The 57,223-nt window shown below is 62.7% G+C and carries 49 protein-coding genes, 1 other RNA gene and 1 pseudogene (1 of these 51 cut by a window edge); 37 read left to right on the top strand and 14 right to left on the bottom strand.

Features of this window, described 5'->3' with window-relative positions; translation table 11 throughout:
* A protein-coding gene (locus tag ACF8K2_RS05980) for an HlyD family secretion protein (RefSeq protein WP_186555816.1) crosses the window boundary here: on the top strand, positions 1-282 show its final stretch. The gene continues 594 nt to the left of window position 1, outside the view; the window shows 282 of its 876 coding nt (coding positions 595-876); its start codon lies beyond the left edge, outside the window; the stop codon is at positions 280-282.
* The gene (locus ACF8K2_RS05975) at positions 279-1,700 is read left to right on the top strand and encodes an efflux transporter outer membrane subunit (protein WP_392463883.1); all 1,422 of its coding nucleotides are present in this window, start codon (positions 279-281) and stop codon (positions 1,698-1,700) included. The genes ACF8K2_RS05980 and ACF8K2_RS05975 overlap by 4 nt, the downstream gene beginning before the upstream one ends.
* A gap of 122 nt (positions 1,701-1,822) precedes the next feature.
* Here the strand turns inward: ACF8K2_RS05975 and ACF8K2_RS05970 are convergent, their stop codons facing one another.
* The 4 genes from ACF8K2_RS05970 to ACF8K2_RS05955 are packed head-to-tail and all read right to left on the bottom strand — an operon-like array spanning position 1,823 to position 4,951.
* Positions 1,823-2,566, bottom strand: a complete 744-nt coding sequence (locus ACF8K2_RS05970; protein WP_392463882.1) for a penicillin-binding protein activator LpoB — start codon at positions 2,564-2,566, stop codon at positions 1,823-1,825.
* A 3-nt stretch (positions 2,567-2,569) separates the two neighbouring features.
* Complete coding sequence (lpoB, locus tag ACF8K2_RS05965) at positions 2,570-3,157, bottom strand: penicillin-binding protein activator LpoB (RefSeq protein ID WP_392463880.1); 588 nt, start codon at positions 3,155-3,157, stop codon at positions 2,570-2,572.
* A 21-nt stretch (positions 3,158-3,178) separates the two neighbouring features.
* Positions 3,179-3,544, bottom strand: coding sequence for a YcfL family protein (locus tag ACF8K2_RS05960; RefSeq protein WP_392463879.1), 366 nt, complete (start codon positions 3,542-3,544; stop codon positions 3,179-3,181).
* A 15-nt stretch (positions 3,545-3,559) separates the two neighbouring features.
* Complete coding sequence (locus ACF8K2_RS05955) at positions 3,560-4,951, bottom strand: COG3014 family protein (RefSeq protein ID WP_264236842.1); 1,392 nt, start codon at positions 4,949-4,951, stop codon at positions 3,560-3,562.
* A gap of 261 nt (positions 4,952-5,212) precedes the next feature.
* Between ACF8K2_RS05955 and ACF8K2_RS05950 the strand changes: the two genes are divergently transcribed.
* Positions 5,213-7,111 carry an FTR1 family protein gene (locus ACF8K2_RS05950; RefSeq protein WP_392463877.1) on the top strand — a complete coding sequence of 633 codons (1,899 nt, stop codon included), beginning with the start codon at positions 5,213-5,215 and terminating at the stop codon, positions 7,109-7,111.
* Between the two features lie 134 nt (positions 7,112-7,245).
* Complete coding sequence (locus ACF8K2_RS05945; protein ID WP_186555823.1) at positions 7,246-7,698, top strand: YaiI/YqxD family protein; 453 nt, start codon at positions 7,246-7,248, stop codon at positions 7,696-7,698.
* A gap of 193 nt (positions 7,699-7,891) precedes the next feature.
* On the opposite strand, the gene elbB is transcribed toward ACF8K2_RS05945, so the two are convergent.
* Positions 7,892-8,560 (bottom strand): isoprenoid biosynthesis glyoxalase ElbB, encoded by a 669-nt coding sequence (elbB, locus tag ACF8K2_RS05940; protein WP_186555824.1) that lies wholly within the window; start codon positions 8,558-8,560, stop codon positions 7,892-7,894.
* Between the two features lie 113 nt (positions 8,561-8,673).
* Here elbB and ACF8K2_RS05935 point away from each other — a divergent pair.
* Positions 8,674-9,300: pseudogene (locus ACF8K2_RS05935) on the top strand (sterol desaturase family protein); the annotation flags it as partial.
* A 501-nt stretch (positions 9,301-9,801) separates the two neighbouring features.
* Here ACF8K2_RS05935 and ACF8K2_RS05930 read toward each other — a convergent pair.
* Positions 9,802-10,446 carry a DedA family protein gene (locus ACF8K2_RS05930; RefSeq protein WP_186555825.1) on the bottom strand — a complete coding sequence of 215 codons (645 nt, stop codon included), beginning with the start codon at positions 10,444-10,446 and terminating at the stop codon, positions 9,802-9,804.
* A gap of 207 nt (positions 10,447-10,653) precedes the next feature.
* Here ACF8K2_RS05930 and hemB point away from each other — a divergent pair, with 207 nt between their 5' ends.
* Together hemB and ppk1 are read left to right on the top strand one after the other, a co-directional pair.
* A complete protein-coding gene (gene hemB, locus ACF8K2_RS05925) occupies positions 10,654-11,664 on the top strand; it encodes a porphobilinogen synthase (RefSeq protein ID WP_392463875.1) in 1,011 nt (336 codons plus the stop codon).
* A gap of 19 nt (positions 11,665-11,683) precedes the next feature.
* Entirely contained in the window at positions 11,684-13,939 is a 2,256-nt protein-coding gene (gene ppk1, locus ACF8K2_RS05920; protein ID WP_392463873.1) for a polyphosphate kinase 1, read from the top strand.
* Here ppk1 and ppx read toward each other — a convergent pair.
* Complete coding sequence (gene ppx, locus ACF8K2_RS05915) at positions 13,926-15,428, bottom strand: exopolyphosphatase (RefSeq protein ID WP_186555828.1); 1,503 nt, start codon at positions 15,426-15,428, stop codon at positions 13,926-13,928. The two genes, ppk1 and ppx, sit on opposite strands and share 14 nt — an antisense overlap.
* A 243-nt stretch (positions 15,429-15,671) precedes the next feature.
* Here ppx and trxA point away from each other — a divergent pair, with 243 nt between their 5' ends.
* From trxA to ACF8K2_RS05890, 5 genes are all read left to right on the top strand, one after another.
* Positions 15,672-16,001: a thioredoxin TrxA gene (gene trxA, locus ACF8K2_RS05910; RefSeq protein ID WP_186555829.1), complete on the top strand. Its 330-nt coding sequence runs from the start codon at positions 15,672-15,674 to the stop codon at positions 15,999-16,001.
* Positions 16,002-16,229: 228 nt separating this feature from the next.
* Positions 16,230-17,489, top strand: a complete 1,260-nt coding sequence (gene rho / locus ACF8K2_RS05905; RefSeq protein WP_119146917.1) for a transcription termination factor Rho — start codon at positions 16,230-16,232, stop codon at positions 17,487-17,489.
* 164 nt (positions 17,490-17,653) lie between these two features.
* A complete protein-coding gene (gene ubiD / locus ACF8K2_RS05900) occupies positions 17,654-19,120 on the top strand; it encodes a 4-hydroxy-3-polyprenylbenzoate decarboxylase (protein WP_186555830.1) in 1,467 nt (488 codons plus the stop codon).
* Positions 19,120-20,088: a CDP-6-deoxy-delta-3,4-glucoseen reductase gene (locus ACF8K2_RS05895; RefSeq protein WP_392463872.1), complete on the top strand. Its 969-nt coding sequence runs from the start codon at positions 19,120-19,122 to the stop codon at positions 20,086-20,088. The genes ubiD and ACF8K2_RS05895 overlap by 1 nt, the downstream gene beginning before the upstream one ends.
* Positions 20,089-20,343: 255 nt before the next feature.
* Positions 20,344-20,994 carry a gamma-glutamylcyclotransferase gene (locus ACF8K2_RS05890; protein WP_186555832.1) on the top strand — a complete coding sequence of 217 codons (651 nt, stop codon included), beginning with the start codon at positions 20,344-20,346 and terminating at the stop codon, positions 20,992-20,994.
* A gap of 95 nt (positions 20,995-21,089) precedes the next feature.
* Here ACF8K2_RS05890 and ACF8K2_RS05885 read toward each other — a convergent pair whose 3' ends face one another.
* Entirely contained in the window at positions 21,090-22,067 is a 978-nt protein-coding gene (locus ACF8K2_RS05885; protein ID WP_392463871.1) for an NADPH:quinone oxidoreductase family protein, read from the bottom strand.
* A 157-nt stretch (positions 22,068-22,224) separates the two neighbouring features.
* On the opposite strand from ACF8K2_RS05885, the gene ACF8K2_RS05880 reads away from it, so the two are divergent.
* Positions 22,225-22,629: a flagellar basal body-associated protein FliL gene (locus tag ACF8K2_RS05880; RefSeq protein WP_392463870.1), complete on the top strand. Its 405-nt coding sequence runs from the start codon at positions 22,225-22,227 to the stop codon at positions 22,627-22,629.
* A 66-nt stretch (positions 22,630-22,695) separates the two neighbouring features.
* On the opposite strand, the gene ACF8K2_RS05875 is transcribed toward ACF8K2_RS05880, so the two are convergent.
* A complete protein-coding gene (locus ACF8K2_RS05875) occupies positions 22,696-23,148 on the bottom strand; it encodes an EVE domain-containing protein (RefSeq protein ID WP_392463869.1) in 453 nt (150 codons plus the stop codon).
* 175 nt (positions 23,149-23,323) lie between these two features.
* On the opposite strand from ACF8K2_RS05875, the gene ACF8K2_RS05870 reads away from it, so the two are divergent.
* Positions 23,324-23,473 carry a hypothetical protein gene (locus ACF8K2_RS05870; RefSeq protein WP_186555836.1) on the top strand — a complete coding sequence of 50 codons (150 nt, stop codon included), beginning with the start codon at positions 23,324-23,326 and terminating at the stop codon, positions 23,471-23,473.
* A gap of 19 nt (positions 23,474-23,492) precedes the next feature.
* On the opposite strand, the gene ACF8K2_RS05865 is transcribed toward ACF8K2_RS05870, so the two are convergent.
* The 4 genes from ACF8K2_RS05865 to ACF8K2_RS05850 form a co-directional block, all read right to left on the bottom strand.
* Positions 23,493-24,101, bottom strand: coding sequence for a 5-formyltetrahydrofolate cyclo-ligase (locus ACF8K2_RS05865; RefSeq protein WP_392463868.1), 609 nt, complete (start codon positions 24,099-24,101; stop codon positions 23,493-23,495).
* Between the two features lie 80 nt (positions 24,102-24,181).
* A non-coding RNA gene (gene ssrS / locus ACF8K2_RS05860) (6S RNA) lies at positions 24,182-24,361 on the bottom strand.
* A 17-nt stretch (positions 24,362-24,378) separates the two neighbouring features.
* Complete coding sequence (locus ACF8K2_RS05855) at positions 24,379-24,696, bottom strand: cell division protein ZapA (protein WP_186555838.1); 318 nt, start codon at positions 24,694-24,696, stop codon at positions 24,379-24,381.
* A complete protein-coding gene (locus tag ACF8K2_RS05850) occupies positions 24,693-24,902 on the bottom strand; it encodes a TIGR02449 family protein (RefSeq protein WP_186555839.1) in 210 nt (69 codons plus the stop codon). The genes ACF8K2_RS05855 and ACF8K2_RS05850 overlap by 4 nt, the downstream gene beginning before the upstream one ends.
* 153 nt (positions 24,903-25,055) lie before the next feature.
* On the opposite strand from ACF8K2_RS05850, the gene ACF8K2_RS05845 reads away from it, so the two are divergent.
* The 10 genes from ACF8K2_RS05845 (at position 25,056) to gcvP (ending at position 37,529) form a co-directional block, all read left to right on the top strand.
* Positions 25,056-25,610 carry a YecA family protein gene (locus tag ACF8K2_RS05845; RefSeq protein ID WP_186555840.1) on the top strand — a complete coding sequence of 185 codons (555 nt, stop codon included), beginning with the start codon at positions 25,056-25,058 and terminating at the stop codon, positions 25,608-25,610.
* Between the two features lie 21 nt (positions 25,611-25,631).
* The gene (pepP, locus tag ACF8K2_RS05840) at positions 25,632-26,966 is read left to right on the top strand and encodes a Xaa-Pro aminopeptidase (protein ID WP_312153982.1); all 1,335 of its coding nucleotides are present in this window, start codon (positions 25,632-25,634) and stop codon (positions 26,964-26,966) included.
* Positions 26,963-28,162 carry a 2-octaprenyl-6-methoxyphenyl hydroxylase gene (gene ubiH / locus ACF8K2_RS05835; protein ID WP_186555842.1) on the top strand — a complete coding sequence of 400 codons (1,200 nt, stop codon included), beginning with the start codon at positions 26,963-26,965 and terminating at the stop codon, positions 28,160-28,162. Before pepP ends, ubiH begins: the two co-directional genes overlap by 4 nt.
* Positions 28,159-28,641 (top strand): DUF4442 domain-containing protein, encoded by a 483-nt coding sequence (locus tag ACF8K2_RS05830; protein WP_186555843.1) that lies wholly within the window; start codon positions 28,159-28,161, stop codon positions 28,639-28,641. The genes ubiH and ACF8K2_RS05830 overlap by 4 nt, the downstream gene beginning before the upstream one ends.
* A gap of 9 nt (positions 28,642-28,650) precedes the next feature.
* Positions 28,651-29,868 (top strand): 2-octaprenyl-3-methyl-6-methoxy-1,4-benzoquinol hydroxylase, encoded by a 1,218-nt coding sequence (locus ACF8K2_RS05825; protein WP_392463902.1) that lies wholly within the window; start codon positions 28,651-28,653, stop codon positions 29,866-29,868.
* A 195-nt stretch (positions 29,869-30,063) separates the two neighbouring features.
* Complete coding sequence (locus tag ACF8K2_RS05820) at positions 30,064-31,065, top strand: extracellular solute-binding protein (protein WP_392463865.1); 1,002 nt, start codon at positions 30,064-30,066, stop codon at positions 31,063-31,065.
* 140 nt (positions 31,066-31,205) lie between these two features.
* Positions 31,206-32,828: an ABC transporter permease gene (locus tag ACF8K2_RS05815; protein WP_392463863.1), complete on the top strand. Its 1,623-nt coding sequence runs from the start codon at positions 31,206-31,208 to the stop codon at positions 32,826-32,828.
* Between the two features lie 124 nt (positions 32,829-32,952).
* Positions 32,953-34,035 carry a glycine cleavage system aminomethyltransferase GcvT gene (gene gcvT / locus ACF8K2_RS05810; RefSeq protein WP_186555846.1) on the top strand — a complete coding sequence of 361 codons (1,083 nt, stop codon included), beginning with the start codon at positions 32,953-32,955 and terminating at the stop codon, positions 34,033-34,035.
* A 49-nt stretch (positions 34,036-34,084) separates the two neighbouring features.
* Positions 34,085-34,468: a glycine cleavage system protein GcvH gene (gene gcvH, locus ACF8K2_RS05805; RefSeq protein WP_186555847.1), complete on the top strand. Its 384-nt coding sequence runs from the start codon at positions 34,085-34,087 to the stop codon at positions 34,466-34,468.
* Between the two features lie 187 nt (positions 34,469-34,655).
* Positions 34,656-37,529, top strand: a complete 2,874-nt coding sequence (gene gcvP, locus ACF8K2_RS05800) for an aminomethyl-transferring glycine dehydrogenase (RefSeq protein WP_392463860.1) — start codon at positions 34,656-34,658, stop codon at positions 37,527-37,529.
* Between the two features lie 161 nt (positions 37,530-37,690).
* Here gcvP and ACF8K2_RS05795 read toward each other — a convergent pair whose 3' ends face one another.
* Positions 37,691-38,605, bottom strand: a complete 915-nt coding sequence (locus tag ACF8K2_RS05795; RefSeq protein WP_392463859.1) for a LysR family transcriptional regulator — start codon at positions 38,603-38,605, stop codon at positions 37,691-37,693.
* A 191-nt stretch (positions 38,606-38,796) separates the two neighbouring features.
* Between ACF8K2_RS05795 and ACF8K2_RS05790 the strand changes: the two genes are divergently transcribed.
* From ACF8K2_RS05790 to ACF8K2_RS05730, 13 genes are all read left to right on the top strand, one after another.
* Positions 38,797-41,133, top strand: a complete 2,337-nt coding sequence (locus ACF8K2_RS05790; protein WP_392463858.1) for a TonB-dependent receptor — start codon at positions 38,797-38,799, stop codon at positions 41,131-41,133.
* 17 nt (positions 41,134-41,150) lie between these two features.
* Positions 41,151-42,827 carry an aryl-sulfate sulfotransferase gene (locus ACF8K2_RS05785; RefSeq protein ID WP_392463856.1) on the top strand — a complete coding sequence of 559 codons (1,677 nt, stop codon included), beginning with the start codon at positions 41,151-41,153 and terminating at the stop codon, positions 42,825-42,827.
* Between the two features lie 363 nt (positions 42,828-43,190).
* Positions 43,191-44,633 (top strand): NADP-dependent succinate-semialdehyde dehydrogenase, encoded by a 1,443-nt coding sequence (gene gabD, locus ACF8K2_RS05780; protein ID WP_392463855.1) that lies wholly within the window; start codon positions 43,191-43,193, stop codon positions 44,631-44,633.
* Positions 44,634-44,824: 191 nt separating this feature from the next.
* On the top strand, positions 44,825-46,105 hold the full coding sequence (gene gabT / locus ACF8K2_RS05775; RefSeq protein WP_186552904.1) for a 4-aminobutyrate--2-oxoglutarate transaminase: 1,281 nt from the start codon (positions 44,825-44,827) through the stop codon (positions 46,103-46,105).
* Between the two features lie 143 nt (positions 46,106-46,248).
* Entirely contained in the window at positions 46,249-47,523 is a 1,275-nt protein-coding gene (locus ACF8K2_RS05770; protein ID WP_392463854.1) for an HDOD domain-containing protein, read from the top strand.
* A 167-nt stretch (positions 47,524-47,690) separates the two neighbouring features.
* Complete coding sequence (locus tag ACF8K2_RS05765; protein ID WP_392463853.1) at positions 47,691-48,779, top strand: efflux RND transporter periplasmic adaptor subunit; 1,089 nt, start codon at positions 47,691-47,693, stop codon at positions 48,777-48,779.
* Positions 48,776-49,843 carry an efflux RND transporter periplasmic adaptor subunit gene (locus ACF8K2_RS05760; protein ID WP_186555866.1) on the top strand — a complete coding sequence of 356 codons (1,068 nt, stop codon included), beginning with the start codon at positions 48,776-48,778 and terminating at the stop codon, positions 49,841-49,843. The genes ACF8K2_RS05765 and ACF8K2_RS05760 overlap by 4 nt, the downstream gene beginning before the upstream one ends.
* Positions 49,840-52,902 carry an efflux RND transporter permease subunit gene (locus ACF8K2_RS05755; RefSeq protein ID WP_186555867.1) on the top strand — a complete coding sequence of 1,021 codons (3,063 nt, stop codon included), beginning with the start codon at positions 49,840-49,842 and terminating at the stop codon, positions 52,900-52,902. Before ACF8K2_RS05760 ends, ACF8K2_RS05755 begins: the two co-directional genes overlap by 4 nt.
* A 221-nt stretch (positions 52,903-53,123) precedes the next feature.
* On the top strand, positions 53,124-53,306 hold the full coding sequence (gene oscA / locus ACF8K2_RS05750) for a sulfur starvation response protein OscA (protein WP_016489716.1): 183 nt from the start codon (positions 53,124-53,126) through the stop codon (positions 53,304-53,306).
* 47 nt (positions 53,307-53,353) lie between these two features.
* Positions 53,354-54,361 carry a sulfate ABC transporter substrate-binding protein gene (locus ACF8K2_RS05745; RefSeq protein ID WP_186555868.1) on the top strand — a complete coding sequence of 336 codons (1,008 nt, stop codon included), beginning with the start codon at positions 53,354-53,356 and terminating at the stop codon, positions 54,359-54,361.
* 96 nt (positions 54,362-54,457) lie between these two features.
* Positions 54,458-55,276: a sulfate ABC transporter permease subunit CysT gene (gene cysT / locus ACF8K2_RS05740; protein WP_186555869.1), complete on the top strand. Its 819-nt coding sequence runs from the start codon at positions 54,458-54,460 to the stop codon at positions 55,274-55,276.
* Between the two features lie 14 nt (positions 55,277-55,290).
* On the top strand, positions 55,291-56,163 hold the full coding sequence (cysW, locus tag ACF8K2_RS05735; protein ID WP_186555870.1) for a sulfate ABC transporter permease subunit CysW: 873 nt from the start codon (positions 55,291-55,293) through the stop codon (positions 56,161-56,163).
* Positions 56,164-56,166: 3 nt separating this feature from the next.
* Entirely contained in the window at positions 56,167-57,156 is a 990-nt protein-coding gene (locus tag ACF8K2_RS05730; RefSeq protein WP_186555871.1) for a sulfate/molybdate ABC transporter ATP-binding protein, read from the top strand.
* The last annotated feature ends 67 nt before the right edge of the window (positions 57,157-57,223 follow it).

The raw sequence follows: 57,223 nt of genomic DNA, 5'->3' as shown, positions 1-57,223 counted from the left end.
ACCAAGCTTGGCGGCATCCATATCGGCGACGCCGTGGACATCCGCGTAATGGGCGACGACACCCGCCTGCGCGGCCACGTGCAGAGCCTCGCTGCCGGTATCGAAGACCGCGACCGCAGTAGCGGCGCCAACCTGCTGCCCAACGTCAACCCGGCGTTCAGCTGGGTGCGCCTGGCTCAGCGGATTCCGGTGCGGATCGCCTTCGACGAAGTGCCGCAAGACTTCCGCATGATCGCCGGGCGTACCGCCACGGTATCGATCATCGAGGGCCAGCGGCCATGAAACAGCTGATCCTGGCGGGCCTGAGCCTGTCCCTCAGTGCCTGCATGATGGTCGGCCCGAACTACGAGGTGCCCAAGGACGCCGCCGTGCAGCGCAGCGATCTGAACGGCCCGCTGCGTCAGGATGCCGATAGCGTGGTGTCGGCGCCGGTCCCTGAGGACTGGTGGCAGCTGTACCAGGATCAGCGCCTCAATCAACTGGTGCGCCAGGCCCTGGGCGCCAACACCGAGCTGCGCGTGGCGGCCGCCAACATCGCCAAGGCCCGCGCCCAGCTCGAGGTGGCCGAGGCGCAAGGCGGCTTCAGTGGCGGCGCCAAGGTGGCTGCCCAGCGTCTGCAAGAGTCGGGTGAAGCGTTCTTGTTGCCGGAGAAAGTGCCGGTGGCCAACATCGGCGAGGCGATCCTCAGCGCCTCCTATCAGTTCGACCTGTGGGGCACCTTCAAGCGCGGCACCGAGGCGGCCCAGGCCAACGCCGATGCCGTACAGGCTGCTGCCGACACCGCCCGCATCACCCTGGTGGCCGATGTAGTCAAGGCCTATACCCAGGTGTGCTCGGCCAACGAGGAATACCACATTGCCCGCGAGTCGCTGGACTTGCAGGAGCAGAGCGTACAGCTCAACCAGCGCTTGCGTGATGCGGGGCGGGGCGATGAGACCCAGGTCACTCGTTCGCAGACCCAGTTCAAGTCGCTGCGCGCTGAGCTGCCGCGCTTCAAGGCAGAGCGCGAGGCCGGTCTGTATACGCTCGCGGCGTTGCTCGCCAAGCCAGTCGAGCAGTTGCCCGCTGGCACTGCCGATTGCGCCGAGCTGCCGCACCTGGCGCAGCTGATTCCGGTTGGCGATGGCGCCGCGCTGCTCAAGCGCCGGCCGGATGTGCGTCAAGCCGAGCGTCAGCTGGCGGCCGCCACTGCGTCGATTGGCGTGGCCACCGGCGCGCTGTACCCGAATATCAGCATTGGCGCCCAAGTGGGCACTATCGGCATCCTGGAAAACCTCGGCGAACCTTCGACCAACCGCTGGGGCTTCGGCCCGTTGGTCAGCTGGACCATTCCCACCAACGGCACCCGGGCACGGATCCGCGAGACCGAGGCGTCGACCCAGGCGGCCTTGGCGCATTTCGATGGCGTGGTGCTCAACGCTATTCGCGAGACCCAGACTCGCCTGGCCCAGTACAGCGCTTTACTCGATCGGCGCGACGCCTTGCAAGAGGCTGAGCGTTCGGCGAAAGAAGCTGCGGACCAGACCCACCGGTATTTCCAGGCAGGGCGAGAGTCATTCCTGGCGGACTTGCAGGCGACCCGCGCCTATACCGACATGCGCGCACAGTTGGCGGCGGCCAATAGCCAGGTGGCGATGGGGCAGATTGGTGTGTTCCTGGCCTTGGGTGGTGGTTGGAAGGATACTGCGACCAGACAGTGAGATACTGGGGCCGCGTTGCGGCCCTTCGCGTGCAAGCCCGCTCCTACAGGGACATGCGGTACCTGGGGGGCGGGGCGCCGAATCGCTGCGAAGGGCCGCACAGCGGCCCCGGCAATCTCAAGTCAGCGCAAAATCCGCGCCGGCTCATCCGCCGGCAAATGGCTTTGACCCACCGGCCGCTCTGGCTGCCCAGGTACTTCAGCCCCTAGCTGCTCAGCCAGCTGTTGCGCCACGTCCATCCCCAGCGCCTTGGACACCTCACGCACCACCCGTGGGCGGTTGAGGGTCACGCGCGCATCCTGGCTTTTCACCAGCTTGGTGTCCTGCCCCTCACCCATGGCGGTGAACGCCGACGTGATCTCATAGGTGCTGGTGTTGATCAGGCTGAAATCAGCCACCACGCTCAAACCAAGCACCGCCGAGTAGCTGTCGGTATGGTCCAGCGCAGTGACGTCACGCTGGAAGTCGATATCCGACAAGGTGCCGAACAGCACATAGTCGGCGCCGGGGAACGCGCCGTTCTTGATGCGCTCGATCACGTCGTACACGTCTTCGCTGGACGAGGCCGTGTAGGGCTTGCCCTGGACCAGCTGGAGCATCCCGCCCTTGAGAATCTCGCCCTTGATGTCGCCACCAAAGCTACGCAGCTCGCTCTGTTCGATGTAGCTCTTGTTGCTTTGGTACTCGCTGTAGCTCGACGAGTGACTAGCGTTGTACGGGCTCGACTGGCCGCTGTTGTGAGCGTTGACGCTGTGGATGTACTCCTCCACCTGCGCCTGGTAGGCGAGGTCGGTGACCGCGACCTTGGGGGCCGCTTGCGCGCAAACCGCGCAAGCCAGGCCGATGACTGCCATCCATGTACGCATCGCTTAGCGCTCCGTGGTCTTGCGGATTTCTTTTTCGTCCATCCATTCAGCCAGGCCGCTTTCGACGTCGACCAGTTGCAGGCTGAACTTGTAGAACACGTCCTTGTAGTCGCTGCTGCGCTTGACGATCGAGCTGATCGAGCCTTCCAGACGGTACTTGGCGGCGATCATGTTGCCGGTCTTGGCCACGGTGTTTTTCTTGTACAGACCGCTCTGGTTTTGCAGCTTGAGCTGATCGACCTGGCTTTGCATGTCGGTGTTGTCGCTGGCGAAGCGCGCCACGCCGGTTTTCAGCAGCTGGGTCTTGATCGTGGTGGTGATCTCGCGAGTATCGATGTACTCGCTGGTCTTGTTCTTCACGTCATACACCTGCACCACCGGGCGGCCATGCAGCACGCCGGACTGGGCCAGCGAACGGGTCATGCTCTCGGCGATCATCTGCAAGTCGGTGGAGCCGAATTCGTTGGTGATCAGTTCCACGGCCTTGCTGTCGCCGTAGCTGATGTTCTTGCCACCGAGGACGGGCGACGGAGTACTGCAGCCGCTGACCAGGGCGATGGCGAGGGCGGCGAGGGTAATACGTGCAAACATCAAAACTGCTCCTGAGAAAAATTACCGGGTGTGGACTTCGAGGCGAAAGTCCGTCGCCTGGGGAAGCGGGGCGATGGCTGGTAGTACGCTGGCCTGCTTGCCATACAGGGTGAGGGTCTTCCAGCTTTCCGCGTCGGCCACCGGGAAGCCGTCGTCGCCCAACCAGGCGAAGCGGTAGTACAGGGTCTGGTTGCTGCGGCTGGTGTTGTTGACGCCGACCTTGACGGTGAGGAAGCCGTTTTCGCGGGCGACGCGCATCGGGCCGAGGTCGAAATCATCGAGCTGGCCCATGGTCACCACCTTGCTGGCGGCGCTGTTGGGGTCGGGAGTCGATGTGCAGCCGGCGAGCAGCGCGGCGGCGAGCAGGGCGATACAGGTAAAGCGCATGTTCGATCCTTGAGGTTACTTGAGGCTGGCGAGCGCCTGCGGCTGGGCCAGGGGGACAACGTGTGCGGCGGGGCCGCTGGCAAACACCTGGCGGCCAAGCACGCGCAGGCTGACCACCTGGTAGGGGCGGTCGATCTTGACCATGACCTGGCTGGCGCCGAGGCCCGCTGGCAAGTTCAAACGATGCTCGCCCGGCGCCAGGCGAACCCGCGCCACTTGGGTTTCATTGGGCAGGGTGCGCCAGGTGCGAGTGTCGGCGCTCTCGGTCACCGCCGAGAGGATGCCCACGATCAGGCCGGCCAGGGGGTTGGTTTCGTTCAATTCCTTTTGTGCGACCACCCGGCTGGCGGCGCGCACGCTGGTGCGCAGGATGATCCCCGGCATGTCGTCGCGCAAGGCCCGGCGCGACATCGCGCTGGTGCTGTTGAGGGCGGTCAGTGGCACGGCCTGGTCGTTGAGGGTGATTTGGCTGAAGTAGGTGGTGGAGGTGTCCTCCTTGACCACTGGGAACGACAGCGGAGTGATCACCAGGTTGTCCTTGATCACCAGCGGCAGCGGGATATTGATCGAGCCACGCGCGGGGGCCAGACCGCTTTGCACCACGATCAGCACATCGCTTTCAGCGCTGCTGGCGCCGTTCTTGTCCAGGTCGAGCAGGGCTTGCTCCAGCAACGGCGTGTTTGGCCGCAGCTCGGCGGCCTTGCGGTAACCCGGTGCTGCCAGGCCTTTCTCGCCGAGGGCTTCATAGACGAAGCCGGCCAAATAATGGCTGAAGGCGCTTTGGTAGCTGTTTTTCAGACTGACCACCTCGGGTGCGTCGAGGCTGGCCACCGGGTAGCCGTGCAGGTCCTTGAGCTCGGTCTTCACCCCTTGCTGTTCGGCCTGCTCCTCGCGCTTGAGGTATTGCCGGTCACGTAGCTCGGCGATCACCGCTTCGCGTTCGTGGGTCTTCTTGATCTCGGTGCGGGCACCGTCGAAATCGTTCATGGCCAGCAGGTTGAGGGCCATTTGCGTGGTCAGCATGACCTTCTCGTAGTCATAGCCTTCGTAGCGGCGAACCTTGTCGTTGACCAGGAAGCTGCCGAATTGGCTCAGGTACTTCTCGGTGTCGAGCTTGACTGACTCCTCCCAGCCCAACACCACGCCATCGGCGGCGCGCCAGGCTTGTTGGCTACCTTGCAGGTCGCCCTTGGAGCGCAGCAGCTCACCTTTTTCGAAGTAGTAGAGCAGGTCTTTGCTTTCGCCTTTGTTGTTGCTTTCCAGCAGCTCCAAGGCGGCGTCGACGTTGCCAGCAGTCAATTGCTGGTTGGTTTCCTGAAGCTCGCTGTCGTAGCTGCGAAACACGGCGCAGCCGGTCAATTGCAAGGCGGCAAGAATTACCACAACGGTTAGGGCGCGGGTGACCATCGGTGTTCTGATTCCCTGAGTAGATGGACGGCGACGGACGCTAGTGGCCGAATGATTGTGAATGGCTACTAGCGAAGGCGCGGCATTATACGTGCAGGGTGGCGATACAGTGGCTAAATGATTCTCAATTTTTTTGTAGGTCTTCGAGGCCGGAAGGCCGCCGCAACTGTTACAAGATTTTTCATGAAATCCGCCAGCAAACCTTGAGCAGTGGCAATTGGAAGTGAACAATGTTCTCTTTCGTATTCCCCGAGACTGGTCATGACTTCCCGCCCCCGTTTGCTCGCCTGGCTGCTGTGGCCGGTGCTGGCGCTGTGCAGCACCCTGGCGCTGGCCGAATCGCCCACCGAGGCAACCAAGGCCTTGCACCTGCTCGACTACATCGGCGCCGACTACCCACCGACCGTGCATGACGGCAAGGTGCTGGACGACGGTGAATACCGCGAGCAACAGGAGTTCAGCGCACTGCTGGCGGACCTGGTCAAAGGCCTGCCCGCGCAGGCCGAGCGTGCAGCCCTGGAGCAAGGCGTGCAGACGCTGCGCCAGGCCATCGACCAGCGCCAGGACGGTGCCAGCGTGGCTCGCCAGGCGCGTCAGCTAGGTGCTCGCCTGGCAGTGGCCTATGAGGTCAGCCAGGCCCCGGTAATCACCCCAGACCCTACTCGTGGTGCTGCGTTGTATGCGCAGAACTGCTCGATCTGCCATGGCGACAGCGGAGCGGGCGATGGCCCGGCCGGCGTGGGCCTGGAGCCGCCGCCGGCCAACCTGCGCAATGCCGAGCGCTTGGATCAGCTGAGCTTGTTCGATCTCTACAACACCCTGGGCCTTGGCATCGAAGGCACCGAGATGCCGTCGTTTGCCGATCAGCTCGATGAGCGCCAGCGTTGGGATGTGGCTGCCTATGTCGCCAGCTTCACCGCCGAGCCGCAGGCGGCCAAGGGCGACCAGACCTGGAATCTCGCCGACCTGGCGCGCCAGACCCCAGCGGAAGTCGCCGCCAGTGAAGGCGCTGCAGCACTGCCGGCGTTTCGCGCCCAGCGCGCCCAGCCGCCGCAGGTCAAACGCGGCCCGGCGCAATTGCTCGAGTACACCGCCAGCACGTTGGACAAGAGCCTGGCGGCCTATCGCGAAGGCGATCACGACCAGGCCTACGACCTGTCGGTGGCCGCTTACCTGGAAGGCTTCGAGCTGGTCGAAAGCTCTCTGGACAACATCGATAGCCAAGTACGCAAGGACACCGAAAAGGCCCTGATGGGCTATCGGCAGTCGCTGCAGGATGGCTTGCCCGTCGAGCAGGCCGAGCAACGCTTAGCCGAGGCCAAAACCCAGTTGGCCGAGGCCGCCAAGCTGCTCGGCAGCGATGGCCTGAGCTGGTCGCTGAGCTATATCTCCGGTCTGCTGATCCTGCTGCGTGAAGGCCTTGAGGCGATTCTGGTACTGGCGGCAATCCTGGCCTTCTTGCGCAATACCGGCCAGCAATCGGCAGTGCGCAGCGTCAACGTCGGCTGGGGCCTGGCGCTGGTCGCAGGCTTTGCCACCTGGGCCTTGGCGGCCTATGTGATCGATGTCGGTGGAGCCCAGCGCGAGCTGCTCGAAGGCTGCACTGCGCTGTTCGCCAGCGTCATGGTGTTGTGGCTGGGCGTGTGGATGCACGACCGCCGCCACGCCGCGGCCTGGCAGGACTACATCAAGAGCAGCCTGCTCAGCGGTGGCGGGCGCTTTGGCTTTGCCATGCTGGCGTTCTTCTCGGTGTACCGCGAGCTGTTCGAAGTGATCTTGTTCTACGAGACCTTGTGGCTGCAGTCGGGGCCCGCTGGGCATAACGCGGTGTTGGCTGGTGGCGCCACGGCGCTGGTGCTGCTGGTGGGATTGGCCTGGGTGATTCTGCGTGGGTCGGCCAAGCTGCCGCTGGCGCTGTTCTTCAGCATCAATGCGGCGCTGCTGTGTGCGTTGTCGGTGGTGTTTGCCGGGCATGGCGTCAAGGCGCTGCAAGAGGCTGGGGTGCTGGGCACGCGGCCGGTAGCGTTCTTCGAGTTCGATTGGCTGGGGATTCATGCCGATGCGTATTCGCTGGCGGCGCAGGTGGTGGCGTTGACGGCGATCGTGATTCTGTATGGGCGCTCGCGCTTGGCGGAAAAGCGCCGTGCTGCAGCCAGCTGAGGGCTACTGAGTCTGCGCCGGCCTCATCGCGGGCAAGCCCGCTCCTACAGGGGGCTCACTGGGCCTGTAGGAGCGCGCTGGTCCCGCGGATCTGGCACTATGAATGCCTTGTCTGAAGCAATGGAACACCCGCAATGCGTATATGGATCGATGCCGACGCCTGCCCCAAGCAGGCCAAGGAGCTGATCGTCAAATTCGCCCTCAAGCGCAAGCTGGAGGTGGTGATGGTCGCCGGCCAGGCGCAGATCAAGCCGGCGTTCGCCTGTGTCCGGCTGATCGTGGTCCCCAGCGGCCCGGATGCAGCCGACGATTACCTGGTCGAAAACGCCGTGCCGGGTGAGCTGGTGATTTGCAGTGATATTCCCCTGGCCGACCGCCTGATCAAGAAAGGCGTGGCCGCACTCGACCCGCGTGGCCGCGAGTTCGATGAGCGCAACATGGGCGACCGGTTGGCTGTGCGAAACCTGTTTACCGAGCTGCGCGAGCAGGGCCAGGTCAGCGGTGGCCAGGCGCCGTATGGCGAGCGCGAGAAGCAGGAATTCGCCAATTCCCTCGACCGCATCCTGACCCGTTTGTCCAAAGCCTAGCCACCCGCATCGTGCAGCGCGTTGCGCGGGAGCTGCATTGCGTGGCCGCGGCAATGCGTGGGGGTGGGCTTGCATTCGGGCTTGTATGCAGGCTTGCGTGGGGGTGGGGCTTGCATTCGGGCTTGTATGCAGGCTTGCGTGGGAGCGGGCTTGCCCCGCGATAGCCTCCTCGCCCCCACGCGCACTCGGCTGCTTAATTGTCACCTTCGTGAGTCAGCTCCAGCACCCGGTCCACCAGCTTGTAGATGCCACCCGCCGCTTCACTGATCGATTTGGCCAGCATATAGGCCGGCGTAGTTACCAGCTTGCGCTGGGTATCTTCGACGATGTCGTGCACGTCGCACTCTTCATGGGTGCCGCCCATCTTCACCACCGCCGCGCTGGTGCCGGCATCGTTACCAATGGTGCAGACCACGCCTGGCCCGTATATCTTCGCCGCCAAGGCAGGCGAGATGCAGATCAGCCCGACCGGCTTGCCGGCCTCGGCAAAGGCTTCAGCCAGGGCCAGGACATCTGGCTGCACGGTGCATTTGTCACCTTCTACGGCAAAGTTGGAGAGGTTCTTCGCGGCACCAAAGCCACCCGGCACGATCAGCGCATCGAAGTCTTTGACATCGGCTTCGCGGATATCCTTGACCTCACCACGGGCGATGCGCGCCGACTCCACCAACACGTTGCGTGTCTCGGGCATCTGTTCGCCGGTCAGGTGATCGATCACGTGCATCTGCGCGATGTTCGGCGCAAAGCACTGTACCTGGGCACCGCGCTGGTCGAGGCGCAGCAGGGTGATCACGCTTTCGTGGATCTCAGCGCCGTCATAGACGCCGCAACCGGAAAGAATCACCGCAACTTTTTTTGTCATGCTCATTACTCCAGTGTCGAGGCGCTAAATGTCCTCTAGTTTGGCAGATGTGGCCATAGGGGTTGCTGTGGGGCGGGGCTAATCTGTCTGGGTAACGCCTGAGATCGCTGCCCATGGACCTGATTCTGCTGGCCGTGCCGTTTTTCTTCGTGCTGATCGCGGTGGAGCTGATCGCCGACTTTGTGCGCGGTCAGCGTAACTATCGTCTGGCCGACTCGATCAACAGCCTCAGCACCGGGGTGCTGTCGACCAGCACCGGGCTGTTGACCAAGGGAGTTGGGCTGGTGACTTACGCACTGGCCTGGGAGCACCTGGCGTTGCTGCGTTTGCCTGGGCAGGCCTGGTGGGTCTGGCTGCTGGCGTTTGTGCTGTACGACTTCTGCTATTACTGGCTGCACCGCCTGGGCCACGAGCGCAATGTGCTGTGGGCTGCGCACTCGGTGCATCACCAGAGCGAGGAGTACAACCTGACCACCGCCCTGCGCCAGACCAGCAGCGGCTTTATCTTCTCGTGGATCTTCTACCTGCCCCTGGCGTTGCTCGGCGTGCCGCCGCTGGTATTCATCACCGTGGCGTCGCTGAACCTGCTGTACCAGTTCTGGGTGCACACCCGGCACATTCCCAAGCTGGGCTGGCTCGAATGGGTGTTGATCACGCCGTCCAACCATCGCGTTCACCATGCGCAGAATCCACAGTACTTGGATTGCAACTATGGCGGCGTGTTCATTCTCTGGGACCGCTTGTTCGGCACCTTCCAGGAAGAAGACCGGCGTGAGCCGGTGATCTTTGGCGTGACCACGCCGCTGGCCAGTTGGAATCCACTGTGGGCCAACCTGCAGTCCTATGCCCAGTTGTGGAACGATGCCCGGCGCACGCGCAATGTGTGGGACAAGCTGCGCATCTGGTTCATGCCCACCGGCTGGCGTCCGGCCGATGTCGCGCAGGCTTATCCACAGGCCAAGCAGGACCTGGCCAGCTTTCGCAAATTCGAGATTCCCTTGGGCCAGGCGCAGCAGGTGTATGTCGCCGCGCAGTTCGTGGTCTACGTGGCATTGGGCAGTTACCTGATGGAGGTTGCCGAGCAGGTCAGCAGCACCGCCCTGGCACTGGGCTGGACAGTGATGGCGTTCGGTTTGTTCGTGCTGGGCGTGGCCCTGGAGAATCGGCCTTGGGGCGCGCGCCTGGAGCTGGCGCGGCTGCTTGCCAATGGGCCGGCGCTGTACCTGGCCGGCGCACTCGGTTTAGTGACCGTCACGCCCCTCGCGTGGTTTTTGCTGCTGGGCTACAGCCTGCTCAGCCTCGGCGGCCTGGTCTGCTGCCGCCGCCTTGCGCTCTGCGCGCAGGGTACGGAAACGCCGACGCAGCCAGAGCAGCAGGCCCAGCACCAGCAGGCCGCCGAGCACCCATAGCTCGTACTTTTTCACATTGCCCAACAGGCCTTCGAGGATGGCGCCGAAGTGGTAGGCGGCCGCGCCCAGAGCCAAGGCCCACACCGCTGCGCCAATGCCGTTGAGCAGCAGGTAGCGCCTGGGCGGATAGCCCGACAGGCCGATTGCCACCGGCATCACCGTGCGCAGGCCGTAGACGAAACGAAAGCTCAGCACCCAGATATCCGGATGGCGGCGAATATGGTCCAGCGCCCGGTCGCCCATCGCTTGCCAGCGCGGCTTGCGTGCCAGGATCGCGCGGCCATGTCGGCGGCCCATGAAGTACCACAGCTGGTCTCCGGCATAGCTGCCGCAGAACGCCACCAGCACCACCAGGTTGATGTCCATGTATCCACGGAACGCAAGGAATCCCGCGAGCACCAGGATGGTCTCACCTTCAAAAAATGTGCCGAGAAAAAGGGCGAAGTAGCCGAAATCCTGCAGGAATTGTTGAAGCATTTTCTGGGGTGCTGGCGAAATGAACGCGCAGCCTACCCCTTCGCGCGCATTCATGAAAGTGTCCAAATGTGTCTCGACGTGAACAATTCCGACGAGGAGAATGCCTGCGGCCACAAGTCGCAGGGTTGCCCTTGGGTGTAACACAGGCGTCATAATGGCCGCTTATAACTGTCGCGCTGCCCGCCTGCGTGGGCTCAGGAGTCTGCCGTGAGCTTTACCCCCGCCAACCGTATGTTTCCTGCCACCCGTCTGCGTCGCAACCGCCGGGATGATTTTTCCCGTCGCCTGGTTCGCGAAAATACCCTGACCGTCGATGACCTGATCCTGCCGGTGTTTGTGCTGGATGGGGAAAATCGCCGTGAACAAGTGCCGTCCATGCCAGGCGTCGAGCGCCTGTCCATCGACCTGCTGCTGGAAGCCGCGCAAGGCTGGGTAGAGTTGGGGATTCCGGCACTGGCACTGTTCCCGGTGACGCCGGTCGAGAAAAAGTCCCTCGATGGCGCCGAAGCCTGGAACCCGGAGGGCATTGCCCAGCGCGCTACCCGCGCCCTGCGTGCGCAGTTCCCGGAGCTGGGGGTGATCACCGACGTCGCCCTCGACCCGTTCACCACCCACGGCCAGGACGGTATCCTCGATGAAGAGGGCTACGTGCAGAACGACATCACTGTCGACGCACTGGTACGCCAGGCCTTGTCGCATGCCGAAGCTGGCGCCCAAGTGGTTGCCCCGTCGGACATGATGGACGGCCGCCTGGGGGCGATCCGTGAAGCCCTGGAAGTGGCTGGTCACGTCAACGTGCGCATCATGGCCTACTCGGCCAAGTACGCCAGCGCCTATTATGGCCCGTTCCGCGATGCGGTCGGCTCGGCGCTGAACCTGGGCAAGGCCAACAAGGCCTCCTACCAGATGGACCCGGCCAACAGCAACGAGGCCCTGCACGAAGTGGCCACCGACCTCGCCGAAGGCGCCGACATGGTCATGGTCAAGCCGGGCATGCCGTACCTGGACATCGTCCACCGGGTCAAAGCCGAATTCAAAGTGCCGACTTTTGCCTATCAGGTCAGCGGCGAGTACGCCATGCACATGGCGGCCATCCAGAATGGCTGGCTCAGCGAAGCGGTGATCCTCGAATCGCTCACCGCTTTCAAACGCGCTGGCGCCGATGGCATCCTCACCTATTTCGCCGTTCGCGCCGCTCAATTGTTGAGAGGGCAGTAACGCCCTCCAGGAACGTCAGATGAATAACGAAGTGCTTACCCCTGTCGAGATCAAGGATGCCCAGGCGCTGCCGCAGGAGCTGACCCAGACGCCACCGGACTTGCCCGCTGCTGCCGAGCCTGTGGCCGAGCAGGTCGCTGAGCAGCCGGTCGAAGCGCCAGCCCCGGCTCCCACGCCGGCGCCGGCGATTCACGTGCCGAGCCTGGACGACAGCAGCCTGTACATTCATCGTGAGCTCTCGCAGCTGCAGTTCAACATCCGCGTGCTGGAGCAGGCGCTGGATGAGTCCTACCCGCTGCTGGAGCGCCTGAAGTTCCTGCTGATCTTCTCCAGCAACCTCGACGAGTTCTTCGAGATCCGCGTTGCGGGCCTGAAGAAACAGATCAATTTTGCCCGTGAACAGGCCGGCGCCGACGGCTTGCAGCCGCACCAGGCGCTGGCGCGAATCAGTGAGCTGGTGCACTTCGAGGTGGATCGCCAATACGCGATCCTCAACGACGTACTGCTGCCGGAGCTGGAAAAACACCAGATCCGCTTCATCCGTCGCCGCCACTGGACGCCGAAGCTCAAGACCTGGGTACGGCGCTTCTTCCGCGACGAGATCGCGCCGATCATCACCCCGATCGGCCTCGACCCGACCCACCCGTTCCCGCTGTTGGTGAACAAGAGCCTGAACTTCATCGTCGAGCTCGAAGGGGTCGATGCCTTCGGTCGCGACTCGGGCTTGGCGATCATCCCGGCGCCGCGCTTGCTGCCGCGCGTCATTCGCGTGCCGGAAGAGGTCGGCGGCAGCGGCGACAACTTCGTATTCCTGTCGTCGATGATCCACGCCCACGCCGATGACCTGTTCCAGGGCATGAAGGTCAAGGGCTGCTATCAGTTCCGGCTGACCCGTAACGCCGACCTCGCGCTGGACTCCGAAGAGGTCGATGACCTGGCCCGGGCGCTGCGTGGCGAGCTGTTCTCGCGCCGCTACGGCGATGCGGTGCGCCTGGAAGTGGCCGATACCTGCCCCAAGCATTTGTCGGACTACTTGCTCAAGCAGTTCAGCCTGAGCGAGAGCGAGCTGTACCAGGTCAACGGCCCGGTCAACCTCACCCGGTTGTTCAGCATTACCGGCCTGGATAGCCATCCAGAGCTGCAATACATGCCGTTCACCCCGGCGATCCCCAAGTTGCTGCAGAACGCCGAGAACATCTTCAGCGTGGTGAGCAAGCAGGACATCCTGCTGATGCACCCGTTCGAGTCGTTCACGCCGGTGGTCGACCTGCTGCGCCAGGCCGCCAAGGACCCGCACGTACTTGCCGTGCGCCAGACCTTGTACCGTAGCGGCGCCAACTCGGAAATCGTCGACGCCCTGGTGGACGCGGCGCGTAACGGCAAGGAGGTCACGGCGGTGATCGAGTTGCGGGCGCGCTTCGACGAAGAGTCCAACTTGCAGATGGCCAGCCGTCTGCAAGCCGCGGGTGCGGTGGTGATCTATGGTGTGGTCGGCTTCAAGACCCACGCCAAGATGATGCTGATCCTGCGTCGTGAGCAGGGTGAGATCGTTCGCTACGCCCACTTGGGTACCGGCAACTACCACGCCGGTAACGCCCGTCTGTACACCGACTACAGCCTGCTGACCTCGGATGACGCGCTGTGCGAAGACGTCGGCAAGTTGTTCAGCCAGCTGATCGGCATGGGCAAGACCCTGCGCATGAAGAAGCTGCTGCACGCGCCGTTCACCCTGAAGAAGGGCATGCTCGACATGATTGCCCGCGAGACCCAGTTCGCGCTCGAGGGCAAGCCTGCGCACATCATCGCCAAGTTCAACTCGTTGACCGACGCGAAGATCATCCGCGCGCTGTACAAGGCCAGCCAATCGGGCGTGCGCATCGATCTGGTAGTGCGTGGCATGTGCTGTTTGCGCCCAGGTATTCCGGGGGTTTCGCACAATATCCAGGTGCGCTCGATCATCGGCCGCTTCCTGGAGCACACGCGGGTGTTCTACTTCCTCAATGGCGGCGAAGAGCAGATCTTCCTGTCCAGTGCCGACTGGATGGAGCGCAACCTGGATAAGCGGGTCGAGACTTGTTTCCCGGTTGAAGGCAAGAAGTTGCTGCTGCGGGTGAAGAAGGAGCTGGAAAGCTACCTGACCGACAACACCCAGGCCTGGACCTTGCAGTCCGACGGCCGTTACGTGCGCAGCACGCCGACCGGCAACCAGAACCCGCGCAGTGCCCAGGCGACCCTGCTGGAGCGCCTGAGCAACCCGGTCCTCAACGTACGCTGAGGACGAAGCCGACCCGGGCCAGCCACTCCGCCTCGTTGGCGAAGTCGGCCTGGGTCAGCTGGTTCTGCTCCAACCAACCCTCTGGGAAGACCACTTCAAGGCTGTTCGCACCGGCCTTGAGCACCACCTTGGGCATCTGTTGGGTGCCGCGGATGTGGTGGAACAGGATGGCAAAGCGCAGCAGTACGCACAGGCGGATCAGCTGGATGCCTTCGTCGCCGAACTCGGCGAACTTGTCCTTGGGGATGTTGCGGCGGTGGCCGCGCACCAGCAGGGCCAGCATCTGCTGGTCTTCGCGGGAGAAACCGGACAGGTCGGAGTGCTCGATCAGGTAGGCGCCGTGCTTGTGGTAGTGATAGTGGGCAATATCCAGCCCCACTTCGTGCACTTTCGCCGCCCAGCCGAGCAGGTCGCGCCAGTTGCCCTCTTCCAGTTTCCAGTCCTTGGCGACCTGATCGAACGCGTGCAGCGCCTTGCGCTCGACCCTGGCCGCTTGGCCCTGATCGACGTGATAGCGCTCCATCAGCGAATTGAGGGTGCGCTCGCGCACGTCTTCATGATGGTGGCGGCCGAGCAGGTCGAACAGCACGCCTTCACGCAGGGCGCCGTCGCAGTGATCCATGCGCTGCAGCTCAAGGGCATCGAAGATCGCCTCGAGAATCGCCAGGCCTGCGGGGAAGATGGTGCGTCGGTCCGGCTTGACCCCTTCGAAATCGATCTTGTCGGTTTCGCCCAGCTTGAACAGCTTGCGTTTGACCCAGGCCAGCCCTTCGGCATTGACCTCGCCATTGCCCAAGCCACCGGCCTTGATCGCCGCACCGATGGCGCGGATGGTGCCCGAGGAGCCGATGGCTTCATCCCAGGTCAGGCGGTGCAGGGCGTTTTCGATGCTCATCAGCTCCAGGCGCGCGGCAGTGTAGGCCTGGGCGTAGCGCGCCGGGGTGATCTTGCCGTCGCGGAAATAGCGCTGGGTGAAGCTCACGCAGCCCATCTGCAGGCTCTCGCGCAGCAGCGGTTCGAAGCGCTGGCCGATGATGAACTCGGTGCTGCCGCCGCCGATGTCGGCGACCAGGCGTTTGCCAGGGGTGTCGGCCAGGGTGTGCGACACACCCAGGTAGATCAGGCGCGCTTCTTCACGGCCAGAGATGACCTCTACCGGGTGGCCGAGAATGGCCTCGGCGCGCTGGATGAATTCGTTGCGGTTGCGCGCTTCGCGCAGGGCGTTGGTGCCGACGATGCGCACTGCGCCATCGGGCATGCCGTTGATCAGTTGGGCGAAGCGCTTGAGGCATTCGAGGCCACGCTGCATGGCTTCTTCGCTCAGGCGACGCTCTTCGTCGATGCCCGCAGCCAGCTGAACTTTTTCTCCAAGGCGCTCAAGAATGCGGATTTCCGTATGGTGGGCCTTGGCCACGACCATATGGAAACTGTTGGAGCCAAGGTCGATGGCGGCGATCAAGGACAGGTTCTTCGCGGAGTTCTGCGGCATGATTTCGAGATTCTCGGTCGATAACCCGGCAATCGTGCCACGATCGCGGGCTGACGCCAACGCGCGGCAAGGCAAGGCTTGATGCAAAGCAAAGGGGCAACGAATCTTATGACACTGATATGACAGTTTCGATTCGTGGCGTCTTGCACAACTATAGTTACACTCAATCGAGCGTGACTTCCTGTAGGCGGCCGGTGCGGCTATGATGGGCCACGTTTTTTGCTTACGAACCTGGAGATATCCATGAGCAGCGACCTGATCAAACATGTCACCGACGCCACCTTCGAGGCTGAAGTCCTGAAGGCAGAAGGCCCGGTGCTGGTCGACTACTGGGCTGAATGGTGCGGCCCGTGCAAGATGATCGCTCCAGTCCTGGACGACATTGCTTCGACCTACCAAGGCAAACTGACTGTCGCCAAGCTGAACATCGACGACAACCAGGAAACCCCGGCCAAGCACGGCGTGCGTGGCATCCCGACGCTGATGCTGTTCAAGAACGGCAACGTCGAGGCGACCAAGGTCGGCGCGCTGTCCAAATCTCAGCTGGCTGCGTTCCTCGACGCAAACATCTGATGTGAAAAAGCCCCGCAAATGCGGGGCTTTTCTTTTTTCGAGCACTAGACGCCGAAAAAAGCAAGTGTTACATTCGGCCTCGCACTGCTTCTTCAGTGCCCTCTGCACGCCGTCGCCGACGCATCCCTAATTCGAATCAGTACGCGATCCTGTCGCCAATCTTGCGGCGCGGCTTCATTAAGCCAGAAGCTTAATCCTCCCTTCTTACATGATTACGTCACTCCCCTTATGAACCTGACTGAACTCAAGCAAAAGCCGATTACCGATCTGCTGGAAATGGCCGAACAGATGGGCATCGAAAACATGGCCCGTTCGCGCAAGCAGGACGTGATTTTCGCCCTGTTGAAGAAACACGCGAAAAGCGGCGAAGAGATCTCGGGTGACGGCGTGCTGGAGATTCTCCAGGATGGCTTCGGTTTCCTGCGTTCGGCTGATGCGTCCTACTTGGCCGGCCCAGACGACATCTACGTCTCGCCTAGCCAGATCCGCCGTTTCAACCTGCGTACCGGCGACACCATCGTCGGCAAGATCCGCCCGCCGAAGGAAGGGGAGCGTTACTTCGCGCTGCTCAAGGTCGACACGATCAACTTCGACCGTCCGGAAAACGCCAAGAACAAGATCCTGTTCGAGAACTTGACGCCGCTGTTCCCCAACAAGCGCCTGAAGATGGAAGCCGGTAACGGTTCCACCGAAGACTTGACCGGCCGCGTCATCGATCTCTGCGCCCCGATCGGCAAAGGCCAGCGCGGCCTGATCGTCGCCCCGCCAAAAGCGGGCAAGACCATCATGCTGCAGAACATCGCGGCCAACATCACCCGTAACAACCCCGAGTGCCACCTGATCGTGCTGTTGATCGACGAGCGCCCGGAAGAAGTGACCGAAATGCAGCGCACCGTGCGCGGCGAAGTGGTCGCTTCCACCTTCGACGAGCCGCCGACCCGCCACGTGCAGGTTGCCGAGATGGTCATCGAGAAGGCCAAGCGCCTGGTCGAGCACAAGAAAGACGTGGTCATCCTGCTCGACTCGATCACCCGTCTGGCGCGTGCCTACAACACCGTGATCCCAAGCTCCGGCAAGGTCCTCACCGGTGGTGTCGATGCTCACGCCCTGGAGAAGCCAAAACGCTTCTTCGGTGCTGCGCGTAACATCGAGGAAGGCGGTTCGCTGACCATTATCGCCACCGCGCTGGTTGAAACCGGCTCGAAGATGGACGAAGTGATCTACGAAGAGTTCAAAGGTACCGGCAACATGGAGCTGCCGCTGGATCGCCGCATCGCCGAGAAGCGTGTGTTCCCGGCCATCAACATCAACAAGTCGGGTACCCGTCGCGAAGAGCTGCTGACCGCTGACGACGAGCTGCAGCGCATGTGGATTCTGCGCAAGCTGCTGCACCCGATGGATGAGATCGCCGCCATCGAGTTCTTGACTGACAAGCTCAAGCAGACCAAGACCAACGATGAGTTCTTCCTGTCGATGAAGCGCAAGTAAGCGATTCGTTTCACAGGCTGATGATTTGGGGCTGCTGCGCAGTCCTTCGCGGATAAGCCCGCGAAGGGTCGCGCAGCGGCCCCAAGTCATTTTTGCATCCTAAAACGGCTTGATCAGCGCTACACTCTGCACCCCGACCGATACGGCCAACACGAGGCTCACGCATGCAGTATCGCGATTTGCGCGACTTTATCCGTGGCTTGGAACAGCGCGGCGAACTCAAGCGCATCCAGGTTCCGATTTCACCCGTCCTGGAAATGACCGAAGTCTGCGATCGCACCTTGCGTGCCAAGGGCCCGGCGTTGCTGTTCGAAAAGCCTACCGGCTTCGACATTCCAGTGCTCGGCAACCTGTTTGGCACCCCGGAGCGGGTGGCCATGGGCATGGGCGCCGAATCGGTCGACGAGCTGCGTGAAATCGGCAAGCTGCTGGCCTTCCTCAAGGAGCCCGAGCCGCCCAAGGGGCTCAAGGACGCCTGGTCGAAACTGCCGATCTTCAAGAAAGTCGTGTCGATGGCGCCCAAGGTCATCAAAGACGCGGTGTGCCAGGAAATCGTGGTCGAGGGCGAAGACGTCGACCTCAGCCAGTTGCCGATCCAGCACTGCTGGCCGGGCGATGTGGCGCCGCTGATCACCTGGGGCCTGACCGTCACCCGCGGGCCGAACAAAGAACGCCAGAACCTGGGCATCTATCGCCAGCAGGTGATCGGCCGGAACAAGGTCATCATGCGTTGGCTGAGCCACCGTGGCGGCGCTTTGGATTATCGCGAGTGGTGCGAAAAGCATCCTGGCCAGCCATTCCCGGTGGCGGTAGCCCTGGGCGCGGACCCGGCGACCATTCTTGGCGCTGTGACCCCGGTGCCTGACACCCTTTCCGAATACGCCTTCGCCGGCCTGCTGCGCGGCAACCGTACCGAGCTGGTCAAGTGCCGTGGCAGTGACCTGCAGGTGCCGGCCACTGCGGAAATCATCCTGGAAGGGGTGATCCACCCAGGCGAGATGGCCCCCGAAGGCCCATACGGCGACCACACCGGTTACTACAACGAGGTGGACAGCTTCCCGGTGTTCACCATCGAACGCATCACCCATCGGCGTAATCCGATCTATCACAGCACCTACACCGGCCGTCCACCGGATGAGCCGGCGATCCTTGGTGTTGCGCTGAACGAAGTGTTTGTGCCGATCCTGCAGAAGCAGTTCCCGGAGATCATCGACTTCTACCTGCCCCCCGAAGGCTGCTCGTACCGCATGGCGGTAGTGACCATCAAGAAGCAGTACCCAGGCCATGCCAAGCGGGTAATGTTGGGTGTCTGGTCGTTCCTACGACAGTTCATGTACACCAAGTTCGTTATCGTTACCGACGACGACGTCAACGCCCGCGACTGGAACGACGTAATCTGGGCCATCACCACGCGCATGGACCCCAAGCGTGATACGGTGATGATCGACAACACGCCAATCGACTACCTGGACTTCGCGTCGCCGGTATCGGGGCTGGGGTCGAAGATGGGCCTGGATGCAACGCACAAGTGGCCGGGCGAGACTACACGCGAATGGGGCCGAGTCATCGTCAAGGACGATGCCGTCACCCGCCGTATCGATGAGCTGTGGGATCAGTTGGGAATAGATTGATGCAGGTAACGTTGCAGCCGTCCGGGGCGGTACTGGCGCTTGAACCCGGTGAAAGGATTCTCGATGGCGCCCGGCGCCTGGGTTACGACTGTCCGAGCAGCTGCCGCAACGGCAATTGCCACGTCTGCGCTGCGTTGCTGGTGGAAGGGCGGGTGCGCCAGGACGGTGAAGTGCGTGATCACGGCGAACTGTTCACCTGCATCGCCGAGCCGCTGGAGGACTGTATCTTGCTCTGGGACGGTGTACTTGCCTTGGGCGAACTGCCGGTACGAACCTTGGCCTGCACGGTGAGCGAGTGCGTCGAGGTGGGTGGCGACGTCTGGCGCGTGCGCCTGCGCGCTCCGGCCGGCAAGCCGCCGCGTTATCACGCCGGCCAGTACCTGATGATCGAGCGCGACGGCGCCGACAAGGCAGCCTTCTCGCTAGCCTCCGCGCCGCACGGCGGGCGCGATCTGGAGCTGCACGTGCTGGCGCGCGAAGCCAGTGCCGTGGCGCTGATCGAGCAATTGCAGCGCGATGGTATTGCGCGTATCCAGCTGCCGTTTGGCGATGCACATTTGGCCGAGTTGCCCGATGGGCCACTGGTGCTGATCGCCGCCGGCACCGGCATGGGCCAGATGCACAGCCTGGTCGAGCATTGCCGGGCCAATGGCTTCAAGCATCCGGTGCACTTGTATTGGGGCGTGCGTCGTCCGGAAGACTTCTACCAGATCCAGCACTGGGATGAGTGGCAGCGCCTGCCCAACCTGTTCCTGCACAAGGTCGTCAGTGACCTGTGTGGCTGGGAAGGGCGTTGCGGCATGCTGCATGAGGCAGTTTGCGAAGATATCGCCGAACTCAACGATGTGCACGTGTATGCCAGTGGTTCGCCAAATATGGTCTATGCCACGCTCGATGCGTTGGTTGAGGCCGGCATGGATGCGCACCGCATGCGTGCCGATGTGTTCGCCTATGCCCCTCGCAACTGAATAGTTAGTCGACGCTAATAACCAAAGTGTCCGGCGATGATTATAAGGCGGTAAATTGTTACCGCCGCAGCCAATAACTTTCACTATACTCGAAACAATACCGTGCAATCGCTTGCAGGGCCCGTAGTTCGGCGGCTCAGGTGTGCATGGGGGCTTGTGCGATGGATACTTTCTGCCGTACGGTAAGTCCAGTGGAGCGTCACTGAGTTACAGTGGCGTTCTTCGTGAGTTCTCGGGGAATAATGGCGGCAGCTTATGTCGGCAATTGAAAGTCTATCTTGGCAGGTACCCTATCCGCCGTCGCTCGACTTCGGTCAGCAACTGACTCGCGAGCAACTGTTCAATTCGATGCAGTCGACCATGGCGCGCCATCACGGTGGGCCGGTGTGGCTGTTTGCCTATGGCTCACTGATCTGGCGCCCAGAATGTCATTCGGTCGAACGCCAGCGGGCGCGGGTGCATGGCTATCATCGCGGGCTGTACCTGTGGTCGCATGAGCACCGCGGCACGCCGGAGTGCCCAGGGCTGGTGTTCGGGCTCGATCGCGGCGGCTCATGCAGTGGCTTTGCCTATCGCCTGGAGGAGAGCAACCTGGATGAGTCGCTCATGGCCTTGTGGCAGCGCGAGATGCCATACCCTGCGTATCGGCCGCATTGGCTGACTTGCCGCTTGAATGATGGCAGCAAGGTTCAGGCGCTAGGGTTTGTTCTGGAGCGGCATCTGCCGTGCTATGCCGGTGATCTGCCGGATGGCTTGCTCAGCCAGATTCTGGCCAGCGCCAAAGGGCGTTATGGCAGTACCCGTGATTACGTCGAGCAGACCCTCAATGCACTGCGCAGTCACCAGATGCCCGATCGTAATCTTGAGGCGCGGTTCAGGCGTTGCCACAACTTGCGTGAGGTCTGATCTTGTTCGCCATTTGTCAGGTCTCTACCGCGAGATGGCGTGGGAGCGGGCTTGCCCCGCGATAGAGTCGCTCTAGCCTACCTCCTGGCCAAACCTTACCTGGCCAGCACCACCAACTTACCCACAGCCTGGCGCTGCGCCAGTCGCTCGATTGCCGCCCCGGCCTCCGCCAGTGGATAAGTCTGCGACACCAGTGGCTTTACCTTGCCTTCGGCATGCCAGGCAAACAACTGACGGAAGTTGGCTGCATTATCCTCAGGCTGGCGCTGGGCAAACGATCCCCAGAACACCCCGACCACCGAGGCACCCTTGAGCAGCGCCAGGTTCACCGGCAATTGCGGAATCGTCCCACTGGCAAAACCCACCACCAGCAACCTGCCATTCCAGGCCAGGCCGCGTACTGCCTGGTCAAACAACTCACCGCCAACCGGATCGTAGATAACCTCCACGCCCTTGCCGCCCGTCAGGCGCTTGATTTCATCCTTCAGGCTAGCCTTGCTGTAGTCGATCACCTCATCGGCGCCGGCAGCCCTGGCCACCTGCAGTTTCTCTTCGCTACTGGCGGCGGCGATCACCTTGGCGCCCATGGCCTTGCCAATCTCCACTGCGGCAAGCCCTACACCCCCCGAAGCACCAAGTACCAGCAAGGTCTCCCCTGGCTGCAGGTTGGCGCGTTGGCGCAGGGCGTGCATCGAGGTGCCGTAGGTCATGCCAAACGCCGCAGCGGTGGTGAAGTCCATGCTCGGCGGCACTGGCAGCACGTTATAGAAGGGCACCGCCACCTGCTCGGCAAAGGCGCCCCAGCCGGTCAGGGCCATGACCCGGTCGCCGACCTTGAAGGCACCCGCTTTCGCGCCCACGGCGGCAACCACCCCCGCGGCCTCGCCACCTGGCGAGAATGGCAGTGGCGGCTGGAACTGGTATTTGCCTTCGATGATCAGGGTATCGGGGAAGTTGACCCCGGCGGCGTGCACGTCGAGCAGGATCTCGTTGATCTTGGGCGTAGGGCTGGCCGCCTCTTCCAGCACCAGATCGCGCGCCGGGCCAAGGGTTTTGCACAACACAGCTTTCATCGGGGCTATTCCTTTGCGTGTGGTGGCCGATAAGTGTAAGAGGGCCAGTTGCCGGGTCAATGAGCATGGCCCGGCCTGATGGGCTGGCATAAGCCCGGGCTTGGGTTTGAACGAAGTGCTGGGTAAGCTGGCGCCAACTGTATTGAGGAGCGAATTCGTGAAAGCGTGGATCTTGATGGTACTGGCGCTGCTGCTGCCAGCGACGGCCATGGCCGAGGCAGCCAAGGAAGGGGAGCCGAAGGTTTCCTACATCAGCCTGAGCCCGCCCTTTGTCGGCAACTACGCACTCGATGGTAGCCCCAAGCTGCGCGTGTACAAGGCTGACGTGGCCCTGCGAGTGACCGGTGACGCCGCCGCCACTGCGGTCAAGCACCACGAGCCGCTGATCCGTAACCAGCTGGTGGCGCTGTTCACCCAGCAGGCTGTGGATAACATGAGCAACGTCGAGGCCAAGGAGAGGCTGCGTCAGGAAGCCCTGAAGCAGGTGCAGCAGGTGATGGAAGCCGAAGAAGGCAAGCCGATTGTCGAGGATCTGCTGTTCAATAACTTGATTGTGCAGTGATTTGATATCGACCCAGCCTTCTCGCCGGCCAGCCTGCGAAAAAGCTGGGTCAGCCAGCGCGTCACGTCACCTAGCCAGGGCCATGATCGCCGCCCACTGCTCTGGGGTAACCGGCATTACCGACAGTCGCGTGCCTTTGTGCACCAGCGGTAGCTCCTCAAGTGCAGTCTGTTGCTTGAGCAGGCCTAACCCCAGCACCTGCTTGAACGTCTGCACATGCGCTACATCTACCGCGCTCCACGGGTTTTTCTCGGCAGTCGCCTTGGCGTCGTGATAGGGGCTTTCAGGGTCGAGCGCAGTCGGGTCCGGGTAGGCCGCCGCAGTGATCTTGGCGATACCGGCGATGCCTGGTTGCGGGCAGCTGGAGTGGTAGAAGAAGAACGCGTCGCCTACGCTCATTTCCCTCAGGAAATTGCGCGCCTGATAGTTGCGCACGCCGTCCCAGCGCGCCTCGCCCAGGCGGGCCAAGGCTTCGATGGAGAGCTCGTCGGGCTCGGATTTCATCAGCCAATAGGCCATGGATGCTGCTCCTGACAAAGTTTGAAATAACCTGTTGCATGAAACCGACAGCCGGTTGGCGTCAACGTTTGCGTGTCGACGCACGTTGTCGGAAAATGCGCCGATTTTAAGCGACATGCTCCGCCAGCACCGAAAAAGCTAGCGAGCCAGAACAGTTTGCCTAGGGGGGCAATCGATGAACAAACGCAAACCGGACCTGCTTTGGGTCTTGGCCTTCATTTTCGGCCTGGGGGTTGTCACCACCGGTTATGCGCAGAGTTTCTGGGAGCGCAAGATGGACATCGCCTACCAGACGCCCGTCGAGTCTGCCCCGCAACAACGCTAAGCCTCGGCCTGGCGCGCCTTTAGTTGCGTGCCAGGTACCAGCCACGGTCTGAGACCGTTCCTTGCAGCGGTACATCCCAACTGGCCTGGGCCAGTCGCTCTACTTTCTGACACTCATGGGCCAGCCCCAGCAGTAGCGGTTTCTTCCAGTGCTTGCGACGTGCCTGGTAGGCCAGGCTGCGGTCATAGAAGCCACCACCCATACCCAGTCGCCCACCTACTTCATCGAAGCCCACCAACGGCAGCAGGATCAAGTCCAGCGCCCAGATTGGCCGTTGCCGCTTGCGCTCGACTACAGGTTCCGGAATCCGGAAGCGATTGGGCCGTAGTTTTTCCCCATGCTCGAATCGCTGAAACACCATGCGCGTCGCTGGCCAGGCATGCAGCACTGGCAAATAGGTGCGCTTGCCCCGGCGTTGGGCTTCGCGCAGCAGCAGGCGTGGGTCGATCTCGCCATCGTTGGGAAGGTACAGGGCAATGTGCTTGGCCCGGCGAAACAGCGGGTGCTGCGCAAGCTGGCGGTACAGGCCGAGGGTCGCCTGGCGTTGCTGGGCCGGGGTAAGGGCGCGGCGGGCATTGCGCAGCAGGCGGCGGAGTTGAGGGCGGGTGAGCGGCGCGGTGTCGGTCATGGCACGGGCGTTCCCAGAGGTGTCGGCCGCCGTGGCGGCCAAACCAATTGCCCGCCGAGGAGGCGGGCAATGAAGCATTCAGGCTCCCCGATAAGACCGCTATCGGTGTAGCCCTTGAACCCGAAAGTTCAAGGTGGAGATTGCAGGGGGCGTTAAGGCTTTCCGTCGGGCGGACATGCACACCGGCCCCAGCGTGCAACCCCCGTGGTTGTGCGTATCGGCTCAGGGACATAACCGACTGGCGCATCCCCCAGGGAGTGGCGCCAGTATACCAACCTCAGCCGTTTTTGGTACCCGTGTCGTCGGCCAATGCATTGTCGACCCGCTCCAGCAGGTCACGCACCTGCTCACGGGTAGTGCCGCCGCTGACCACATCCGGAGTGTCCTGACGGTGCAGCATTTCGTGGGTGATGTTCAGCGCTGCCATGACCGCGATGCGATCAGCGCCGATCACCTTGCCGCTGCTGCGGATCTCACGCATCTTGCCGTCCAGGTAGCGTGCCGCGCTGACCAGGTTGTTGCGCTCCTCGGGCGGACAGATGATCGAGTATTCCTTATCGAGGATCTGGACGGTGACGCTATTGCTTGAACTCATGAGTCTTGCTCCAGGGCCTTGAGCCGCAAGATCATCGATTCGACCTTGCGCCTTGCGATCTCGTTCTTGTCGATGAGGTGGGCGCGCTCTTCGCGCCAGGATTTTTCCTGAGCTACTAGGAGTGCATTTTGCCGTTTAAGTTGCTCGACGCGCTCGATCAGCAACTCAAATCGGCTCATCAGCGCTTGCAGGTCGTTGTCTTGCATGGGTTGCACTCGTTTCGCTCCATCGTTGACTGCCTGGCGATCATGCCTGTGCCAGGCCCTCGGCGGCCAGTGCCGATGGTCTTGGCGCGCCTGCCGGTGCTAGGATACAAGGTCTTCATTCTAGACATTGCGCCGTCTGGCGCCTAGCAGCCCATGCCCAATACACAATCGCCCTACATCGCCTTCGCCATGTTGCTTTCGAGCAATGGCCACCCTGTCACCCCTGCCGAGCTGCATGGCCTGCTGATCGGCCGCAGCTGCGCCGGCGCCGGGTTCGATGCCGATGCCTGGCTGGCTGACGCAGCCCAGCTGCTCGAGACCGAGCCTGGTGACACAGTTCGCAATGCTTTGATCGGCCTGCAAGAGATGGTCAAGGCCGAGCTCACCGGCGAAGACGTCGCCATCGTCCTGCTGCTGCCGACCGACGACGCTGCGCTGGCCGACCGTGCCGCCGCGCTGGGCCAGTGGTGCCAGGGTTTTATCAGTGGTTTCGGCCTGAATGCCGGCGGCAAGGACCTGTCCACCGACGCCAAGGAAGTGCTGCAGGACCTGGTAGCCATTTCCCAGGTCCAGGAAGCGCTGGAAGAGTCCGAAGACGGCGAAAGCGACTACATGGAGGTCATGGAGTACCTGCGCGTCGCCCCGTTGCTGCTGTTCACGGAGTTGAACACCCCAGCAGCACCTGCGCCAAAGCCATCGCTGCATTGATCTGAACGGGGTCGTTTGCCCATGAGCCACATACCCAAGGCGGAGTATGCCCGTCGGCGCAAGGCGCTGATGGCGCAGATGGTCCCCAACAGCATCGCCATCCTGCCAGCCGCTGCGGTTGCCATTCGCAACCGCGACGTTGAGCACGTGTACCGCCAGGACAGCGACTTCCAGTACCTCAGCGGCTTCCCGGAGCCAGAGGCGGTGATCGCGCTGATTCCTGGTCGCGAGCATGGCGAGTACGTGCTGTTCTGCCGTGAGCGCAACCCTGAGCGCGAGCTGTGGGATGGCCTGCGCGCCGGCCAGGAAGGCGCGGTGCGCGACTTTGGCGCCGACGATGCCTTCCCGATCACCGATATCGACGAGATCCTGCCGGGTCTGATCGAAGGGCGCGATCGGGTCTACACCGCCATGGGCAGCAACCCCGAGTTCGATCGCCGGCTGATGGACTGGATCAACGTCATACGCTCCAAGGCGCGCCTCGGTGCCCAGCCGCCGAACGAATTCGTTGCCCTGGATCACCTGCTGCACGACATGCGCCTGTATAAATCGGCGGCAGAGGTGAAGGTGATGCGCGCTGCTGCGGACATTTCAGCCCGCGCCCATGTGCGGGCCATGCAGGCCTGTCGCGCCGGGCTCTACGAATACAGCCTGGAAGCCGAGCTGGACTACGAGTTCCGCAAGGGCGGGGCGAAGATGCCGGCCTACGGCTCGATCGTCGCTGCCGGGCGCAACGGCTGCATCCTGCACTACCAGCAGAACGACGCCTTGCTCAAGGACGGCGATCTGGTGTTGATCGACGCCGGTTGCGAGATCGACTGCTACGCCAGCGACATCACCCGCACCTTCCCGGTCAGCGGGCGGTTTACGCCAGAGCAGAAGGCGATCTACGAACTGGTGCTCAAGGCTCAGGCGGCAGCGTTTGCCGAGATCGCCCCTGGCAAACACTGGAACCACGCCCATGAAGCGACCGTGCGGGTGATCACCGAAGGGTTGGTCGAGCTGGGGCTGCTCAAAGGCGAAGTGCAGGCGCTGATCGACGCCGAGGCGCATCGCGCCTTCTACATGCACCGCGCCGGGCACTGGCTGGGTATGGATGTGCATGACGTTGGCGAATACAAGGTTGGTGGTCAGTGGCGAGTGCTCGAACCGGGCATGGCGCTGACCGTCGAGCCGGGCATCTACATTGCCGCCGACAACCAGGATGTGCCGAAGAAATGGCGTGGCATCGGGATCAGGATCGAGGACGACGTGGTCGTGACCAAGCAAGGCTGTGAAATTCTTACCTCGGGCGTGCCACGTACTGTCGCCGAGATCGAGGCGCTGATGGCTGACGCACGCAGGGACGTGGCATGACCCGGGTCAACCTGGCGATCATTGGCGGCGGCCTGGTCGGTGCCAGCCTGGCCCTGGCCTTGCAGGCCGGCGCCAAGGCGCGGGGCTGGAAGATCCTGTTGATCGAGCCGTTCGCGCCTGGCGACAGCTTCCAGCCGAGCTACGATGCGCGCTCCTCAGCGCTGTCGTTCGGCACTCGGCAAATCTACGAGCAACTTGGCGTGTGGCAAACCCTCAGCCCGCGCGCCGAGCCGATCCGCCAGATCCACGTGTCCGACCGGGGCCGCTTCGGCGCTACCCGTCTGGATGCCAGCGAAGAAGGCGTGCCAGCGCTGGGTTACGTGGTGGAAAACGCCTGGCTTGGCCAGTGCCTGTGGCAAAGCCTGGACCGCGACGTCGTCAGCTGGCGCTGCCCGGCCGAGGTCAAGGCCATGCAGCCGATCGAGGGCGGCTATCGCTTGCAGCTCGATGATGACACCAGCCTTGAGTGCGACCTGGCGGTGCTGGCCGATGGTGGTCGTTCCGGCCTGCGTGAGCAACTGGGCATCCATGTGCGGCGCCGACCCTACGACCAGAGCGCGCTGATCGCCAATATCAGCCCCGGCGAGGCCCATGCTGGCCAAGCCTTCGAGCGCTTCACAGAGCAAGGCCCGATGGCGTTGCTGCCGTTACCTGAGAACCGCTGCGCGCTGGTCTGGACCCGCCAGGGAATGGATGCCAAGCGCCTTGCCGAAATCGACGAGCGCAGCTTCCTGCGTGAGTTGCAGGACGTGTTTGGCTACCGCCTTGGCGCACTGCGCCAGGTTGGCGTGCGACACCTCTACCCGCTGGCGCTGGTCGAGGCCGAGGAGCAGGTGCGCCCCCATCTGGTCGTGCTGGGCAATGCCGCGCACAGCCTGCACCCGATTGCCGGGCAGGGCTTCAACCTGTCCCTGCGCGATGTGCAGACCCTCGCCGAAGGCCTGTTGGCCGGCCCTGCGCAGCCGGGCGATCTGGCGACCTTGCAGGTCTATCACCAGCGTCAGCGTCTGGATCAGGCGCTGACCATCGGCTTTTCCGACCAGGTCACTCGCGTATTTGGCAGCGGTCAGCCCTTGCTGGCGGCCGGGCGCAATCTCGGACTGTTGGGCCTCGACTTGCTGCCACCGGCCAAACGCTGGTTCGCTCGCCAGGCCATGGGCCTGGGCACTCGGCCTGACCTGCGGGGTCGCGCATGAGCGACCCACGCAAGCTCGCGCGCAAGGCCCGGATGCTGCGCTGGCTGCTCAACTTCTACCCGCCTTACCTGGGCGCCGGTATCCGTGTGCAGCACATCAGCCCGGACATGAGCAGCGTCAAGGTGTGCATGAAGCTGACCCGCTGGAACCGCAACTATGTCGGCACCCAGTTCGGTGGCAGCCTGTACTCGATGGTCGACCCGTTCTACATGCTGCTGCTGATCGAGCGCCTGGGCCGCGAATACATCGTCTGGGATAAAGCCGCCAGCATCGATTTCATCTCCCCTGGCAAAGGCCCGGTGTACGCCGAGTTTCATGTCGACGACGCAATGCTCGACGACATCCGCCAGCAGACCGCCAGCGGCAAGAAGTACCTGCCCCGTCTGCAGGTCGATATCCGCGATGGTGCCGGTGAGCTGGTGGCGCGGGTCGATAAAACCCTTTATGTACGGCTCAAGCCGCAAGCGAGGCAGGCGTAAAGCATGGAAATGCGCGCAGATCTGTTGATTGTCGGTGCCGGTATGGTGGGCAGCGCACTGGCCCTGGCGTTGCACCACAGCGGCCTGGAAATTCTCCTGCTCGACGGCGGCCCGCTGTCGGTCAAACCCTTTGATCCACAGGCGGCGTTCGAGCCCCGTGTCAGTGCCCTGTCGGCGGCCAGTCAGCGTATTCTCGAGCGCCTGGGCGCTTGGGAGGGTATCGCCGCGCGCCGGGCTTCGCCGTATTCGGACATGCATGTCTGGGATGGCAGCGGCACTGGCCAGATCCACTTCTCGGCAGCCAGTGTGCACGCCCAGGTACTGGGCCATATCGTCGAGAACCGGGTAGTGCAAGATGGCCTGCTGGATCGGCTGCACGACAGCGATATCGGCCTGCTGGCCAACGCCCGTCTGGAACAGATGCGCCGCTCCGGTGACGAGTGGCTGCTGACCCTGGCCGATGGCCGGCGCCTGCGCGCACCGTTGGTGGTGGCGGCGGACGGCGCCAACTCGGCGGTGCGGCGCCTGACCGGTTGCCAAACGCGCGAATGGGATTACCTGCATCAGGCGATCGTCACCAGCGTGCGCTGCAGCGAGCCGCACCAGGCGACCGCCTGGCAGCGGTTCACCGATGAGGGGCCGTTGGCGTTTCTACCGCTGGCCCGCGACGACGGCCAGCATTGGTGCTCGATTGTCTGGTCGACCACCCCCGAGCAGGCCGAGCAGGCCATGGCGATGGACGATGAAGCGTTCTGCCAGGCGCTAGGCAGGGCTTTTGAGGGCCGTCTGGGCGAAGTGCTGGAGGCCGACCCACGGGTGTGTGTGCCGCTGCGGCAGCGCCATGCCAAGCGCTATGTGGATGAAGGGCTGGCGCTGATCGGCGATGCTGCGCATGTGATCCACCCGCTGGCCGGGCAGGGGGTCAACCTGGGTTTCCTCGATGCGGCAGTGCTGGCTGAAGAGCTTGGGCGGGCTTGCGAGCGGGGTGAGCGTTTGGCGGATGTGAAGGTGCTCAGTCGCTATGAGCGTCGGCGCATGCCGCACAATTTGGCGCTGATGGCGGCAATGGAGGGCTTTGAGCGGTTGTTCCAGGCTAATCCGTTGCCGCTGCGTTGGTTGCGTAATAGCGGGTTGAGGATCGTTGAGCAGATGCCGGAGGCCAAGGCGCTGTTCGTGCGGCAGGCGTTGGGGCTTTCTGGGGATTTGCCGGAATTGGCTCGGGCCTGAGGTTCTTGCGACCGCTTTGCGGCCCGTCGCAGGCTGCGCCAGCGCCTATAGAGTTTCGCAATGTGTGTGGGCGCTGGCGGAGCTTGCTGGCCCCTCAAGAAGGAAATGGCAACATCTGGTAACGCCTGTAAGGGTGAGTCGCATAATGGGAAACACTACCATTTGCACCTCTAGATCCCGCGAGGAGTTACCCCGATGTTGCCACGCAAGCCCCTACTGGCCGCCCTGGCCCTGACCCTGTTCGGCGGCACCGCCCAGGCGGCGGACGAAGTGGTGGTGTATTCCTCGCGCATCGATGAGCTGATCAAGCCGGTGTTCGACGCCTATACCGCCAAGACCGGCGTCAAGATCAAGTTCATCACCGACAAAGAAGCCCCACTGATGCAGCGCATCAAGGCCGAGGGCGACAACGGCGTGGCCGACCTGCTGCTCACCGTCGACGCCGGTAACCTCTGGCAAGCCGAGCATATGGGCATCCTGCAGCCGATCAAGTCGGACGTCATCGACGCCAACATCCCCGCCCAGTATCGCTCCAGCTCCCACGACTGGACGGGCCTGAGCCTGCGCGCACGAACCATCGCCTACTCCACCGAGCGGGTCAAACCCGAAGAGCTGAGCACCTACGAGGCCCTGGCCGACAAGCACTGGGAAGGCCGCTTGTGCCTGCGCACTGCGAAAAAGGTCTACAACCAGTCGCTGACCGCCACCCTGATCGAGAACCACGGCGAGGCCAAGACCGAGCAGATCATCAAGGGCTGGGTCAACAACCTGTCCACTGACGTGTTCTCCGATGATACCGCCGTGCTCCAGGCCATCGAGGCTGGCCAGTGCGATGTGGGCGTGGTCAACACTTACTACTATGGCCGCCTGCACAAGCAGCAGCCGAGCCTGCCGATCAAGTTGTTCTGGCCTAACCAGGGCGACCGTGGGGTACACGTCAACCTCTCGGGCATCGGCCTGACCAAGCATGCGCCACACCCTGAGGCGGCCACGAAACTGGTGGAATGGATGACCGGTGAAGAAGCGCAGAAGCTGTTTGCCGACATCAACCAGGAGTTCCCGGCCAACCCTAAGGTCAAGCCTTCTGCGGAAGTTGCGGCGTGGGGCAGCTTCAAGGCTGACAGCATTGCGGTGGAAGTGGCGGGCAAGCGTCAGGCAGAAGCTATTCGCTTGATGGATCGGGCTGGCTGGAACTAAGCGCCAGGCTTTATCCTTCTGCGGCCCTTGCAGGCCGTATCGCGGGGCAAGCCCGCTCCCACGCACACCGTGCATACGCGGCTGGCGTGGGAGCGGGCTTGCCCCGCGATGCATTCGCCATTTTCACTCAGGATTGAGCTTTGTCCCACGCCCCGCAACGTCGCTGGTACCTCCCGGTTTCCCTGGTCGCCGCCCTGGTCCTGCTGCCCCTGAGCGTCCTGCTGCTCTCGTGGCAGTCGATCGACCTGCAGATCTGGTCGCACCTGCTCGACACGCAGATGAGCCGTCTGCTGGGCAATACCCTGACCTTGGTGCTGGGCGTGGGCCTCGGGGTAACCGTGCTTGGTGTGAGCCTGGCTTGGCTGACCAGCCTCTGCGAGTTTCCCGGCAGGCGCTGGCTAGACTGGGCGTTGATGCTGCCATTCGCCATTCCGGCCTACGTGCTGGCGTTCGTCTTCGTTGGCCTGCTGGATTTCGCCGGGCCTGTGCAGAGCGCGCTGCGCGAGGTGTTCGGGCCGATGCGCCTGCCACGGGTGCGCTCTACCGGCGGCGTGATCATCGTCCTGGTGTTGGTGTTCTACCCCTATGTGTACCTGCTGGCGCGTACCGCCTTCATCGCCCAGGGCAAAGGCCTGATGGAAGCCGCGCGGGTGTTGGGCATGTCGCCGCTGCAAGCCTTCTGGCGGGTGGCCCTGCCGATGGCCAGGCCGGCTATCGGGGCGGGCATTGCCCTGGCGCTGATGGAAACGCTGGCAGATTTCGGCGCGGTGGCGGTGTTCAACTTCGATACCTTCACCACTGCGATCTACAAGACCTGGTACGGCTTCTTCAGCCTCTCCAGCGCAGCGCAACTGGCCAGCCTGCTGTTGTTGGTGGTGATGCTGGTGCTGTACGGCGAGCGCCGCGCTCGCGGGGCGAGCCGCACTGGCAACGAGCGGCCACGCGGGCAGGCGCTGTATCACTTGCGCGGCTTCAAGGCGCTGGCGGCCAGCGGCTGGTGCATGCTGGTGTTTGCCTGCGCCTTCGTCATTCCGCTGCTGCAACTGTTGGCGTGGTTCTGGCAGCGCGGTCGGCATGATCTGGATGAGCGCTATGTCGGCCTGGTGCTGCACACCCTTTACCTGGGCGCCATGGCAGCGTTGATCACCGTGAGTGTCGCGCTGCTGCTGGCCTTCGCCCGCCGCCAGGCGCCAACCAGATTTATCCGGGCCGGGGTCGGCTTGGCCAACCTTGGCTACGCCTTGCCTGGCTCGGTGCTGGCGGTGTCGATCATGCTGGCGTTCAGTTACCTGGACAATCAGTTGGTGGTGCCACTGTCCAAGTGGCTTGGCGGCGCCGGCAAACCCTTGCTGCTGGGCAGCCTGGCCGCCTTGTTGATGGCCTATCTGGTGCGCTTCATCGCCGTGGCCCATGGCCCGCTGGAAAGTACGCTGGAGCGCATACGTCCGTCCCTGCCGGAGGCATCGCGCAGTCTTGGGGTGGGCGGGCCAAGATTGTTTTTCAAGGTATATCTGCCGCTGTTGGTGCCTGGTGCCCTGAGCGCCGCTTTGCTGGTGTTCGTCGATGTTCTCAAAGAGATGCCGGCGACTTTGCTGATGCGTCCGTTCGGCTGGGACACCCTTGCGGTACGGGTGTTCGAGATGACCAGCGAAGGTGAATGGGCACGCGCTTCGCTGCCGGCCTTGACCTTGGTGATGGTGGGCTTGCTGCCGGTCATCGGGCTGATTCGCCGTTCAGCTCGGCGCCCGGGTCACACTCACTGAGGATGCCAGTCCGCGCCCTTGCGGCTACAATGCGCGGCATTCGCTGCGGCGGGTCCTACAAGAAAAGGTGACGATTAAACGTTGTCGACCGCCGCTGCTTCGCCACGCCCGGAAGGAGAAACCCATGGGACAGCGCACGCCTCTGTACGACCTGCATCTGGCGCTAGGCGCCAAAATGGTCGATTTCGGCGGTTGGGACATGCCCCTGCACTATGGCTCGCAAGTCGAGGAGCACCATCAGGTGCGCAGTGACTGCGGGGTGTTCGACGTCTCGCACATGACCGTGATCGATGTCTATGGCAACGCCGCCACGGCCTGGTTGCAGCACCTGCTGGCCAATGATGTGGCCCGTCTTGAGGGTATCGGCAAGGCGCTCTACAGCACCCTGCTCAACCATGACGGCGGGGTGGTCGACGATCTGATCGTCTATCGCACTGAAGATGGCTATCGCCTGGTGGTCAACGCGGCCACCCGCGACAAAGTGCTGGCCTGGCTGCACGCGCATAGTGCAGGGTACGAAGTCGGTTTCGAAGAACGTGCGGAGTTGGCGATCCTGGCCATCCAGGGCCCCCGCGCCCGCGACAAAGTTGCCGAGCTGGTCAGTGCCCCACGTGCAGCGGTGATTCGCGAGCTGAAGCCGTTCGAAGGGGTGATCGAAGGCGACTGGTTCGTCGCCCGCACCGGCTATACCGGTGAAGATGGCCTGGAGATCATCCTGCCCGGTGAGCAAGCCCCGGCATTCTTCAACGACCTGGTCGGAGCCGGCATCGCCCCCAGTGGCCTCGGTGCCCGCGATACCCTGCGCCTGGAAGCCGGGATGAACCTCTACGGCCAGGACATCGACGAGCAGCATACCCCGCAAACCTCCAACCTCGGCTGGTGCATCGCCTGGGAGCCCGCTGAACGCGACTTCATCGGTCGTGCCGGCCTGCTCAAGGAAATCGAGCACGGCGTGCAGGAAAAACTGGTCGGTCTGGTGCTCGAAGAGCGTGGTGTATTGCGTGCGCATCAAGTGGTGCGTGTCGCCGGGATTGGCGAAGGAGAGATCACCAGTGGTAGTTTCTCTCCTACGCTGAGCAAATCCATTGCCCTGGCGCGTGTACCGATGGCGACCGGCGACCGGGCCGAGGTCGAGATTCGTGGTAAGTGGTACCCGGTGCGGGTGGTCAAACCGACCTTCGTGCGCCACGGCAAGATTCTGATCTGAACATTTTTCTGGCGGGCCGACCGCTGACCCCTATCGAGGATTACAAGACATGAGCAATATCCCCGCCGACCTGCGTTTTGCCGAAAGCCACGAGTGGGCTCGCCTGGAAGCCGATGGCAGTGTGACCGTGGGCATCAGCGACCACGCCCAGGAAGCCCTGGGTGACGTGGTGTTCGTCGAACTGGCGGAAGTTGGCAAGGTCTTCGCCGCTGGCGATGCAGCTGGCGTGGTCGAGTCGGTCAAGGCCGCTTCGGATATCTACGCCCCGGTCGGTGGCGAAGTGATCGCCGTCAACGAGGCCCTGGGTGACAGCCCTGAGGAGCTGAACAACGATCCGTACGCTGCCTGGATCTTCAAGCTCAAGCCGGCCAACCCTGCCGAGCTGGACAAACTGCTGGACGCTGCTGGCTACGCTGCCGCCATCGGCGAGTAAGTTTTCCCGCAACATCGACGATCCCTTCCTAGACTTGTAAGTCTCTCTGTAGGAGCGGGCTTGTCCCGCGATCAAGGGCAAGGCCCTTGCCATCCAGCGCTGATGGCAGGGCAGGCCTGGTCGCACGACAAGCCGCAGCGGCCAACCGCCGCTCCTGCATGGGTTTCTGGTCGAGGAAGAGGTCGCCATGTCCCAGTCGCCATCCCTGAGTCAACTGCAAGAGCTCAACCCGTTTCTGCGTCGTCACCTGGGGCCTGATGCCTCGGAGCAGAAAGCCATGCTCGACGCCTTGGGCGTCGCCAGCCGCAGCGAACTGATCGAGCAGACCGTTCCCCCTGGCATCCGCCTGAACCGCCCCCTCGATTTGCCCGCAGCCCTCGATGAGCAGGCCGCCCTGTCCAAGCTCGCTGCACACGCCGCCCAGAACCAACTGTGGACCAGCCTGATCGGCATGGGCTATCACGGCACCCTCACGCCGACCGTGATCCTGCGCAACGTGCTGGAAAATCCAGGGTGGTACACCGCCTATACGCCGTATCAGCCAGAGATCGCCCAGGGGCGCCTGGAGGCCTTGCTGAACTTCCAGCAGATGGTCATCGACCTCACTGGCCTCGCCCTGGCCAATGCCTCGCTGCTCGATGAAGCCACCGCCGCGGCCGAAGCCATGGCCTTGGCCAAACGCGTGGCGAAGAGCAAAAGCAATGCGTTCTTCGCCGACCAGCACTGTCACCCGCAGACCCTGTCGGTGCTCAAGACCCGCGCCGAAGGCTTTGGCTTCGAGCTGATCGTCGACGCTGTGGATAACTTGGCCAAGCATCAGGTGTTTGGTGCGCTCTTGCAGTACCCCGATACCCATGGCGAAGTGCGCGACCTGCGCCCGCTGATCGAGCAATTGCATAAGCAGCAGGCGCTGGCCTGCGTTGCCGCCGACATCCTCAGCCTGGTCGTGCTCGCGCCGCCCGGCGAACTGGGCGCAGACGTGGTGCTCGGTTCGACCCAGCGCTTTGGCGTACCGATGGGCTACGGCGGCCCGCATGCCGCCTATTTTGCCTGCCGCGACGAGTTCAAGCGGGCCATGCCCGGGCGCATCATCGGCGTCTCCCGCGATGCTCGGGGCAACACCGCGCTGCGTATGGCCCTGCAAACCCGTGAACAGCATATTCGCCGCGAGAAGGCCAATTCCAACATCTGCACAGCACAAGTGCTGCTGGCCAATATCGCCGGCTTCTACGCGGTCTATCACGGCCCCGAAGGTTTGCTGCGCATCGCCCAACGCGTGCACCGGCTGACCTTCATTCTTGCCGCAGGCCTGGAAGCCAAAGGCATCAAAAGGCTCAATCAGCACTTCTTCGACACCCTCACGCTCGAGGTCGGTGGCACCCAGGCAGCGGTCATCGAGAGCGCTGAAGCGGCGCGAATCAACCTGCGTATTCTCGGCCGAGGGCACTTGGGCGTGAGCCTGGATGAAACCTGCGACGAGGCGACAGTGCTGCGCCTGTTCGACGTGTTCCTCGGTGTTGACCATGGCCTGGATATCGCCACGCTGGATCAGCAAGCCCACCCCGAGGGCATCCCAGGCGCCCTGGTGCGGCGCACGCCGTTCCTCGCCCACCCGGTATTCAACCTGCATCACAGCGAAACCGAGATGCTGCGCTACCTCAAGCAGCTGGAGAACAAAGACCTGGCGCTCAACCAGTCGATGATCCCGCTTGGCTCCTGCACCATGAAGCTCAACGCCACCAGCGAAATGATCCCGATCACCTGGCCAGAATTTGCCAACCTGCACCCGTTCGCCCCCGCGGCCCAGGCCGTGGGCTACAAGGCGATGATCGACGAGCTGGAAAGCTGGTTGTGCGCCATTACCGGCTTCGATGCGATCTGCATGCAGCCCAACTCAGGCGCCCAGGGCGAATATGCCGGGCTGATGGCGATCACCCGCTATCACCGCAGCCGCAAGCAGCCGCTGCGTACGCTCTGCCTGATCCCGTCTTCGGCGCATGGCACCAATCCGGCTTCGGCGCAGATGGCTGGCATGGAGGTGGTGATCGTTGACTGTGATGAACAGGGCAACATCGACCTTGCCGATCTCAAGGCCAAGGCACAGGCAGCCGGCGAACGGCTTTCCTGCCTGATGGTCACCTACCCCTCGACCCATGGTGTGTATGAGGAGGGCATTCGCGAGATCTGCGAGGTCATCCACCAACAGGGCGGCCAGGTGTACATGGACGGCGCCAATCTCAACGCCCAGGTCGGGCTGGCGCGGCCAGCGGATATCGGCGCCGATGTGTCGCACATGAACCTGCACAAGACCTTCTGCATACCCCACGGCGGTGGTGGCCCAGGCATGGGCCCGATAGGCGTGCGCGCTCATCTTACACCGTTCGTCGCCAGCCACCCGGTAGTCCCGGTGCCTGGCCTGGACCCTAACAACAGCGCAGTCAGTGCCGCGCCCTGGGGCAGTGCGAGCATCTTGCCGATCAGCTGGATGTACATCGCCATGATGGGGCCACAACTGGCCGATGCCAGCGAGGTGGCGATCCTGTCCGCCAACTACCTGGCCAGCCAGCTCAGTGGCGCCTTCCCGGTGCTCTACCGTGGGCGCAATCAGCGCGTGGCGCACGAATGCATTCTCGATCTGCGGCCACTCAAGGCGCAGACCGGCATCAGCGAAGAGGATGTCGCCAAGCGCCTGATGGACTATGGCTTTCATGCGCCGACCATGTCGTTCCCGGTGCCAGGGACGTTGATGGTCGAACCGACCGAAAGTGAGTCGAAGGCTGAGCTGGATCGCTTTATCGAGGCGATGCTGGCGATTCGTGCGGAGATTGCCCAAGTACAGGAAGGAAACTGGCCGGCCGAGGACAACCCGCTCAAGCATGCCCCGCATACCTTGGCCGATGTGTTGGGTGGTTGGAATCGGCCATATAGCCTGGAGCAGGGCATTGCGCCGAGCGCACATGTGTGCCAGCACAAGTATTGGCCGGCGGTGAACCGGGTCGACAACGTGTATGGGGACAGGAACCTGTTCTGTGCCTGTGTACCGGTTGAGGCCTACCGCTGAAGGGGCGCCGGTAGCGGGCTCTTGGCGGCGGTCGGGTGCCCCCGCTGAACTGCTCCCACAGCAACAGCGCCGACCCTCAGTGCTGTGTGGTCCCTGTAGCTGGTTTGTGGGAGCAGCGAACTGTTGTGCTGGGCTGCAAGGCAGCAGCCCCACGATTGTGGCTACTCCTCGCTGTCACAGGCAATCAACTGCTTGACCAATCCCTGCGCCAACGGCGACAAGCCATACCCGACCCGGCTCACCACCCCATAGCGGGTGTAGCACTCTTGTTCCTGCTCCGGCGTCAGGTCCGCCAACTGCAGCGCCAGCAACCCTCGCTCACCCTGATACGGCCGCAAGTTGGCACTACAGGCGATGCCGATGGTGTCCGAGTGCAGCACCACATTGAGCAGCGCATAGCCATGCTCGCATTCCACGCTAGGCAGAAAATCCTGGCGACCACTGAGGTCGCTGAGGATCTTGCGGATATTCGGCGGGCGGAAGGTGGTCGCCAGGGGGTAATCGAACAGGTCTCGCGCACGTACCTCGGCTTGCTCGGTCAACGGATGCCCGGCGCGGCAGCAGAAGTGCCAGCGCTGCGGCGTCAGCTTGTGCACGCGGTAATCCGGATCAGCCTCGAACTGGCGGGTGTCGGCCACGAAGAACTCAATCTCCTCGGCAATCAACTTGCGGTTCAACGCCTGCCAGTTATCCACCTGGAAACAGGTGCGCGCCGCCGGAAACTCACTGACGAAACGCGCCACCGCGCGGGGCACCAAGCCGCCCGCCGGCGCAGGCCCTGAGCCGAAGCGCACCACCCCAGTGGTCGCGCCGTTGAACTGGTTGATCTCGTTGACCAGGTTGTGTGCGCCATGCACCAACCGCCGTGAGTGCTCCAGCACCAGCAAGCCTTGCCGAGTCGGCGCCAGCTCCTTGCTGGCGCGGTCGACCAGGCGGCAGCCAACGTTGTGCTCCAGGGTCTGAATGCTGCGGCTGAAGGCCGATTGCGAAAGGTTCACCGCCGCCGCCGCGGCGACAAAGCTGCGGTGTTCGACAAGGGCGATGTAGTGGCGCAGCTGACGAAGATCTATATGCATTTTCTACATGAAAACTTTCGGTGAAATGCAATTGATGGGAAGGGTTGTGACCCTTATAAAGGGTGTTACTTATTCCACAAAATATGAATTGCACATATTTATAGATCTTAAAAGAATATAAGTCTGCCTGACCGCGATTCGGTTCCGACAACGGAAATGCTCGCCACGGCCCATGCCTCAAGGAGCATTGCATGTCCCGAATCTATCGTTGGCCCGCGCGCGCATCACTATTCGCCCTGCAACCTTTAGCCGCTGGCGTGCTGCTGGCCGCCGCTGGCAACAGCTTTGCTGACGAGCCGGTCAGCGCCACCCCGGCGGTGGAGCAAGCCGCCAAGCTCGGCACCGTTACCGTCAATGCGCGTCGCCGCGAGGAAACCGCGCAGAGCGTGCCCACGCCGATTAGCGTGCTGGGCAGCGAAACCCTGGAAACCCAGCGCATCTACCGGGTACAGGACCTCCAACAGCTAGTACCGAGCACCAACGTGGCCTACGTTCACGCCCGCCAGTCGAGCATCTCGATCCGTGGCCTGGGCAACAACCCGGCCAGCGACGGCCTGGAAGGCAGCGTCGGCATCTATCTGGACAACGTCTATCTTGGTCGCCCGGGCATGGCCGTGTTCGACCTGCTCGACGTCGAGCAGCTGGAAGTGCTGCGCGGCCCGCAGGGCACGCTGTTCGGTAAGAACACCACCGCCGGGGTGCTCAACATCACCACCCGCAAACCGACCTTCCATCGCGAAGGCAGCGTGCAGTCGTCGCTGGGCGAGGATGGCTACTGGCAGACCCAGGGCAGTTTCTCCGGGCCGATCAGCGACACCTTGGCCGGGCGCATCAGCGCCTACCACACCGAAGACGACGGCTATGTGAAGAACGTCCACGACGGCCACGACCTCAATGGTGGCAAGCGTCAGGGCTTTCGTACCCAGCTGCTGTTCCAGCCAAGCGAAACCTTCAACCTGCGCTGGATCGGCGAGTACAACGAGGAGAATTCCGACAACGGCATTCTCAGCCTGTACAGCACCGGCCCGACCATCAATGGCGTCAACCGCTACGAAAGCCTGGCCGCCCAGGCTGGCGCCACGCTGGTGTCGGGCAAGGATCGCAAGGTCAACTTCGATGCCGAGCAGCAGGTCACGGTGTTCCAGGGGGGAACGTCGGTAGAGGCCAATTGGACCCTACCCAACGATTTCACCCTGACTTCGATCAGCGCCTACCGCTGGTGGGACTTCACCCCGCGCAACGACGATGGGCTGGATGTGCCGGTGTTCTACAGCGCCGGGGTCTCGGTGCGCGACAAGCAGTATTCGCAGGAGATTCGCCTGGCCTCGCCCACCGGCGGCTTGTTCGACTATGTCCTGGGTGCCTACTATTTCAAGCAGGACCTGGATAACAAGTCGTTCACCTATTACGGCCCGCAGGCCGATATCTGGAACCAGACGCCCGCTGGCGCCCTGGCCAACGTCAACACCATCGGCAATGGCCACATCGATACCGACAGCTACGCGCTGTTCGCCCAAGGCACCTGGCACCTCACCGAGCGCCTGGATTTCACTGCCGGAGTGCGCGGTACGTATGAAGAGAAGAGCGCCTGGGTCACCCGCGATGCCCCGTCTGGCGGCGCGGCGGTATCTGGAGCGGCGGCGGCGGCGCGCAATGGTCGCGTCGGCGCCTACGATTCGGGTGACCTCAACCAGTACAGCTTCAGCCCCTCGGGCCTGCTTAGCCTGAGCTACCGCTTTACCGACGACCTGCTGGGCTACGCCAGCCTCACCCACGGCGAGAAGTCGGGCGGGGTCAACCTGACCGTCGGCGCCGCGCCACGGCTTGGAACCGATTCGTTGCTGGTCGGCACCGAGCGGGTCAACAACGCTGAGCTGGGCCTCAAGAGCACGTTGCTCGACAACCGCCTGCAGCTCAACGCCAACCTGTTCTGGGCCCAGGTGCATGGCTACCAGGCCAACGTCTACGACCAGGTCAACCGCGTGCAGTACCTGGCCAACGCCGGCAGCGTGCGCTCGCGCGGCCTTGAGTTCGAGGCCACTGCGCTGCCGATCAGCGGCCTGACGGTGAACTTCAACGGCTCGTGGAACGATGTGCGTTACACCGACTACAAAGACGCCCCATGCCCACCTGAAGTGAGCCTGGCCAGCGCCACCGCCACCTGCGACCTGTCCGGGCACCAGGTGGTCGGCGCCTCCAAGTACATCGCCAACCTCAACGGCCAGTACAAGTGGCAATTGACCGAGCGCATCGAACCCTACGTTACCGCCAGCTACGCCTTCCGCTCCAAGGCGGTGGGCACCATCGACGACTCCGACTACGGCCAGATCCCCAGCTACGCGATCGTCAACCTCTCCACCGGCGTGCGCCTGGACCAGGGTGGTGGCGTGCTCGACCTGTCGCTGTGGGTCAAGAACGCCGGCGACAAGACCTACTTCACTAGCCTGTGGAACTCCGCCAACGGCGGTTATGCCGGCGTGCTTGGCACCCCGCGCACCGTGGGCGCCACCGCCCGTTACGACTTCTGAGCACAAGGAGCTTTGCCATGAATGCCAAGACCGACACCCCCGCCTTGCCCGAAGGCGCTTGCCTCACCGCCAAGGTGCCCGACCATGACGAGGCGCTGCTCGGCGATGTAGTGGTCAACCCCTATCGCCTGGCGCCACTGACCGCGATCATCCGCGATGGTGGTCGGGCCATCAGCGCTGCCCATGTACGCGTGCGCGGGCGGGGCGAGCGCGGGGTGGATATCGTCTACGACGTATCCGACCGCTCGCTGTGGACCTATGGCGGCATCCCGGTGTTTGGCTTGTACCCGGATCACGTCAACCAGGTCGAAGTCAGCTACAAGCTCGATGGCGAGCGAGTTCGCGAACAGTACGAAATCTATGCCCCGGCCGTGCGCTTGCCAGTGGTGGCAAAACAGACAGCGGCGCTGCCGCAGGTGGTGCCGGTCAAGGTCGCGCCGGGCTTCGAGAAACGCCTGTACCTGTTCAACCACCTGCTCGGCGATATTCCGGGTGGCCGCGCGCTTAAGTGGAACGCCCTGGGCGGCGCTGCCGAATGGGACCAGGTCGGCAACAACTGGATCGCCGACAGCAATGGCGACGTGCGCTGGTACCTGGACATCGAGCAGATCCACGACTCCAACCGCCGCGACGGCCTGGGCGGGACCATGGGCTTCCAGCAGACCCGCGACGGCAAGCTGATCTGGGGCCAAGGCCAGACCTATTCCAAGTACGACCTGCTCGGCCGCCAGGTGTGGCAGCGCACGTTGCCGGACAAATTCGCCGACTTCTCCCACGAGATCCGCGAAACGGTCAACGGCACCTACCTGCTGCGCGTCGGCACCAGCGATTACCGCCGCCCGGATGGCAAGCGGGTGCGTTCGATCCGCGACCATATCATCGAGGTCAACGAGGCGGGTGACGTGCTGGACTTCTGGGACCTCAATCAGATCCTCGATCCGTACCGTGGCGAGTTGCTCGAGACGCTCGGCAAGGCGGCGATCCAGTTGCCGGACGGCGTGGCCAAGCAGGACAGCACCCTGGCCAACGAACTTGCCGAAGGTGACTTGCCGTTCGGCGATACCCCGGGCGTGGGCACCGGACGCAACTGGGCGCACGTCAATGCCATCGATTACGACGCAGAAGACGACAGCATCATCGTTTCAGCCCGTCATCAAGGCGTGGTGAAAATTGGCCGAGACAAACAGGTGAAGTGGATCCTCGCCTCGCCTCAGGGTTGGCCCGAGCGGCTCAAGGACAAGGTACTGACGCCTGTGGCCAGCGAAGGCTTCGACTGGTCGTGGACCCAGCACACCGCCTGGCTTACCGGCAAAGGCACGCTGACCGTGTTCGACAACGGCTGGGGACGCAACTTCGAGCCGACCAAACTCAGCGGCAATTACAGCCGCGCCGTTGAATACCGCATCGATGAGGCCAAGGGCACGGTCGAGCAGGTCTGGGAGTATGGCAAGGAGCGTGGCGATGAGTGGTACAGCCCGGTGACCTCGGTGGTGGCTTATCGGCCGGAGACCGATACCCAGTTCATCTATTCCGCTTCGGTGGGCTTCCTGACCAAGGAGAAGCTGACCAGCACTACCCTCAATGAAGTGCGCCGGGGCAGCCAGGACGTGTTGGTGGAGCTCAAGGTGCTCAGCCGGCAGCCGGGCAGTGTCGGTTATCGCGCCCTGGTGATCGATCTGGATAAAGCGTTCTGATGCGTGCCGGGAGGGCCGTCCGGCTCTCCCAACCTCTGCCTCTGTTCTGTGTTCTATCTTGTTCCTGCCCATCGCGGGGCAAGCCCGCTCCCACGCCGTGGCGCGATTGGACTTTGCAGCCCAGCTAACCTGTGGAATTCAGACGAGGTGTTCAACCACTCGTTCTTTTTTTCGAACAGCCTATTGTCCAAGACCCAACAGACCCTTAGGATTCGTTTGAGATTTCAAACGCTCGACGCCCGCAGGTTGAACACTTGGCTCAACCCGGTGCCTGAATTCCTGACGGCAGCTCCCTTGATGGGGGCGCTTATTCAACAATCAATAATTCGCCCCGTGCGCGCACGGTGCTCAAGGGAAGCCGACATGCAGCTCAAAGACGCTCAGTTGTTCCGCCAGCAAGCCTTCATCAACGGTGAATGGCTGGATGCGGACAACGGCCAGACCATCAAGGTGACCAACCCGGCCACCGGTGAAGTCATCGGCACCGTGCCGAAGATGGGCGCCGCCGAAACTCGCCGCGCCATCGAAGCCGCCGACAAGGCCCTGCCGGCCTGGCGTGCACTGACCGCCAAAGAGCGTTCGAACAAGCTGCGTCGCTGGTTCGAGCTGATGATCGAGAACCAGGACGACCTGGCTCGCCTGATGACCAGCGAGCAAGGCAAGCCTCTGGCCGAAGCCAAGGGCGAAATCGCCTATGCCGCATCGTTCATCGAGTGGTTCGCCGAAGAAGCCAAGCGCGTGTACGGCGACACCATCCCAGGCCACCAGCCCGACAAGCGCCTGATCGTCATCAAGCAGCCAATCGGTGTTACCGCCGCGATCACCCCGTGGAACTTCCCGGCCGCGATGATCACCCGCAAAGCCGGCCCGGCCCTGGCCGCTGGCTGCACCATGGTGCTCAAGCCTGCGTCGCAAACCCCGTACTCCGCTCTGGCCCTGGTCGAGCTGGCTACCCGCGCCGGCATCCCGGCTGGCGTGCTCAGCGTCGTCACCGGCAGCGCGGGTGAAGTCGGCGGCGAGCTGACCGGCAACTCCCTGGTACGCAAGCTGTCCTTCACCGGCTCGACCGAAATCGGTCGCCAGCTGATGGAAGAATGCGCCAAGGACATCAAGAAGGTTTCCTTGGAGCTGGGTGGCAACGCCCCGTTCATCGTGTTCGACGACGCCGATCTGGACAAGGCTGTCGAAGGCGCGATCATCTCCAAGTACCGCAACAACGGCCAGACCTGCGTCTGCGCCAACCGTATCTACGTGCAGGACGGCGTGTACGACGCGTTCGCCGAGAAGCTCAAGGCTGCTGTTGGCAAGCTGAAGATCGGTAACGGCCTGGAAGATGGCACCACCACCGGCCCGCTGATCGACGGCAAAGCCGTTGCCAAGGTTCAGGAACACATCGAAGACGCCGTTTCCAAAGGCGCCAAGGTGCTGTCCGGTGGCAAGCTGATCGAAGGCAACTTCTTCGAGCCGACCATTCTGGTCGACGTTCCGAAGAGCGCCGCAGTCGCCAAAGAAGAGACCTTCGGCCCGCTGGCGCCGCTGTTCCGCTTCAAGGACGAGGCTGAAGTCATCGCCATGTCCAACGACACCGAGTTCGGCCTGGCCTCGTACTTCTATGCCCGCGACATGAGCCGTGTGTTCCGTGTTGCCGAAGCGCTGGAATACGGCATGGTCGGTATCAACACCGGTCTGATTTCCAACGAAGTTGCGCCATTCGGTGGCATCAAGGCCTCGGGCCTGGGCCGCGAAGGTTCCAAGTACGGTATCGAGGACTACCTCGAGATCAAGTACCTGTGCATCAGCGTCTGAGCAACTGATTAAGTAGCAAGGTTTTTACCTCTGCCAGCGGGGCGCGAGAGCGACGTCTCGCTGGTCTTTTTTACATCGCAGCATCTGGTGGCCCGGGCGTTCACGCCAGTCGATCAACGAATACTGATCGTGCACAGACCCAGCCACCCCCGAATAAAAGCGCCGTCAGAGTCGGCGCGAATGAGGGCATTATGAGCAAGACCAACGAATCCTTGATGCAACGCCGTGTCGCCGCCGTCCCACGTGGCGTTGGCCAGATTCACCCGATCTTCGTCGATACCGCGAAGAATGCGACGGTGATCGACGTTGAAGGCCGCGAACTGATCGACTTCGCTGGCGGCATCGCCGTACTCAACACTGGCCACCTGCACCCGAAAGTGGTTGCAGCGGTGCAAGAGCAGCTGACCAAAGTCAGCCACACTTGCTTCCAGGTTCTGGCGTACGAGCCCTATGTTGAGCTGTGCGAGAAGATCAACAAGCTGGTCCCAGGCGACTTCGACAAGAAGACCCTGCTGGTTACCACCGGCTCCGAAGCTGTGGAAAACGCCGTCAAGATCGCCCGTGCCGCTACCGGCCGCGCTGGCGTGATCGCCTTCACCGGCGGTTACCACGGCCGTACCATGATGACCCTGGGTCTGACCGGTAAAGTCGTTCCTTACTCGGCTGGCATGGGCCTGATGCCAGGCGGCATCTTCCGCGCGCTGTTCCCGAACGAGCTGCACGGCGTAAGCATCGACGACTCGATCGCTTCGATCGAGCGCATCTTCAAGAACGACGCTGAGCCACGCGACATCGCCGCGATCATCATCGAGCCAGTTCAGGGCGAAGGTGGTTTCATTCCGGTAACCAAGCCGTTCATGCAGCGCCTGCGCGCCCTGTGCGACCAGCACGGCATCCTGCTGATCGCCGACGAAGTACAGACCGGCGCAGGCCGTACTGGCACCTTCTTCGCCATGGAACAGATGGGCGTCGCGCCTGACCTGACCACCTTCGCCAAATCCATCGCTGGTGGCTTCCCGCTGGCCGGTGTATGCGGCAAGGCCGAGTACATGGACGCCATCGCGCCAGGCGGCCTGGGCGGCACCTACGCCGGCTCGCCGATCGCTTGCGCCGCGGCCCTGGCCGTGATCGAAGTGTTCGAAGAAGAGAAACTGCTCGATCGCAGCAAGGCTGTTGGCGAGCGTCTGGTCGCTGGCCTCAAGCAAATCCAGGCCAAGCACCCAATCATCGGTGACGTTCGCGCCCTGGGCTCGATGATCGCTGTTGAAGTGTTTGAAGGCAAAGACTCGCACGCGCCGAACGCCGCTGCCGTCAACCAAGTGGTTGCCAAGGCACGTGACAAGGGTCTGATCCTGCTGTCCTGCGGCACCTACGGCAACGTCCTGCGCATCCTGGTGCCGCTGACTGCCGAAGACGCGCTGCTGGACAAAGGCCTGGCGATCATCGAAGAGTGCTTCGCTGAGCTGGCGTGAAATCTGTGACACGCGTCAGAAAAAAACCCGCCTAGGCGGGTTTTTTTTATGCCTATTGTCTGCCTGGGGCGCTATGGTTAGCCGATGGACTTGCCTTGGAAGCTGCAACGGATTGCGCGTCAGGATTACTCAGGAGTTGACCAATGAGCGCTGCAGACCCCACCCCGCCTTGCGTATTGATTGCCGAAGGCGATCCCTGGGTGCGCGACATGCTGCGCGAAACCCTGCTCAGCGTCCGCTGTGACGCCCGCCTACAGATCTGCGCCGACGGCTCACAAGCGCTCAGCGCACTGTCGAGCAAGCCTGACCTGATCATCGCCACGCGTGAACTCAGCGACTTCGATGGCTTGGACTTATTACGCAAGGTGCGCGCAAAAGGCGACAACCCGGGCATGCCGTTCATTCTCCTGAGCAACCGCAGCGACAGCGCCAGCGTGCGCGAAGCGTTGCCGTTTCACCCCACCGAATACCTGAGCAAGCCGCTCAACCTGGACAAGCTGCGCAAACGCCTGGAAGTTCTGCTGATTGCCGGTGGTGAAGAGATCGCCTGCCCGGTGCCGCCCTTGCACCCCGGCGCCAAGCTGCCTGCGTTTCTTGAGCAACGTCGCGCTAGCGCCGACGGCGGCCCGCTGCTGGCCGACGTCGAAGTCGCGATCAAGCGTGCGCTCAACCCCCAGGGGCTCGACCTCAAGGTGCTGGAGGCAGAGGTGCGCAACGATCCACAGATCACCGGCGTGCTGATCGCCGCCGCCAACAGCGCCGCGATGCACCGCGAGGCGCCGGTGCAGACCCTGCTGCAGGCGCTGAACAAGCTGGGCAGCACGCAGAGCATGAACCTTATCCTTGGCCTGACCCTCAAGCGCAGTGCGCGACTGAGTGATCCTTTGCTGGCCAAGCATGCGACGCATTACTGGAACCTGTCGCTGCACACCGCCGAGTACGGCCGCACCCTGGCACGCCAGTTGGAAGTGGACGAAGCGCGCTGCTATTGCGCAGGGCTGCTGCATTGCCTGGGTGACCTGGCAGTGCTGCGCTGCCTGCAAGAATGGCGTTTGGCCGGTGGAGAGCTGGATGAGGATCAGGTGCAACTGGCCCTCAACGAGTTTGGTGCTCCCTTTGGCTCGGCCCTGCGTACCCGCTGGCGTTTGCCGCTGACACTGCGCGAACTGATCGCTGCGGTGTATGCCTTGGGCGGCGGGGTGTATTCGCGCGAGATCCTGGCGATGAACCTGGCTGGACAGTTGGCGCGGCTGCCGGCGGAGCAGGGGTTGGAGAAGGTGGCCAGCAACAAGACGGCGCGGCTCTTGAAGCTGGGGCTGGCGGATTTGAATCGGCTGCGCAAGGTCGAGCATGAGCCGGCCAAGCCGCAGCCGTCGCAGGTCGATGAAAGTGCCGCCCCTGAAGCCGACTCGCCTTGAGCGTAGCGGCCCGCCCTTGGATCCTGCGTAGATACCAGATCGCCGTGAACAAGCCAGAGCGGACGGCAAATACCCCTAACTGATCCCCATCAGTGTCCTTTTCGGAACCCTGATCTACGCTAACAGTCGCATCCCTCGAACCATTTGCGCGCAAGCAAGGAGCCTGCATGACGTTGAGGCGTCTACTGTCGGTCGTTTGCCTGGGGTTGCTGTTCATGCTGTCGGGGTGCGAGAAGGAAGTCTCCAGTCCGGAACTGCCCAGGGTAGGTGTACTGCAAGTCCAACCCACTGATTTCGCCGCCAAAGTCACCCTGACCGGTGACGTACAAGCGCGTGTGCAGACCGACCTGTCATTCCGCGTGGGTGGCAAGATCATCTCGCGCAGCGTCGATGTGGGCGATCACGTCAAGGCCAACCAGGTGCTCGCTCGGCTCGATCCGAAAGACCTGCAGAACAACGTCGAATCGGCCAAGGCCGAGGTATTCGCCGAACAGGCGCGGGTCACCCAGACCAGCGCGGCGTTCGTTCGCCAGCAGAAACTGCTACCCAAGGGCTACACCAGCCAGAGTGAATACGACTCCGCCCAAGCCGCCCTGCGCAGCAGCCAGAGCGCGCTCAAGGCGGCCCAGGCGCAGCTGGCCAATGCCCAGGAACAACTGAGCTACACCGCGCTGGTTTCTGAAGCCGATGGCGTGATCACGGCGCGGCAGGCCGAGGTCGGCCAGGTGGTGCAGGCGACCATGCCGATTTTCAGCCTGGCGGTGGATGGCGACCGCGATGCGGTATTCAACGTCTATGAGTCGCTGTTGATTGCCCCGCCAAGCGATGAGGGGGTGATCGTCAGCCTGTTGGATGATCCCAAGATTCAGGCCGAGGGCCGGGTGCGTGAGATCACGCCAACGGTGTCTGCCGAAAGCGGCACGGTGCAGGTCAAGGTGGCCCTGCGCAATGTGCCGGCTGGGATGCAACTGGGATCGCCCGTCACCGCCACCGGGCGCAGCCAGGGCCGGCCGAGTATCGAGTTGCCCTGGTCGGCACTGACCAAGGGGCTCAAGGAGCCCGCCGTTTGGGTGGTGGGCGAGGGCGACAAGGTCGAGCTGCGCAAAGTCCAGGTGGGCCGTTACCTCACCGGCAAGATCGTCGTCGCCGACGGGGTCAAGGGCGGTGAGACCGTGGTCGTCAGTGGCGGCCAGTTATTGCACCCAGGCATGCAGGTAGAGAAGGTCAGTGCCAAGGACGGAGGGGCCGCGCCATGAAGCGCTTACTGCTGATCCTGTCTGCCGGCCTGTTGCTCAGCGCTTGTGGCAGCGATGAAGAAAAACCCGAGCCGATCCGCCCGGTGCTGTCGATGTTGGTAGAGCCGCAGGTGCAATCGCAGCTGGGGCGCTTTGCTGGCAGCATCCAGGCGCGCTTCGAGAGCACCCTGGGCTTTCGTGTTTCCGGACGCATTGCTCGGCGCTGGCTGGACGTGGGCGCGCGGGTCAACCCTGGCGATACCCTGGCGACCCTCGACCCGACCGATCAGCAAAACCAGTTGCGCGCCGCCGAGGGCGATCTGGCCAGGGTCGAGGCGCAGTGGATCAACGCCCAGGCCAACGCCCGCCGCCAGCAGCAGTTGTACGATCGCGGTGTCGGCGCCCAGGCTCAGCTGGACATTGCCCAGACCGACCTGAAAACCACCGGCGCGTCGTTGGAACAAGCGCGCTCGGCGGTAAGCCAAGCCCGCGATCAACTCGATTACAGCACGCTGCGCAGCGACCATGCCGCCGTGGTCACCGCCTGGAAAGCCGAGGCCGGGCAAACCGTCAGCGCAGGTCAAGAAGTGGTCACCCTGGCCCGGCCTGACGTCAAGGAGGCAGTCATCGACCTGCCCATCCAACTCGCCGAGCAGTTGAACAAAGACCTCACCTTCACCGTTGCCTCGCAGCTCGATCCGAGCATCCACACCACTGCCACCCTTCGCGAGCTGGAGCCGCAGGCCGACGCCACCACCCGCACGCGCCGTGCCCGCCTGACCCTGGCTGACACCCCCGCTGCATTCCATCTGGGCACGGCGATCAGTGTCACCCTGACCACGGCGGTGACCCCGCGTAGCGAGCTGCCGCGCACTGCGCTGCTCGAGCGCGATGGCAAGACGCAGGTGTGGGTGGTCGACCCACAACAAAAGACCGTCAGCACCCGTGACGTCACCCTGATCGCACGCACCGCCAACAGCATCATCCTCGCTTCCGGGGTGCAGCCTGGCGAGCGCGTGGTCACGGCCGGGGTCAATACCCTCAAGCCCGGCCAGCAGGTCACCTTCGATGAGGAAGAACGATGAAAGGAAGCTTCAACCTCTCGGAATGGGCGCTCAAGCACCAATCCTTCGTCTGGTACCTGATGTTCGTTGGCCTGCTGATGGGGATTTTTTCCTACTTCAATCTCGGCCGTGAGGAAGACCCGTCGTTCACCATCAAGACCATGGTGATCCAGACCCGCTGGCCCGGCGCGACCCAGGACGAGACGCTCTACCAGGTCACCGACCGCATCGAGAAGAAGCTGGAGGAGCTCGATTCGCTCGATTATGTGAAAAGCTATACCCGACCAGGCGAGTCGACGGTCTATGTCTACCTGCGCGACACCACCAAGGCGGCGGACATCCCGCAGATCTGGTACCAGGTGCGCAAGAAGATCGATGATATTCGCGGGCAGTTTCCCCAAGGCATCCAGGGGCCGGGTTTCAACGATGAATTCGGCGATGTGTTCGGTTCGATCTACGCCTTTACCGCCGACGGCCTGACCCTGCGACAGCTACGCGACTATGTCGAGCAGGCGCGCGCCGAAGTGCGCGAAGTGCCCAATATCGGCAAGATCGAACTGGTCGGCACCCAGGACGAAGTGCTTTACCTGAATTTCTCGACCCGCAAGCTGGCCTCGCTGGGCATTGACCAGCGTCAGGTCATGCAGGCCCTGCAATCGCAGAACGCGGTGACCCCGGCTGGGGTGATCGAGGCGGGGCCCGAGCGTATTTCGGTGCGCACCACCGGCCAGTTCGCCTCGGAAAAAGACCTGGAAACCGTCAACCTGCGGATCAACGATCGCTTCTTCCGCCTGGCGGATATCGCCAATATCGAGCGCGGCTACACCGATCCGCCTGCGCCGATGTTCCGCTACAACGGCCAGACCGCCATCGGCCTGGCCATCGGCATGAAGGCCGGCGGCAACATCCAGGTGTTTGGCGAGGCGCTCAAGGAGAAGATGGACCGCATCGTCACTCAATTGCCGGTTGGGGTCGGTGTGCATACGGTGTCCGACCAGTCGGTGGTGGTCGAGGAAGCGGTCGGTGGCTTCACCAGCGCCCTGTTCGAAGCGGTAGTGATCGTGCTGGCAGTCAGTTTCGTCAGCCTTGGCGTGCGCGCCGGGCTGGTGGTGGCCTGCTCGATCCCGCTGGTGCTGGCCATGGTCTTCGTGTTCATGGAGTACAGCGGCATTACCATGCAGCGCATCTCGTTGGGCGCGCTGATCATCGCCCTGGGCCTGCTGGTGGACGATGCGATGATCACCGTGGAGGTGATGGTCACACGCTTGGAGATGGGTGAGAGCAAGGAGCAGGCGGCAACCTTCGCCTACACCTCGACGGCTTTCCCAATGCTCACCGGCACCCTGGTGACGGTGGCGGGCTTCGTGCCCATCGGCCTCAACGCCAGCTCTGCGGGCGAATACACCTACACCCTGTTTGCGGTGATCGCGGTGGCGCTGATCGTCTCCTGGGTAGTGGCGGTGTTCTTCGCCCCAGTGCTGGGCGTGCATATTCTCAAGAGCGACAAGCTCAAGGCGCATGACGCCGAGCCGGGTCGGGTTGGGCGGGCATTCGAGGGTGGGTTGCTGTGGTGCATGCGTCACCGTTGGCTGACCATCATCGGCACGGTGCTGCTGTTCGCCCTGGCGATCTTCAGCATGCGCTTCGTGCAGAACCAGTTCTTTCCGGCATCGGACCGACCGGAAATTCTGGTTGACCTGAACTTGCCGCAAAACGCCTCGATCGAAGAGACGCGCAAGGTGGTCGATCGCCTGGAAGCGAAGATCAAGGACGACCCGGACCTGGTGCGCTGGAGCACCTACATCGGCCAGGGTGCGATCCGCTTCTACCTGCCGCTCGATCAGCAACTGCAGAACCCGTACTACGCCCAGCTGGTGATCGTCAGCAAAGGACTGGAAGAGCGCCAGGGCCTGATCGAACGTCTGCAGAAGATCCTGCGTGAAGACTTCGTTGGGATCGGCACCAACGTCCAGTCGCTGGAAATGGGCCCACCGGTAGGGCGGCCGATCCAGTATCGGGTCAGTGGCAAGGACATCGACCAGGTGCGCAAGCACGCGATCGAACTGGCCACCTTGCTCGATGCCAACCCGCATATTGGCGAGATGATCTACGACTGGAACGAGCCGGGTAAGGTGCTGCGGGTCGAGATCGCCCAGGACAAGGCGCGTCAATTGGGCCTGTCGTCCGAGGACGTGGCCAACGTGATGAACAGCATCGTCAGCGGGGTGCCGGTCACCCAGGTCAACGACAACATCTACCTGGTCGATGTGATAGCCCGCGCCGAGGACAGCGAGCGCGGCTCGCCGGATACCTTGCAGAACCTGCAGATCCTCACCCCCAACGGCACTTCCATCCCGTTGCTATCGTTCGCCACCGTGCGCTATGAGCTGGAGCAGCCGTTGGTATGGCGGCGTGATCGCAAGCCGACCATCACCATCAAGGCGTCGGTCAGCGGCGAGATCCAGCCCACCGACCTGGTGGCCCAGCTCAAGCCGAAGATCGACGAGTTCGCCAGCCAGCTGCCGCCCGGTTATGAGGTGGCCACCGGCGGTACGGTAGAGGAGAGCGGCAAGGCGCAAGGGCCGATCGCCAAGGTCATTCCGTTGATGCTGTTCTTGATGGCGACTTTCCTGATGATCCAGCTGCACAGCGTGCAGAAGCTGTTCCTGGTGGTCAGTGTGGCGCCGCTGGGCTTGATCGGCGTGGTGCTGGCGCTGGTGCCGACAGGGACGCCCATGGGCTTCGTGGCGATTCTGGGGATCTTGGCGCTGGCTGGGATCATCATTCGTAACTCGGTGATCCTGGTGACCCAGATCGATGAGTTCGAGGCTCAGGGTTACTCGCCATGGGATGCGGTGATGGAGGCGACCAACCACCGTAGGCGGCCGATTTTGCTCACGGCGGCAGCCGCCAGCCTGGGCATGATCCCGATTGCCCGGGAAGTGTTCTGGGGGCCTATGGCCTACGCCATGATCGGCGGCATCATCAGTGCAACGCTGCTGACGCTGTTATTCCTGCCGGCGCTGTATGTGGCCTGGTACAAGATCCGTGAGCCGCAGAGCACCCCTGAGAACCCCTAGGTCTCGTGGGAGCGGGCTGGCCCCGCGATAGCGACGGTAGTCTCACCCAAGCTATCGCGGGGCAAGCCCGCTCCCACGCAATCACCCATCTTCAGATTGGTTATATAAACATTCTTAAACAGTATTTTTAAGAATATCCGCGCCTCACTACTATGAGCCTCAAGCCAGGCGCAAATCCCCTTCAAACCTCTGCCCGGCACTTCACTCACAGGAGAACGAGCATGAGTGCATCTCTGCGTAGCATCGACGGTCAGGACGAAGCCACCATTCTGCGTGAGATTCAGAGCGCCTTGCGCGATCTGCGTTTCGGTGCGGTGGAGATTACCGTGCATAACGCTCAGGTCGTACAGATCGAGCGCAAGGAGAAGTTCCGCCTGCAACAGCCCGGCAACAAGTCCGGCTGATACCGCCTCACCTACTAATTAGAAAGATGCCAATCGGGAGCTTCACCATGTCCATCCGCCGTTATGCGCTTGCCGCCCTGGCCAGTGCCGTTTTTGCCGGTTCCGCAATCGCCAAGGACTACGAACTGCTGAACGTGTCCTACGACCCGACCCGTGAGCTGTACCAACAGTACAACGCCGAGTTCATCAAGCACTGGCAACAGGCTCACCCGGACGACAAGGTGAAGATCCAGCAATCCCACGGTGGCTCGGGCAAACAAGGCCGGGCAGTGATCGACGGCCTGCGCGCCGACGTTGTGACCCTGGCCCTGGCCGGCGACATCGACGAAATCGCCAAGCTCGGCAAGACCCTGCCAGAGAACTGGCAGAGCCGCCTGCCGGACGCCAGCACCCCTTACACCTCGACCATCGTGTTCCTGGTGCGCAAGGGCAACCCGAAAGGCATCAAGGATTGGGGTGACCTGATCAAGAAAGACGTCTCGGTGATCACCCCGAACCCGAAAACCTCCGGCGGTGCGCGTTGGAACTTCCTCGCCGCCTGGGCCTATGGCCTGAAAACCGGTGGTAGCGAAGACAAAGCCAAGGCCTACGTGCAAGAGCTGTTCAAGCACGTACCGGTGCTCGATACCGGCGCGCGTGGCTCGACCATCACCTTCGTCAACAACGGCCAGGGCGATGTCCTGCTGGCCTGGGAAAACGAAGCGTTCCTGGCGCTCAAGGAAGATGGCGGCAGCGACAAGTTCGAAATCGTCGTGCCTTCGCTGTCGATTCTCGCCGAGCCGCCAGTGGCGGTGGTCGACAAGAACGCGCAGAAAAAGGGTAACGAGAAGATCGCCGAGGAATACCTCAAGCACCTGTACAGCCCAGCTGGGCAGAAGATCGCCGCAGAAAACTTCTACCGTCCACGTGACGAGAAAGTCGCCGCCGAATTTGGCAAGCAATTCCCCAAACTCGATCTGGTAACCATCGACAAGGACTTCGGTGGTTGGAAGACTGCACAACCTAAGTTCTTCAACGATGGTGGCGTGTTCGACCAGATCTATCAGGCGCAGTAAGTCACCCTTACAGTGCCTCTCGGGAGCAACACCCTTCAGTAGCCTGTACTGGCCCGGGACTCGTCCCGGGCTTCGTGCGTTCAACCAGGGACCTTTATGTCACGTCGTATTTCCCCCGTCATACCCGGCTTCGGGCTGACGCTGGGCTACACCTTGGTGTACCTCAGCCTGATCGTGCTGATACCGCTGGCGGCCATGTTCATTCATGCCTCGCAGCTGACCTGGGAGCAGTTCTGGAACATCATCAGTGCGCCGCGGGTCATCGCCGCGCTCAAGCTGAGTTTCGGCACCGCCCTGTTCGCCGCCATCATCAATGGCGTGATCGGTACCCTGCTGGCCTGGGTGCTGGTGCGCTACACCTTTCCTGGGCGCAAGATCATCGATGCGATGATCGACCTCCCGTTCGCCTTGCCCACGGCCGTGGCCGGTATTGCGCTGACCGCGCTGTACGCACCGGCTGGCTGGGTCGGTCAGTTCGCCACCGACCTGGGCTTCAAGATCGCCTATACCCCGCTGGGTATCACCCTGGCCTTGACCTTCGTCACCCTGCCGTTCGTGGTGCGGACCGTGCAGCCGGTGTTGGCGGACATCCCGCGCGAGGTCGAAGAAGCCGCTGCCTGCCTGGGCGCGAAACCCTTGCAGGTGTTTCGCTACATCCTTGCGCCGGCACTGCTGCCGGCCTGGTTGACCGGCTTCGCCCTGGCCTTCGCCCGCGGTGTGGGTGAGTATGGTTCGGTGATCTTCATCGCCGGCAACATGCCGATGAAGACCGAGATCCTGCCGCTGCTGATCATGGTCAAGCTCGACCAATACGACTACACCGGCGCCACTGCCATCGGCGTGTTGATGCTGGTGGTTTCCTTCATCCTGCTGCTGCTGATCAACTTGTTGCAGCGGCGCATCGAAACCCCTTGAAGGAGGCCCGGCTCATGTCTAGTTCAACTATTGGCGCGGCGGCCGCCGCCAACGCCGCCCGCCGTGGCAGTGCCACTTCGCGGCGTGTGCTGATCGGCCTTGGCTGGTTGGTGTTTGCGTTGTTCCTGCTGTTGCCGCTGGTCATCGTCGTGTCGCAGGCACTGAAGAATGGCTTTGGCACGTTCTTCGAAGCGATCTTCGAGCCCGATGCCTTGTCGGCCCTCAAGCTCACCTTGTTGGCGGTGGTCATCTCGGTGCCGCTGAACCTGGTATTCGGCGTCAGCGCCGCATGGTGCGTGAGCAAGTACAACTTCCGCGGCAAGAGCATCCTGGTGACGCTGATCGACCTGCCGTTCTCGGTCTCGCCGGTGATCGCCGGCCTGGTCTACGTGCTGATGTTCGGCGCCCAGGGCCTGTTCGGGCCGTGGCTGCAGGATCACGATATCCAGATCGTCTTTGCCCTGCCGGGGATCGTCCTGGCGACCATCTTCGTCACCGTGCCGTTCGTGGCCCGTGAGCTGATCCCGCTGATGCAGGAGCAGGGCACCCAGGAAGAGGAGGCCGCGCGCCTGCTCGGCGCCAATGGCTGGCAGATGTTCTGGCACGTGACCTTGCCGAACATCAAATGGGGCCTGATCTATGGCGTGGTGCTGTGTACTGCGCGAGCGATGGGCGAGTTCGGTGCGGTGTCGGTGGTTTCCGGGCACATTCGCGGGGTGACCAACACCTTGCCGCTGCACGTCGAGATCCTCTACAACGAATACAACCACGTCGCAGCTTTCAGCGTGGCCAGCCTGCTGCTGATCCTGGCGCTCTTCATCCTGCTGCTCAAGCAGTGGAGCGAGAACCGTATTAACCGCCTGCGCCAAAGCGCAGCGGAGGAATAATTCATGTCGATCGAAGTTCGTAACGTCAGCAAGCGCTTCAACAGCTTCCAGGCTCTGGACAACATCAACCTGGATATCCACAGCGGTGAGCTGGTGGCGTTGCTCGGCCCCTCCGGCTGCGGCAAGACCACCCTGCTGCGGATCATCGCCGGCCTGGAGACGCCGGATGATGGCAGCATCGTGTTCCATGGCGAGGACGTTTCTGGGCATGACGTGCGTGATCGCAACGTCGGTTTCGTGTTCCAGCACTACGCCTTGTTCCGCCACATGAGCGTGTTCGACAACGTCGCGTTCGGCCTGCGCATGAAGCCCAAGGGCGAGCGGCCGAGCGAGAGCAAGATCGCCGAGAAAGTCCATGAGCTGCTGAACATGGTCCAGCTCGACTGGTTGGCCGACCGCTACCCCGAGCAACTGTCCGGCGGCCAGCGCCAGCGTATTGCCCTGGCTCGCGCCCTGGCGGTCGAGCCCAAGGTGCTGCTGCTCGACGAGCCGTTCGGCGCGCTGGATGCCAAGGTGCGTAAGGAGCTGCGTCGCTGGTTGGCGCGGCTGCACGAGGACATCAACCTGACCTCGGTGTTCGTGACCCACGACCAGGAAGAGGCGATGGAAGTGGCCGATCGCATCGTGGTGATGAACAAGGGCGTGATCGAGCAGATTGGCTCGCCGGGTGAGGTGTATGAGCAGCCGGCCAACGATTTTGTCTATCACTTCCTCGGTGATTCGAACCGTCTGGCGTTGAGCGAGGGTAACCACGTGCTGTTCCGTCCGCACGAGGTGTCGCTGTCGCGGCATGAGACCGAGGGCCATCATGCGGCTGAGGTGCGTGATATTCGGCCGTTGGGCGCGACCACTCGGGTGACCTTGAAAGTGGCTGGGCAGAGCGAGCTGATCGAGGCCGAGGTGGTCAAGGATCACGACAGCCTGACCGGACTGGCGCGCGGGGAGACGTTGTTCTTCCGGCCCAAGGTCTGGCAGAAGGTGGCGGATATTTGAGCATCTGAGTGAGTTGAAAAACCGGGCGAACGCCCGGTTTTTTTGGGCCACTACTTCGTGGGAGCGG

It is taken from the genome of Pseudomonas sp. xss_2 (assembly GCF_043104195.1).
GTDB classification, from domain to species: Bacteria; Pseudomonadota; Gammaproteobacteria; order Pseudomonadales; family Pseudomonadaceae; genus Aquipseudomonas; species Aquipseudomonas urmiensis.
Note: the sequence above shows the minus strand (reverse complement) of the source record. Positions and strands in the feature narration are given on the sequence as shown.

Coding starts and splice junctions, on each gene's coding strand:
- ACF8K2_RS05975 (WP_392463883.1), top strand. CDS start 279: ATGAAACAGCTGATCCTGGCGGGCCTGAGCCTGTCCCTCAGTGCCTGC.
- ACF8K2_RS05970 (WP_392463882.1), bottom strand. CDS start 2,566: ATGCGTACATGGATGGCAGTCATCGGCCTGGCTTGCGCGGTTTGCGCG.
- lpoB (WP_392463880.1), bottom strand. CDS start 3,157: ATGTTTGCACGTATTACCCTCGCCGCCCTCGCCATCGCCCTGGTCAGC.
- ACF8K2_RS05960 (WP_392463879.1), bottom strand. CDS start 3,544: ATGCGCTTTACCTGTATCGCCCTGCTCGCCGCCGCGCTGCTCGCCGGC.
- ACF8K2_RS05955 (WP_264236842.1), bottom strand. CDS start 4,951: ATGGTCACCCGCGCCCTAACCGTTGTGGTAATTCTTGCCGCCTTGCAA.
- ACF8K2_RS05950 (WP_392463877.1), top strand. CDS start 5,213: ATGACTTCCCGCCCCCGTTTGCTCGCCTGGCTGCTGTGGCCGGTGCTG.
- ACF8K2_RS05945 (WP_186555823.1), top strand. CDS start 7,246: ATGCGTATATGGATCGATGCCGACGCCTGCCCCAAGCAGGCCAAGGAG.
- elbB (WP_186555824.1), bottom strand. CDS start 8,560: ATGACAAAAAAAGTTGCGGTGATTCTTTCCGGTTGCGGCGTCTATGAC.
- ACF8K2_RS05930 (WP_186555825.1), bottom strand. CDS start 10,446: ATGCTTCAACAATTCCTGCAGGATTTCGGCTACTTCGCCCTTTTTCTC.
- ppk1 (WP_392463873.1), top strand. CDS start 11,684: ATGAATAACGAAGTGCTTACCCCTGTCGAGATCAAGGATGCCCAGGCG.
- ppx (WP_186555828.1), bottom strand. CDS start 15,428: ATGCCGCAGAACTCCGCGAAGAACCTGTCCTTGATCGCCGCCATCGAC.
- trxA (WP_186555829.1), top strand. CDS start 15,672: ATGAGCAGCGACCTGATCAAACATGTCACCGACGCCACCTTCGAGGCT.
- rho (WP_119146917.1), top strand. CDS start 16,230: ATGAACCTGACTGAACTCAAGCAAAAGCCGATTACCGATCTGCTGGAA.
- ubiD (WP_186555830.1), top strand. CDS start 17,654: ATGCAGTATCGCGATTTGCGCGACTTTATCCGTGGCTTGGAACAGCGC.
- ACF8K2_RS05895 (WP_392463872.1), top strand. CDS start 19,120: ATGCAGGTAACGTTGCAGCCGTCCGGGGCGGTACTGGCGCTTGAACCC.
- ACF8K2_RS05890 (WP_186555832.1), top strand. CDS start 20,344: ATGTCGGCAATTGAAAGTCTATCTTGGCAGGTACCCTATCCGCCGTCG.
- ACF8K2_RS05885 (WP_392463871.1), bottom strand. CDS start 22,067: ATGAAAGCTGTGTTGTGCAAAACCCTTGGCCCGGCGCGCGATCTGGTG.
- ACF8K2_RS05875 (WP_392463869.1), bottom strand. CDS start 23,148: ATGGCCTATTGGCTGATGAAATCCGAGCCCGACGAGCTCTCCATCGAA.
- ACF8K2_RS05870 (WP_186555836.1), top strand. CDS start 23,324: ATGAACAAACGCAAACCGGACCTGCTTTGGGTCTTGGCCTTCATTTTC.
- ACF8K2_RS05865 (WP_392463868.1), bottom strand. CDS start 24,101: ATGACCGACACCGCGCCGCTCACCCGCCCTCAACTCCGCCGCCTGCTG.
- ACF8K2_RS05855 (WP_186555838.1), bottom strand. CDS start 24,696: ATGAGTTCAAGCAATAGCGTCACCGTCCAGATCCTCGATAAGGAATAC.
- ACF8K2_RS05850 (WP_186555839.1), bottom strand. CDS start 24,902: ATGCAAGACAACGACCTGCAAGCGCTGATGAGCCGATTTGAGTTGCTG.
- ACF8K2_RS05845 (WP_186555840.1), top strand. CDS start 25,056: ATGCCCAATACACAATCGCCCTACATCGCCTTCGCCATGTTGCTTTCG.
- pepP (WP_312153982.1), top strand. CDS start 25,632: ATGAGCCACATACCCAAGGCGGAGTATGCCCGTCGGCGCAAGGCGCTG.
- ubiH (WP_186555842.1), top strand. CDS start 26,963: ATGACCCGGGTCAACCTGGCGATCATTGGCGGCGGCCTGGTCGGTGCC.
- ACF8K2_RS05830 (WP_186555843.1), top strand. CDS start 28,159: ATGAGCGACCCACGCAAGCTCGCGCGCAAGGCCCGGATGCTGCGCTGG.
- ACF8K2_RS05825 (WP_392463902.1), top strand. CDS start 28,651: ATGCGCGCAGATCTGTTGATTGTCGGTGCCGGTATGGTGGGCAGCGCA.
- ACF8K2_RS05820 (WP_392463865.1), top strand. CDS start 30,064: ATGTTGCCACGCAAGCCCCTACTGGCCGCCCTGGCCCTGACCCTGTTC.
- gcvT (WP_186555846.1), top strand. CDS start 32,953: ATGGGACAGCGCACGCCTCTGTACGACCTGCATCTGGCGCTAGGCGCC.
- gcvH (WP_186555847.1), top strand. CDS start 34,085: ATGAGCAATATCCCCGCCGACCTGCGTTTTGCCGAAAGCCACGAGTGG.
- gcvP (WP_392463860.1), top strand. CDS start 34,656: ATGTCCCAGTCGCCATCCCTGAGTCAACTGCAAGAGCTCAACCCGTTT.
- ACF8K2_RS05795 (WP_392463859.1), bottom strand. CDS start 38,605: ATGCATATAGATCTTCGTCAGCTGCGCCACTACATCGCCCTTGTCGAA.
- ACF8K2_RS05790 (WP_392463858.1), top strand. CDS start 38,797: ATGTCCCGAATCTATCGTTGGCCCGCGCGCGCATCACTATTCGCCCTG.
- ACF8K2_RS05785 (WP_392463856.1), top strand. CDS start 41,151: ATGAATGCCAAGACCGACACCCCCGCCTTGCCCGAAGGCGCTTGCCTC.
- gabD (WP_392463855.1), top strand. CDS start 43,191: ATGCAGCTCAAAGACGCTCAGTTGTTCCGCCAGCAAGCCTTCATCAAC.
- gabT (WP_186552904.1), top strand. CDS start 44,825: ATGAGCAAGACCAACGAATCCTTGATGCAACGCCGTGTCGCCGCCGTC.
- ACF8K2_RS05770 (WP_392463854.1), top strand. CDS start 46,249: ATGAGCGCTGCAGACCCCACCCCGCCTTGCGTATTGATTGCCGAAGGC.
- ACF8K2_RS05765 (WP_392463853.1), top strand. CDS start 47,691: ATGACGTTGAGGCGTCTACTGTCGGTCGTTTGCCTGGGGTTGCTGTTC.
- ACF8K2_RS05760 (WP_186555866.1), top strand. CDS start 48,776: ATGAAGCGCTTACTGCTGATCCTGTCTGCCGGCCTGTTGCTCAGCGCT.
- ACF8K2_RS05755 (WP_186555867.1), top strand. CDS start 49,840: ATGAAAGGAAGCTTCAACCTCTCGGAATGGGCGCTCAAGCACCAATCC.
- oscA (WP_016489716.1), top strand. CDS start 53,124: ATGAGTGCATCTCTGCGTAGCATCGACGGTCAGGACGAAGCCACCATT.
- ACF8K2_RS05745 (WP_186555868.1), top strand. CDS start 53,354: ATGTCCATCCGCCGTTATGCGCTTGCCGCCCTGGCCAGTGCCGTTTTT.
- cysT (WP_186555869.1), top strand. CDS start 54,458: ATGTCACGTCGTATTTCCCCCGTCATACCCGGCTTCGGGCTGACGCTG.
- cysW (WP_186555870.1), top strand. CDS start 55,291: ATGTCTAGTTCAACTATTGGCGCGGCGGCCGCCGCCAACGCCGCCCGC.
- ACF8K2_RS05730 (WP_186555871.1), top strand. CDS start 56,167: ATGTCGATCGAAGTTCGTAACGTCAGCAAGCGCTTCAACAGCTTCCAG.